The 47,360-nt window shown below is 57.0% G+C and carries 42 protein-coding genes (1 of these 42 cut by a window edge); 20 read left to right on the forward strand and 22 right to left on the reverse strand.

The genetic code is table 11. The annotated features are described in order from the left end of the window. The 5 genes in view from J5J09_RS22185 to tsaD are tightly spaced (at most 20 nt apart) and all read right to left on the reverse strand, a layout consistent with a single transcriptional unit that may run on beyond the window. A protein-coding gene (locus J5J09_RS22185) for a methyltransferase (RefSeq protein WP_208554397.1) crosses the window boundary here: on the reverse strand, positions 1-177 show its start. Its footprint begins 468 nt before the window's first position; only the first 177 of its 645 coding nucleotides appear in the window; its start codon is at positions 175-177; its stop codon lies off the left edge, out of view. Positions 178-184: 7 nt separating this feature from the next. Beyond that, positions 185-616 carry an EVE domain-containing protein gene (locus J5J09_RS22190; RefSeq protein ID WP_208554398.1) on the reverse strand — a complete coding sequence of 144 codons (432 nt, stop codon included), beginning with the start codon at positions 614-616 and terminating at the stop codon, positions 185-187. A 3-nt stretch (positions 617-619) separates the two neighbouring features. Further along, positions 620-913, reverse strand: coding sequence for a YciI-like protein (locus J5J09_RS22195; protein ID WP_208554399.1), 294 nt, complete (start codon positions 911-913; stop codon positions 620-622). A 20-nt stretch (positions 914-933) separates the two neighbouring features. Next, positions 934-1,923, reverse strand: a complete 990-nt coding sequence (locus J5J09_RS22200; protein WP_208554479.1) for an NAD(P)H-dependent glycerol-3-phosphate dehydrogenase — start codon at positions 1,921-1,923, stop codon at positions 934-936. Further along, positions 1,920-3,017, reverse strand: coding sequence for a tRNA (adenosine(37)-N6)-threonylcarbamoyltransferase complex transferase subunit TsaD (tsaD, locus tag J5J09_RS22205; RefSeq protein ID WP_208554400.1), 1,098 nt, complete (start codon positions 3,015-3,017; stop codon positions 1,920-1,922). The genes J5J09_RS22200 and tsaD overlap by 4 nt, the downstream gene beginning before the upstream one ends. Before the next feature lie 73 nt (positions 3,018-3,090). On the opposite strand from tsaD, the gene hemC reads away from it, so the two are divergent. The 6 genes from hemC (at position 3,091) to J5J09_RS22235 (ending at position 8,905) form a co-directional block, all read left to right on the forward strand. Continuing rightward, positions 3,091-4,020 (forward strand): hydroxymethylbilane synthase, encoded by a 930-nt coding sequence (hemC, locus tag J5J09_RS22210; RefSeq protein WP_208554401.1) that lies wholly within the window; start codon positions 3,091-3,093, stop codon positions 4,018-4,020. Positions 4,021-4,034: 14 nt separating this feature from the next. Beyond that, complete coding sequence (locus J5J09_RS22215; RefSeq protein WP_348646509.1) at positions 4,035-4,787, forward strand: uroporphyrinogen-III synthase; 753 nt, start codon at positions 4,035-4,037, stop codon at positions 4,785-4,787. A 409-nt stretch (positions 4,788-5,196) separates the two neighbouring features. Beyond that, a complete protein-coding gene (locus tag J5J09_RS22220) occupies positions 5,197-6,072 on the forward strand; it encodes a mitofilin family membrane protein (RefSeq protein WP_246746037.1) in 876 nt (291 codons plus the stop codon). A 12-nt stretch (positions 6,073-6,084) separates the two neighbouring features. Further along, the gene (locus tag J5J09_RS22225) at positions 6,085-7,653 is read left to right on the forward strand and encodes a heme biosynthesis protein HemY (RefSeq protein WP_208554404.1); all 1,569 of its coding nucleotides are present in this window, start codon (positions 6,085-6,087) and stop codon (positions 7,651-7,653) included. A 12-nt stretch (positions 7,654-7,665) separates the two neighbouring features. Further along, positions 7,666-8,145 carry a TerB family tellurite resistance protein gene (locus J5J09_RS22230; RefSeq protein WP_208554405.1) on the forward strand — a complete coding sequence of 160 codons (480 nt, stop codon included), beginning with the start codon at positions 7,666-7,668 and terminating at the stop codon, positions 8,143-8,145. After that, positions 8,135-8,905 (forward strand): glutamine amidotransferase, encoded by a 771-nt coding sequence (locus J5J09_RS22235; protein WP_208554406.1) that lies wholly within the window; start codon positions 8,135-8,137, stop codon positions 8,903-8,905. The genes J5J09_RS22230 and J5J09_RS22235 overlap by 11 nt, the downstream gene beginning before the upstream one ends. Here the strand turns inward: J5J09_RS22235 and J5J09_RS22240 are convergent. Next, positions 8,863-10,098, reverse strand: a complete 1,236-nt coding sequence (locus J5J09_RS22240; RefSeq protein WP_208554407.1) for an MFS transporter — start codon at positions 10,096-10,098, stop codon at positions 8,863-8,865. The genes J5J09_RS22235 and J5J09_RS22240 overlap by 43 nt on opposite strands. Before the next feature lie 141 nt (positions 10,099-10,239). Here J5J09_RS22240 and J5J09_RS22245 point away from each other — a divergent pair, with 141 nt between their 5' ends. Both J5J09_RS22245 and J5J09_RS22250 read left to right on the forward strand, forming a co-directional pair. Then, positions 10,240-10,530: a YggT family protein gene (locus J5J09_RS22245; protein WP_208554408.1), complete on the forward strand. Its 291-nt coding sequence runs from the start codon at positions 10,240-10,242 to the stop codon at positions 10,528-10,530. A gap of 11 nt (positions 10,531-10,541) precedes the next feature. Further along, positions 10,542-10,850, forward strand: coding sequence for a DUF167 domain-containing protein (locus tag J5J09_RS22250; RefSeq protein WP_208554409.1), 309 nt, complete (start codon positions 10,542-10,544; stop codon positions 10,848-10,850). 3 nt (positions 10,851-10,853) lie between these two features. Here J5J09_RS22250 and ppa read toward each other — a convergent pair whose 3' ends face one another. Next, entirely contained in the window at positions 10,854-11,387 is a 534-nt protein-coding gene (gene ppa / locus J5J09_RS22255) for an inorganic diphosphatase (RefSeq protein WP_208554410.1), read from the reverse strand. Positions 11,388-11,506: 119 nt separating this feature from the next. Between ppa and J5J09_RS22260 the strand changes: the two genes are divergently transcribed. Further along, positions 11,507-12,142 (forward strand): hypothetical protein, encoded by a 636-nt coding sequence (locus J5J09_RS22260; protein WP_246746038.1) that lies wholly within the window; start codon positions 11,507-11,509, stop codon positions 12,140-12,142. A 17-nt stretch (positions 12,143-12,159) separates the two neighbouring features. Here the strand turns inward: J5J09_RS22260 and J5J09_RS22265 are convergent, their stop codons facing one another. From J5J09_RS22265 to J5J09_RS22275, 3 genes are all read right to left on the reverse strand, one after another. Then, complete coding sequence (locus J5J09_RS22265) at positions 12,160-12,666, reverse strand: GNAT family N-acetyltransferase (RefSeq protein ID WP_208554411.1); 507 nt, start codon at positions 12,664-12,666, stop codon at positions 12,160-12,162. Between the two features lie 196 nt (positions 12,667-12,862). Further along, entirely contained in the window at positions 12,863-14,692 is a 1,830-nt protein-coding gene (gene typA, locus J5J09_RS22270; RefSeq protein WP_208554412.1) for a translational GTPase TypA, read from the reverse strand. Between the two features lie 155 nt (positions 14,693-14,847). Continuing rightward, positions 14,848-16,905: a M3 family metallopeptidase gene (locus tag J5J09_RS22275; protein ID WP_208554413.1), complete on the reverse strand. Its 2,058-nt coding sequence runs from the start codon at positions 16,903-16,905 to the stop codon at positions 14,848-14,850. Between the two features lie 198 nt (positions 16,906-17,103). On the opposite strand from J5J09_RS22275, the gene J5J09_RS22280 reads away from it, so the two are divergent. Continuing rightward, the gene (locus J5J09_RS22280) at positions 17,104-17,526 is read left to right on the forward strand and encodes a hypothetical protein (protein WP_208554414.1); all 423 of its coding nucleotides are present in this window, start codon (positions 17,104-17,106) and stop codon (positions 17,524-17,526) included. 113 nt (positions 17,527-17,639) lie between these two features. Continuing rightward, the gene (locus J5J09_RS22285) at positions 17,640-18,812 is read left to right on the forward strand and encodes a multidrug effflux MFS transporter (RefSeq protein WP_208554415.1); all 1,173 of its coding nucleotides are present in this window, start codon (positions 17,640-17,642) and stop codon (positions 18,810-18,812) included. A gap of 55 nt (positions 18,813-18,867) precedes the next feature. On the opposite strand, the gene J5J09_RS22290 is transcribed toward J5J09_RS22285, so the two are convergent. Further along, complete coding sequence (locus tag J5J09_RS22290; RefSeq protein WP_208554416.1) at positions 18,868-20,088, reverse strand: argininosuccinate synthase; 1,221 nt, start codon at positions 20,086-20,088, stop codon at positions 18,868-18,870. A gap of 196 nt (positions 20,089-20,284) precedes the next feature. On the opposite strand from J5J09_RS22290, the gene J5J09_RS22295 reads away from it, so the two are divergent. Further along, a complete protein-coding gene (locus tag J5J09_RS22295) occupies positions 20,285-21,145 on the forward strand; it encodes an SDR family NAD(P)-dependent oxidoreductase (RefSeq protein ID WP_208554417.1) in 861 nt (286 codons plus the stop codon). Between the two features lie 60 nt (positions 21,146-21,205). Beyond that, positions 21,206-21,847: a LysE family translocator gene (locus J5J09_RS22300; RefSeq protein ID WP_208554418.1), complete on the forward strand. Its 642-nt coding sequence runs from the start codon at positions 21,206-21,208 to the stop codon at positions 21,845-21,847. 12 nt (positions 21,848-21,859) lie between these two features. On the opposite strand, the gene rlmN is transcribed toward J5J09_RS22300, so the two are convergent. The 6 genes from rlmN to J5J09_RS22330 all read right to left on the reverse strand — a co-directional run bounded on the left by rlmN (position 21,860) and on the right by J5J09_RS22330 (position 26,182). Further along, positions 21,860-23,065 carry a 23S rRNA (adenine(2503)-C(2))-methyltransferase RlmN gene (gene rlmN / locus J5J09_RS22305; RefSeq protein WP_208554481.1) on the reverse strand — a complete coding sequence of 402 codons (1,206 nt, stop codon included), beginning with the start codon at positions 23,063-23,065 and terminating at the stop codon, positions 21,860-21,862. Between the two features lie 257 nt (positions 23,066-23,322). Further along, positions 23,323-23,826, reverse strand: coding sequence for an invasion associated locus B family protein (locus tag J5J09_RS22310; protein ID WP_208554419.1), 504 nt, complete (start codon positions 23,824-23,826; stop codon positions 23,323-23,325). A gap of 254 nt (positions 23,827-24,080) precedes the next feature. Beyond that, positions 24,081-24,461 carry a YkvA family protein gene (locus J5J09_RS22315; protein WP_208554420.1) on the reverse strand — a complete coding sequence of 127 codons (381 nt, stop codon included), beginning with the start codon at positions 24,459-24,461 and terminating at the stop codon, positions 24,081-24,083. A 50-nt stretch (positions 24,462-24,511) separates the two neighbouring features. Further along, positions 24,512-24,814, reverse strand: coding sequence for a 4a-hydroxytetrahydrobiopterin dehydratase (locus tag J5J09_RS22320; RefSeq protein ID WP_208554421.1), 303 nt, complete (start codon positions 24,812-24,814; stop codon positions 24,512-24,514). Positions 24,815-24,866: 52 nt separating this feature from the next. After that, entirely contained in the window at positions 24,867-25,460 is a 594-nt protein-coding gene (thpR, locus tag J5J09_RS22325; RefSeq protein WP_208554422.1) for an RNA 2',3'-cyclic phosphodiesterase, read from the reverse strand. 68 nt (positions 25,461-25,528) lie between these two features. Continuing rightward, positions 25,529-26,182 carry an arylesterase gene (locus J5J09_RS22330; RefSeq protein ID WP_208554482.1) on the reverse strand — a complete coding sequence of 218 codons (654 nt, stop codon included), beginning with the start codon at positions 26,180-26,182 and terminating at the stop codon, positions 25,529-25,531. A gap of 74 nt (positions 26,183-26,256) precedes the next feature. Here J5J09_RS22330 and J5J09_RS22335 point away from each other — a divergent pair, with 74 nt between their 5' ends. From J5J09_RS22335 to J5J09_RS22345, 3 genes are all read left to right on the forward strand, one after another. Beyond that, on the forward strand, positions 26,257-26,970 hold the full coding sequence (locus J5J09_RS22335) for an ABC transporter ATP-binding protein (RefSeq protein ID WP_208554423.1): 714 nt from the start codon (positions 26,257-26,259) through the stop codon (positions 26,968-26,970). After that, positions 26,967-29,516, forward strand: a complete 2,550-nt coding sequence (locus J5J09_RS22340; protein ID WP_208554424.1) for an ABC transporter permease — start codon at positions 26,967-26,969, stop codon at positions 29,514-29,516. The genes J5J09_RS22335 and J5J09_RS22340 overlap by 4 nt, the downstream gene beginning before the upstream one ends. 153 nt (positions 29,517-29,669) lie before the next feature. Then, positions 29,670-30,410, forward strand: a complete 741-nt coding sequence (locus J5J09_RS22345) for a Bax inhibitor-1/YccA family protein (protein WP_208554425.1) — start codon at positions 29,670-29,672, stop codon at positions 30,408-30,410. Between the two features lie 115 nt (positions 30,411-30,525). Here J5J09_RS22345 and J5J09_RS22350 read toward each other — a convergent pair whose 3' ends face one another. Beyond that, entirely contained in the window at positions 30,526-31,713 is a 1,188-nt protein-coding gene (locus tag J5J09_RS22350; RefSeq protein WP_208554426.1) for a polysaccharide biosynthesis/export family protein, read from the reverse strand. Positions 31,714-31,828: 115 nt separating this feature from the next. After that, positions 31,829-33,118: a capsular biosynthesis protein gene (locus J5J09_RS22355; protein WP_348646505.1), complete on the reverse strand. Its 1,290-nt coding sequence runs from the start codon at positions 33,116-33,118 to the stop codon at positions 31,829-31,831. 129 nt (positions 33,119-33,247) lie between these two features. Here J5J09_RS22355 and J5J09_RS22360 point away from each other — a divergent pair, with 129 nt between their 5' ends. Further along, entirely contained in the window at positions 33,248-34,525 is a 1,278-nt protein-coding gene (locus tag J5J09_RS22360; RefSeq protein WP_208554428.1) for a capsular biosynthesis protein, read from the forward strand. Between the two features lie 10 nt (positions 34,526-34,535). On the opposite strand, the gene J5J09_RS22365 is transcribed toward J5J09_RS22360, so the two are convergent. The 3 genes from J5J09_RS22365 to J5J09_RS22375 form a co-directional block, all read right to left on the reverse strand. Continuing rightward, the gene (locus J5J09_RS22365; protein WP_208554429.1) at positions 34,536-35,330 is read right to left on the reverse strand and encodes an SDR family oxidoreductase; all 795 of its coding nucleotides are present in this window, start codon (positions 35,328-35,330) and stop codon (positions 34,536-34,538) included. A gap of 62 nt (positions 35,331-35,392) precedes the next feature. Continuing rightward, positions 35,393-36,775 (reverse strand): aminotransferase class I/II-fold pyridoxal phosphate-dependent enzyme, encoded by a 1,383-nt coding sequence (locus tag J5J09_RS22370; protein WP_208554430.1) that lies wholly within the window; start codon positions 36,773-36,775, stop codon positions 35,393-35,395. A 43-nt stretch (positions 36,776-36,818) separates the two neighbouring features. Then, on the reverse strand, positions 36,819-44,270 hold the full coding sequence (locus J5J09_RS22375; RefSeq protein WP_208554483.1) for a type I polyketide synthase: 7,452 nt from the start codon (positions 44,268-44,270) through the stop codon (positions 36,819-36,821). Positions 44,271-44,541: 271 nt separating this feature from the next. Here J5J09_RS22375 and J5J09_RS22380 point away from each other — a divergent pair, with 271 nt between their 5' ends. From J5J09_RS22380 to J5J09_RS22390, 3 genes are read left to right on the forward strand one after another with little or no spacing between them, the layout of a single operon-like run. After that, positions 44,542-45,309 carry an ABC transporter permease gene (locus tag J5J09_RS22380; RefSeq protein WP_208554431.1) on the forward strand — a complete coding sequence of 256 codons (768 nt, stop codon included), beginning with the start codon at positions 44,542-44,544 and terminating at the stop codon, positions 45,307-45,309. Continuing rightward, positions 45,306-45,965 carry an ABC transporter ATP-binding protein gene (locus tag J5J09_RS22385; protein WP_208554432.1) on the forward strand — a complete coding sequence of 220 codons (660 nt, stop codon included), beginning with the start codon at positions 45,306-45,308 and terminating at the stop codon, positions 45,963-45,965. The genes J5J09_RS22380 and J5J09_RS22385 overlap by 4 nt, the downstream gene beginning before the upstream one ends. After that, positions 45,965-47,221: an RkpR, polysaccharide export protein gene (locus J5J09_RS22390; RefSeq protein ID WP_208554433.1), complete on the forward strand. Its 1,257-nt coding sequence runs from the start codon at positions 45,965-45,967 to the stop codon at positions 47,219-47,221. The genes J5J09_RS22385 and J5J09_RS22390 overlap by 1 nt, the downstream gene beginning before the upstream one ends. Positions 47,222-47,360 lie beyond the last annotated feature (139 nt).

Consider the following 47,360-nt stretch of genomic DNA (forward strand, 5'->3'; position numbering starts at 1 on the left):
GCCTGCCCAGGCAAAGGCCCAGAAGGGTGGCGGAAGACCGATCGCCTCGAGGTCCTCTTCCGTTTTCTGCCAGAGATCGTGAACCTCACTGGCCAGATGAAGCTGAATTTCCGGTACATGCGGGGGCGACAGCACGCTAGTGTTACCCAGAATGAACCGCTCCGGCTCTGTTCTCATAGACAGGTCAGCGCGGCGGGTTGTCGAGACCGCCCATTCGGCAAACCTCGATATACTCATCGTCCGTAACGGGTTGCACGGAAAGCCGCATGGACGTGACGAGCGACATTTTCGCAAGCTTTGGATTGGCCTTGATGTCTTTGAGGCTAACTGGCTTCGGCATGTCGCACACTGCGCGGATGTCGACACAATCCCAACGCGCGTCTCCGTCGGCGGTCGAGTCGGGATGGGAAAGAGCGCACACCTCAACGATACCGACGATTTCTAGGCCCTCGTTTGAGTGGTAGAAAAAGCCTTTGTCTCCAAGTTTCATGGCCCGCATGTTGTTGCGCGCAAGATAGTTTCGCACGCCAGACCATTCCTCGCCGGCCTCACCTTTGGCCTTCTGCATCTCCCATGACCATTTGAAGGGTTCGGATTTGTAGAGCCAGAAAGCCATCTCTTACGCCTCCGGATTGTTGAACACCCAGTTGTAGGGTTTGATCTCCACCTTGTCGAACAATCCGGCCTTGGCATAGGGATCTGCCTCCGAGATGGTCCGCGCCGCCTCAATGTTTTCGGCCGAAACGATCACGAGGCTACCACATGGTTTTCCATCCGGATCGAGGAACGGGCCGGCGATCTTTAGCGTACCAGCGGTATTCAGCGCGTTCAGCCATTCGACATGGGCCGGACGTGTGTCCATCCTGACGTTGAGATGCCCAGGTTTATCCGTGCAGAGAAAAGCAAACAGCATTCTATCTTCCTTCAACTGTATCATTCGGTCGTGATCGGCCGAGTCATCAATTGTTCGATTGCAGACGGTATATCCAATCGACCGTCGATGACGGCAGCCACGGCATCCGTAATTGGCATCGCGACTGACAGTCCGTCCGCAAGGCGCGCTGCGACCGTGGCGGTAAAAGCACCTTCGACGAGAATTCCGCTCGAGAAATCGATGGCGTCACCATGCCCGAGAGAAATGCCGAAGCGAAGATTGCGGGACTGATGGCTTGTCGCCGTCAACACAAGATCGCCCAGTCCAGACAACCCCGCGACCGTCTCCGGCCTGCCACCCTTGGCGGCGACAAATCGAGACATCTCCGCCAGCCCCCTGGCGATCAGGGCGGCACGCGCGGACTCTCCTAAACCCTTACCCTCCACAATTCCACAGGCGATGGCGAGGACATTCTTGAGCGCTCCGCCAAGCTGCGCGCCGACGCGATCCGGTGATGCGTACAATCGGAAGGTTCGACTTGAAAGCATCCGTGCCAGATATTCGGCTTTGCCGAGGTCCGTTGCGGCGAGAACCATGGCTGTTGGAAGACCTTTGGCGATATCGGTGGCAAACCCAGGGCCGGATAACACCGCGATGTCGTGGTTGGGGACTGCCTGCTCAAGGACCTCGGTCAACAGGCGCGTCGAGGTCCGGTCGATGCCTTTGGCGCACGTGACAATGCTCGCCTTAGGCGAAAAATAGGGACCGTATTGCAATGCTGCATCCGCGTGTGCCTGGGATGGGACAGCCATCAGCACGATGTCGGCCTGTTGTAGCACGTCTGGTTCGCTGGAATACTTGAGCGAATCAGGAAGGAGAATGCCGGGCAGCGCGGCATCGTGAACGCCTTCCATTCCGAGATCTGCCATCAGCGCGGCATCGCGTCCCAAAAGCGTAACGTCTGCTTTGCCTTCCAGCGCGACGACAGTTGCAAGTGCGGTACCGAATGCTCCGGCACCGATAATAACAATTTTCGGACGTGTGCTCATGCCTTGGCTCCACGCTTGCCATGGCCAAGGACCGATGGCGTTTCCATGTCCAGCGGCCATCGCGAACGCGGCTGGGTGTCGAGTCCATCTGAGCCGATCCCGAGAGCCATGCGCTCCAGCGCAGCCCAGGCGATCATCGCCGCATTGTCCGTACAGAGACGATGCGGCGGCGCAAGGAAGCGGAAACGGTACCGATCGCAAAGGGCCTGCAAGCCGGCTCGAAGTGACTGGTTTGCCGCGACCCCCCCGGCGACAACAAGCGCTGGCGTGTTATGCATTTCAGGAAATTCCGACCTGAATCGTTCGAGGCCCCGACCAACTCTGTCGTCGAGAGTTCGTCCGATGGCCCGCTGGAAAGAAGCGCAAATGTCCGACACGTCGCTGTCGGTGATGGGCGCCAGGCTTTCGGCGGCCTGACGCACAGCTGTCTTCAAACCGGAAAAGGAAAAATCCAGGCGCTTTTCGCCAACGAGTGGGCGAGGAAGGTCGAAACGAAGTGCATTGCCGCTTGCCGCCGCCTTCTCTACTGCCGGTCCACCCGGGTACGGAAGACCGAGCAACTTGGCTGTCTTGTCGAACGCCTCTCCAAGCGCATCATCAATGGTCGTGCCCCACCGCTCATAGTCGCCGACACCTCGCACGAGCACCAATTGGGTGTGTCCGCCCGACACCAGAAGCATGAGGAATGGGAAATGCAACTCGTCCGTCAGGCGCGCTGTCAGCGCATGTCCTTCAAGATGATTTATCGCGTAAAGAGGTTTACCGGACGCGCGCGCGATCGCCTTCCCGGTCATCAAGCCGACAATGAGTCCACCGATGAGGCCAGGCCCCGCCGTCGCAGCAACTGCGTCGATATCGCGCAATGTTGTCCCGGCCCGCTGCAGCGCTTCGTGAACAAGCGTATCGATCGCCTCAACATGAGCACGGGCGGCAATTTCCGGCACCACGCCGCCATAGGCTGAATGGTCGTCAAGCTGGCTCAGCACAACATCGGACACGATCTCTCCACGACCGTCGGGATGACGCACCACAATGGATGCAGCCGTCTCGTCACAGCTGGTTTCGATACCCAGAACACGCAGGAAGGATGCCATTTACGCCGGTCGTCGATTGCGATGAAATTGAAAGACGTTTACGAGGACAGTCGGTAACAACGGATGAAAGCGGATGCAAACAAAACCTTTTCGCATCGGCACACGCGGCAGCCCGCTAGCGCTCGCCCAGACATACGAGACGCGGGACAGGCTGATGGCTACCCACGGGCTGCCCGCCGACTCTTTCGAAATCGTGGTTCTTTCCACTGCCGGCGACCGAATTACCGATCGCGCACTATCCGAAATAGGCGGCAAGGGATTGTTCACCCAGGAACTGGAGGAACAATTGCTGTCGGGCGAGCTAGATCTTGCGGTACACTCGTCCAAGGATATGCCGACCAAACTTCAGGATGGGCTTCACCTTTGCGCGTTCCTGCCAAGGGAAGATCCCCGTGACGCTTTTGTCGGACGCACGGCCAAAACCTTGATGGAGCTCCCGCAAGGCGCAACGATCGGATCATCCTCGCTTCGACGCCAGGCTCTTATCCGCAGGCTTCGTCCCGACATCAATGTCATCACCTTTCGGGGGCTGGTCGATACTCGGCTGCGCAAGCTGGAGGAGGGTCAGGTCGATGCGACGCTTCTCGCCTATGCGGGACTGCGTAGGCTCGGCAAGCATGATGTTCCGACAGAACTGCTGGACCCGGTCGAATTTCCGCCGGCACCGGCACAAGGGGCCATATGCATCGAGAGCCGCGTCGGCGACCCCAGGGTCGAAACCCTCCTCGCGGCCATCAATCATCGAGAAACCTATGATGCGGTGAGCTGCGAGCGTGGGTTCCTGGCGAGCCTCGACGGATCTTGTCGGACGCCCATAGCCGGATTTGCAACTTGCGACGGCGAGGATATTCGATTTTCCGGGATGGTTCTGACGCCGGACGGATCGAGCCATCACAGCGTTACAATCGAGGGACGACGCTCGTCGGCGACAGAACTTGGAGTGGAGGCGGGTCGCCAGATTCGCGAAGTGGCAGGGCCAAGCTTCTTCGCGGCGTGGGGCTGAGCTTGCGCGTGCTTGTGACCCGTCCCGAACCGGCAGCGGCACGCACCGCAGCACGGTTGCGGGAACTGGGACACGACGCGGTGACGATGCCCCTCTCTGCCGCTAGGCATTTTCCGGAAAGCATCTCACAGGTGCTGTCGAAGCCCGCCTCCGGTCTGGTCGTAACCAGCGCTGAAGCGCTTCGTGCCATCGGTCAAACCGGAGATCTCGTCAGCATCTGGAAGAAGCTCCCCATTTTCGCCGTTGGCGCTGCTACTGCTCAGGAAGCACAAGCCCTCCAGTTTGAGAATGTCATTGCCGGGAACGGAGACGGAGCTTTACTGGCGGAAATTATATCCTCCCACGCCGCCGGCGAAGCGCTCGGTGCACCGCTTGTCTACCTCGCTGGGACCCCGCGCGCTCAGTCTCTCGAACAGGCGCTTCGGGAAGCTGCAATCCCGTTCGAAGTGTGTGAGTGCTACCGGATGGACGCGGTGCAGCCATCGCTCGACGAACAGCTACGATTTCTCCGCGGCCGCCGTCCTGACGCAGTTCTTCACTACTCATCCGAAAGCCTTCGGCGCTTTATGGAGTTGCAGGCGGTCGTGGAAGCACCGCAGCTGGCCCTGGACATCGTACCGTATTGCCTGAGCAGGGTCATCGCCGAGAAACTTCCGGGCGAGCTGTACGTTCGTGCCAAAATAGCGCCGAACCCTTCGGAGGAAAGCTTGCTCTCGCTTTTGCCGCCCGCTGGTTCCCGACCTCAGTCGGGCATCTCGCCGGCTTAAAATTGCGCCGAGGCCTTTTCTTCACGTTCGTCCCTGACTAGGTTCATTGCACTGCACGGAATGAGAGGTTGTTATGGCTACGGGAAAGCCACCGCGCCGTCCCAAGGCGCAAAGTGAGCCGGTCACCATCGATCTGCAAGCGGAAAGCTCCGATGCAGCTGGCCCCGACCAAGGCCTGAAGCCGGAAGACTTGCACGCAGACGAAGCGACGGCGGCTGCACCAGAAGGTCCCCCCATCGATAATCCCGATGACGCCAGCTCGTCCGATCCGCTATCAGACACCGGCGGGGAGGCTCCAGCCCAGGGCGAAAGGCGTAATACTGAAGCGCAGCCTCGCGGACCTTCCACGTCAAGTCTTCTGGCGGCCGGTATCGCGGGAGGTCTCGTTTCGTTGGCCTTGGCGGCGAGCATGTTCTACGCAGGGTTCTTGCCGCTGACATCTACGACAACAGACGGCGCAATGCCGGCGGAACTATCCGACAGGTTGTCGGCGGTCGAAGCTCGAGTATCGTCTCTCACCACAACGGGCGCGTCATCCGAGGCAACGGACCTTCAGCCTCGCATCGCTGCGCTTGAAACAGCGATCGACGCGGTTCGACAGGAGGCTTCCTCAGAATCAAATGAAGCGGCTATCTCGAGCTTGCGTGGCGAATTGACTGCTCTGGCGGAGACTCTTGGTCAGCTGAAGACGGTGGTGGAGTCCAACCGACAATCTGCTGAGACCACCGCTTCAAGGCTTGCCGAAGCGGAAAGGAAGATCGATGAGCCGCGAACAGACGTGGAAATGGCACGCGCCATCTCCGCAACCGCATTGAAAGCAGCGGTGGACCGCGGTGGCCCTTTCCTGGCGGAACTTGATACGCTCGCCGGTGTCGCTCCGGAAGATCCGGCGGTAGAAGAGCTGAGACCCTACGCAGCCACCGGCGTTGCCTCACGTGCGGAGTTGGTTCGCCGCTTTCCCGACGTCGCTAATGCGATCCTGGCGGCGATCCATCAGCCTGAGGAGTCAGACGGTATCGGCGCACGCCTTCTTTCAAGCGCATTTTCCGTGATCAAGGTTAGACCAGTTGGCAATGTCGACGGCGACACCCCGGAGGCGATCGTCGCACGCATGGAAGACAAATTGCGCAACGGCGACATCAAGGGCGCCTCCCTGGAGTGGGATACTCTACCGGAAGCCGGCAAAGCTGCGTCGAACGATTATGCAGAACTGCTTAAGAACCGGGTGACTGTCGAAACGCTGGCCGGCTCCGCAATGAGCAACGCCGTTAACACCAATGGCTGAGGAGAAGCGGCAGTGATCAGACTTTTAACGTTTCTGCTTCTCGTTCTGGCACTGGGCTTCGGCTTCGCGTGGCTAGCCGACCGCCCGGGTCAGCTTTCGATATTATGGGACGGCCAACTTGTAGAAATGAGCCTGACAGTGGCCGCGAGCTTCGCAGTGGCATTGGTTGCCGCCGTGATGATGACATGGTGGTTGGTCAGGACTATCTGGACGTCGCCCCACTCCGTTCGTCGCTACTTCAGGGCACGCACGCGGGACCGGGGATATCAGGCGCTATCCACCGGGCTGATCGCCGCAGGCGCCGGCAACGCTATCTTGGCTCGAAAGATGAGCGCTCGCGCTCGCGGCTTGCTGCGTGCCGATCAGGAACCGCTCATCCTCATGCTGGATGCTCAAGCCGCCCTCATCGAAGGCAAACAGGATGAGGCACGACGTCTCTTTCAGCAAATGTCAGAGGACCCGGAAACCAGAGAACTCGGTCTGCGGGGCCTTTACGTCGATGCGTCACGGCTGGGCGCGAACGAAGCCGCAAGGCAATACGCTGAGACAGCGACCGAACAAGCGCCGTATTTGCCTTGGGCTGCAAAGGCCACTCTCGAATACCGCTGCCAGAACGGTCATTGGGATGATGCGATCCGACTTCTCGACCAACAGCGAATTGCGCATGTCCTAAACCGCGCTGAAGCTGACCGTGTCAAAGCGGTGCTTCTCACCGCAAAGGCTGCCGATCAACTCGATGCGGAGCCAACAGCGGCTCGCGACAATGCCGTTGGCGCACTCAAGCTCATAAAGGATTTCGTGCCTGCCGCCCTCATCGCCGCCAAGGCTTATATGCGGGAGGAGAACCTCCGGAAGGCGAGTTCGGTTCTGGAGCAGGTTTGGAAGTTACAGCCCCACCCCGAAATCGCCGCCGCCTATGTCCGGTTGCGGAGCGGTGACAGTGCCGTTGACCGTCTCAAGCGAGCAGAGAAGCTTGAAGCTCTGAAACCGAACAATCCCGAATCGCTGCTGGCAGTTTCCGAGGCCGCCTTGGCCGCCACGGAATTTGGCAAGGCGCGTTCAAAAGCAGAAGCGGCTCTTCGCATGGAGCCGAGCGAGAGAGTGTTTCTCTTGCTTGCGGATATCGAGGAGGCGGAGACTGGAGATCAGGGACGAATACGGCACTGGATGGTGAGCGCGCTTAAGGCCCCGAAAGATGCGGCCTGGGTGGCTGATGGCCATGTCTCGGAGAAATGGTTGCCGGTATCGCCGGTCACCGGCCGGCTTGATGCCTTCGAGTGGAAGGTTCCTTTCGATCAAGTTGGCGACGTGTCCGACAGTCACGAAAAGGCCAAGGACGCAGTCGCGTCCTTGCCACCCGTCACGGTGACCGAGGAAGCCGAACCGCAAGTGACCGTCGCTCCCGGTGCGCTGTCTCCGATCGACACCGAGAGCGAAATGCACGTGGCGACCACCGCCTCCCCCGCGCCGGAAGAGACAAAGGAAATAGCCCCCCCCTTCTTTGGACGGCCGCCGGATGACCCCGGTGTGCGCGATCCGGATCGTCCCGCGTCGACCAAAACACGATTGCCGTTGTTTTAGAGGAAGCACTCGATGTTCGAACGCCTCCAGACCTTTATCCAGAGCCTGACGACGGACGACGACAAACTCATGTTCACGCCGGATGATCCGCGGGTCGCGGTCGCGGCTCTCTGCATGCAGGTGATGGAAGCGGACGGCGTGGTGAGACAGGCGGAAAAGGAAAAGCTTCGAAGCCTTTTGAAGGATAGATACAGCCTCACTGAAGCCGAACTTGACGCCCTCGTGCGGGCTGGGAAAAGAGCCGAGAATGAGGCGATCGACTACTACCGGTTCACAGCTGATCTGAAGCGTCATCTTGACGAAGGACAACGCCTGCAATTGGTGCGTGCGCTCTGGGACTTGGTTTATTCCGACGGGGAACGCAGCGAGATCGAAGATCACGTCGTATGGCGGATCGCGGATCTGTTGGGCGTTTCTGATCATGATCGCGTGCGGGAGAGACTGAGCGCTGCGGCCAGAGCGGAGGGGACCGGAGACGAAAATGCTCGATGATCCGTCCAGGCGGCCGGGCAAGGCACCCATCTTGATTGTCCTGCACCAGGAACGCTCGAGCCCGGGACGGGTCGGGCAATTGCTGGAGGAAAAAGGATATCGACTCGATATCAGAAGGCCGGTTCTTGGCGATTCCTTGCCAGATACGTTGGCTTCTCACGGCGGCGCGGTAATCTTCGGCGGGCCGATGAGTGCGAACGACCCGGACGAGTTTGTTCGTCGCGAGATAGAGTGGCTGGAGGTTCCGCTCAAGGAAAACAAGCCGTATATCGGGATTTGCCTTGGAGCCCAGATGCTTGTGCGTCATCTCGGCGGCAAGGTTACGGCAAACCCGGATCAGTCCGTTGAAATAGGATGGTACCCTATAAGGCCCACCGAAAAAGGGCGGCTCATTATGCACTGGCCAAAGATGGTATACCACTTTCATCGTGAAGGCTTTGACCTGCCACGCGGCTGCCAACTGCTGGCGCAGGGGGATACCTATCCGAACCAGGCCTTCAGGTTCGGTGAGAACGCATGGGGTATCCAGTTTCACGCGGAACTCACGCGGGCGATGATGCAGCGCTGGGTGGTTCACGGAGCACATCGGTTCACGTTGCCGAACGCTCAAATGGGACGCGAGCACCTCGAGGGAAGGATGTTGTTCGATAGCCCCCTGCGGTCTTGGCTGTCTCTCTTCCTTGACCTTGTATTCGAGGGCCGCGACGTTAAGGGGAACTACCTGGAAGGCGCGTCCAATGCGTCGATATTCCGCAATTGAGGAAAACGCGCGGCCCAGATGGCTGCGACCGCAAGGGTGCCGAGACCCCCGAAGACGACCGCTGCAATCGGACCGATGACCGAAGCCATCGTACCTGCGCGAAATTCGCCGAGTTCGTTTGACGCCCCGACGAACACCATGTTGACCGCATTCACCCGGCCTCTGACATCGTCCGGGGTCCAAAGAGCGATAAGCGTTTCACGGACATAGACGGACGCCATATCCGCTGCCCCCATCAGCATCAGCGACAGGATCGACAACCATGCGGTTTGCGACAGGCCGAAGATCACTGTGCCCGCCCCGAACAAGGCAACGCCGATGAACATGAAGGCACCGGCATGGTGTCGCAACGGAAAGGCGGCAAGCCAAATGGCGACAACTATGGCACCGACACCTGGCGCTGCCCTCAGCAGTCCCAATCCCCAAGGCCCCAGAACAAGGATGTCCCTTGCAAAAACGGGCATCAACGCAACGGCGCCGCCCAATAACACCGCAAAAAGATCCAGTGAAATGGCGCCGAGAACGACCTTTTCAGAGCCTATGAAACGAAAGCCGGCCAAGATCGACCCCCAGGTCATTCCCCTTGAAATGCTCCGTTGGGCAGGCTTGGGAACCATAAAAACAAGCATTGCAGCCGCGACGAAGAAGGCCAACGCAACGGAATAGGCAACGATTGGGCTCGCGCCATAGAGCAGACCGCCGGCCACCGGACCAACAATCGAAGCGGTTTGCCAAGACGAGGAATTCCAGGCGACAGCGTTAGGAAGATCAGCGGCTGGCACCAGATTGGGGGCCAGTGACTGAACAGCAGGCGCCATGAAAGCGCGCTCTATGCCAAACACAACCAGAACGGCAAAAACAGCAGCTGGCGCGAAGGTGCCGGTCGCGGTCAAGCCGAGCAGGGCTGCCCCACAAAGCGCGCTGACGACCAAACAGATCGCAACGATCGCGCGTCGGCTATAGCGATCCACAACCGATCCAGTGACAAGTATCAATACAAGCGATGGCAGGAACTGAGCCAGGCCGATCAAGCCAAGATAAAGCGTATTGCCCGTTACATCGTACATCTGCCAGCCGACAGAGACACTGACAATCTGCGTCGCAAACGTGGCCAGAAAGCGCGCCACAAAAAAGCGGCGGTAGGCGACGTGACGAAAGGCAGCAAAACGATCGACTGGGGAAACGGGTGACATCACTGACTTTCGGAACTGCCCCCGTCATCGTTCGCGACGGTTCGTCGGCGTTAAACATGATTTGCGAACCATTGCCCGGCGCCACTTGCCCGTTCAGTCGCCAATGTCTACATCACTGTCAACAAAGAAATGGAGAAGACAATGCTCGCGCTGTTTCAGACGATCGACCTCGCCTTGACCATCTTCACCTGGATCCTCATCGCAAGCGCCATTTTCTCCTGGCTCTATGCGTTCAATGTGATCAACTCGAACAACAGTTTCGTCAACTCGCTCGGCACATTCTTTTACAACGTCACTGAACCGGTCCTTCGCCCGATCAGGCGTTTTCTGCCAAACCTCGGTGGGATAGACATCTCGCCGATCATCGTGTTGCTGATCATTTTCTTCCTCCGCTCCTTGATGTGGAACACGATCTATCCGGCCGTTGCCTGACAGGCTCTGACATGCCCTACACCAAGGCGTCGGATCACATTCGCTTGAGAGTCCGATTGACGCCTAATGGAGGGCGGGACGATCTCGACGGTCTGGAGCGCAACTCCGCCGGAGAGGCCTACATTAAGGCTCGTGTTTCAGCGGCTCCAGAAAAGGGACGGGCAAACAAGTCCCTTGTCGAACTCTTGGCAAAGCGCCTCGGCGTTCCGAAGTCGCGTATCACCATGATATCGGGCGATACATCCAGACAAAAAATCCTCCGTGTCGAGGGCGACACGGAGGAAATTTCAAGAACTCTGAACGAACTACTTCAGGCCTGAGGCCTATTTCGTCTTGTTGTAGCGGTCGATCGCCTCAACGATGAGCTGCTTGGCAACGGTGACGTCCTGCCAGCCGCCGATCTTCACCCACTTGCCGGGCTCCAGATCCTTGTAATGCTCGAAGAAGTGCTCGATCTGCTTGAGCGTGATTTCGGGCATATCGGTGTAATTCTGAACCTTGTCATAGCGCTGTGTGAGCTTGTGCGATGGCACAGCGATGATCTTTTCATCCTTGCCGGAATTGTCTTCCATGACCATCACGCCGATCGGGCGCACATTGATCACGCAACCCGGAATTAGCGGCCGGGTATTGCAGATGAGGACGTCGATCGGATCACCATCTTCGGAAAGGGTGTGCGGCACGAAACCGTAGTTACCCGGATATGTCATCGGCGTGTAAAGGAAGCGGTCGACGATCAGTGCCCCAGCGTCTTTGTCCATCTCGTACTTGATAGGATGACCGCCGACAGGAACTTCGACAATAACGTTGACATCTTCCGGCGGATTCTTGCCAATGGCGATAGCATCGATGCGCATTTTTGACCCCGTGGGCGTGTTGAATTCCCCGGTTACGTAAAGCGAAAGATGACGCAATGCAACACGGCTTTCCGTCTACGGCGACTTTGCTCTACGACGGCCGTAAACGAGAGGGGCGAATGATGGAAAAAGCGGCACGACGCATCACTCAATGCACAATCTTGGTTTTGGCGATGCTCGCAACGCCGCTTCCGGCCTCAGCGAACGATAGCACCTATACGGACCTCGATCTTGATCGGTGCGAGACACTCGCAGCGGACGACATGGGAGCTTCCCTCAAGTGTCGAGGCTTCAAAAGCTATCCCGTCTACTTCAAGGAGGGCGACCTGCGCCAGAGCGTCTTTTACGGTTACGCTGACCAGCAATTGATCGACGGCGGCTTTGAATCGTTCGCCCCCTTCAACCGGGTGCACACGAAAATCGAGTGGCGGCTTGATGCGACCGGAAAACCTTTCGCGGCGATTCACCGCTGGTTTTTGGAAAACCCTGGACCGGATGGTTCGCCGACGGACGAAAGTACGGGTCAGGTTCTCGTTGTTTCCCGGGTAGCAAGCAAAGGAGACGGAGCCGCCTGCTTCGTGGCCTTGGTTGACGCTCTTGCCAACCCCGACGCTAACGCGTTGGCGCGCGAAGCCGCCGATGAACTTGCTCCCTCCTTTGCATGCGGAATGGAAGAGCCTATGTGGATAGGGAAACGCGGCGACAAGGCGTCTGACCGAACATTTTCTTGGCCTAAAGGATATGTCGTCGAGTAATCTGCCAGCACGTGCAGCTATTGCCAGATAAACCCAAGCTTTTTCAGCCTGACTTCATCAAAGTCCTCGTTCCCTTCAAGAGCGTCAATTCCTCCGTTCGAGCGGAAGAAGCGGACAGCGTTGTCGCTATCTTCAAGGCACCAGACAACCACCCCCCGGCACTCAAGGAACTTAAGGAGCCGCTTGGCCTCCGTGAAGAGTGTGTGCCCCAATCCTATCCCCTGATACTCCGGACGCATATAGAGCTCGTAGATTTCGCCCTCTTGAGGCAGGGCACGGGCCCTATTGAGGCCGACCGTCGCATAGCCAGCTATCGTTCCCGCTACGTCGGCGACAAGGACGGTCGCAGGACCGCGCACGGCTTTCCTCCACCAGGCTTCACCACGACGTTCGATCATGCGGGTAAGGGCACGATGCGGGATAATGCCCGCATATGCGTGCTGCCATGCGAGCCGATGCGCTTCTGAAATGTTCCGAGCATCCTGCGGCTCGGCAGGACGCACATCAATGGACAACGTCGTCATAACGTCACTCTGGTCCCGCGGTGGAAAAAGAGCCATTCCGCCAACTCACGGAATCCTCTCTACCCACAGACTTCTCATTCGGGCGAAGGCAAGAAGCTTAACGCTTTTTTAAAGACTGCCGCAAGGCCGTACCAGGCGCACAAACAAAAAGGCGGCCGAAACTGCGGCCGCCTTACATTAAAATTGGATGGATTTATCAGCCGGTGGCGGAAGCCTTGGCCTTTTCCATGCGCTTGCGGTCGTTCGCATCCAGGAACATCTTGCGCAGGCGGATCGACTTCGGCGTCACTTCGACCAGTTCGTCGTCCTGGATCCAGGACAGCGCGCGCTCGAGCGTGAACTTGATCGGCGGGGTGAGCTTGACGGCTTCATCCTTGCCGGCGGCGCGGATGTTGGTGAGCTTCTTGCCCTTCAGGACGTTCACTTCCAGATCGTTGTCACGCGAGTGGATGCCGATGATCATGCCCATATAGACCTTTTCGCCGGCGTCGATGATCATCGGGCCGCGGTCTTCCAGGTTGAACAGGGCATAGGCCACGGCTTCGCCGGCTTCATTGGCGAGCAGAACGCCGTTCACGCGGCCACCGATCTCACCCTTGTAGGGCTGGTAGTCGTGAAACAGACGGTTCATCACGGCCGTGCCGCGCGTATCGGTCAAGAGTTCCGACTGATAGCCGATCAGGCCGCGGGTCGGAGCGAAGAAGACAAGACGAACGCGATTGCCGCCCGACGGACGCAGCTCGACCATCTCGGCCTTGCGCTCGGACATCTTCTGGACGACGACGCCGGAATGCTCTTCGTCGACGTCGATGACGACTTCTTCGATCGGCTCCATCATCTGGCCGGTCGCTTCGTCCTTGTGCATGACGACGCGCGGACGCGACACGGCAAGCTCGAAGCCTTCGCGGCGCATGTTTTCGATGAGAACGGCGAGCTGAAGTTCACCGCGACCGGACACGAAGAACGAGTCCTTGTCGGCCGACTCTTCGATCTTCAGCGCAACATTGCCTTCGGCTTCCTTGAACAGACGATCGCGGATGACGCGGCTCGTGACCTTGTCGCCTTCGGTGCCAGCCAGCGGGCTGTCGTTGACGATGAAGGACATCGTGACGGTCGGCGGGTCGATCGGCTGGGCCTTCATGGCTTCGGAAACAGCCGGATCGCAGAAGGTGTCGGCAACGGTGCCCTTGGAAAGGCCTGCGATGGCAACGATGTCACCGGCATGGGCTTCCTCGATCGCCGTGCGCTCGATACCGCGGAAGGCGAGAATCTTGGAGATGCGGCCCTGCTCGATGAGCTTGCCGTCCTGGCCGAGAACCTTGACCGCTTGGTTCGGCTTGATCGAACCGGCAGCGATGCGACCGGTGATGATGCGGCCGAGGAAGTTGTTGGCTTCGAGGATCGTGCCGATCATCTTGAACGGGCCTTCTTCGACCGTCGGCGCCGGAACATGCCTGACCACCAAGTCGAGCAGCGGCTTCAGGCCTTCTTCCTGCGAACCGTTTGGATCGGTGTTCATCCAGCCGGAGCGGCCCGAACCGTAGAGGATCGGGAAGTCGAGCTGTTCGTCGGTCGCGTCGAGCGCGGCGAAGAGGTCGAAGACTTCGTTGACGACTTCGTCGATACGGGCATCCGGACGGTCGACCTTGTTGATCGCAACGATCGGGCGAAGACCGACCTTGAGCGCCTTGCCGACGACGAACTTGGTCTGCGGCATCGGGCCTTCGGCCGCATCGACGAGAACGATTGCGCCATCCACCATCGAGAGAATGCGCTCGACTTCACCGCCAAAGTCGGCGTGGCCGGGGGTGTCGACGATGTTGATACGGGTGTCCTTCCACTCGATCGACGTCGCCTTGGCGAGAATGGTAATTCCGCGCTCCTTTTCAATGTCGTTCGAGTCCATGACGCGTTCCATCACGCGCTGGTTCTCGCGGAACGAGCCGGACTGCTTGAGGAGCTCGTCGACGAGGGTCGTCTTCCCATGGTCAACGTGCGCAATGATCGCGATATTGCGGAGGTTCATATCCAAGATCTCTGATGGCTGGGGCGCAATACGGGAGAGAGGCGCCGATTTACTTTGGCGCGCTCATACCCTGTTTTTTGCGTTTGCGAAAGGGGTAAACACCCGAAACGCCGGCGATGGTTACCGCTGACGGCACATTTCAGGCGCCTGCAAACCTAAGCCGCAAGGCCTTTCTTCTTCAGCATCGCCTCAGGGCTCGGCATTTTTCCGCGAAAGGCCTTGTAGGCATCTTCGGGATCCACCGAACCGCCGGAAGCATAGATATGCGTTTTGAGCTTGTGGGAAGTTTCCGGGTCGAACGGATTACCGCTCTCTTCGAAAGCGGAGAAAGCGTCCGCATCCAGCACTTCCGACCACATGTAAGAGTAGTAGCCGGCCGAATAGCCATCACCTGTAAAGACGTGCTGGAAGTGCGGTGTCGCATGACGCATGACGATGGAGGCGGGCATGCCGATCTTTTCCAAAACCTCCGCCTGCACGGCCATCGGATCTTCGACAGCCCCGCGCGTGTGAAAAGCCATGTCAACAAGCGCGGAGGAAGTAAACTCCACCGTATTGAAACCTGCATTGAACGTGCGTGCAGCGAGTAGCTTGTCAAGAAGGGCCTGCGGCATAGGCTGCCCCGTCTTGTAATGAACAGCGTAGGTCTTCAAGATTTCCGGCACAGTCAGCCAATGCTCGTAAAGCTGCGACGGCAGTTCGACGAAATCGCGGGACACACCGGTTCCGGACACCGAGGGATAAGTGACGCTGGAGAGTATGCCGTGCGCTGCGTGCCCGAATTCGTGAAACAGTGTGCGGGCATCGTCGAGCGACAGGAGCGCGGGCTTTCCGGACTCAGGTTTGGCGAAGTTGCAGACATTATAGATGATGGGTAATTCGCCCTTCAAACCGTTCTTCAAAGAAAGCCGGTGCTGGGACTGGAAGCTGCTCATCCAGGCCCCCGATCGCTTCGAGGGGCGAGCGAAGTAGTCCCCCATGAAGAGGGCGACTAGGTTGTCATCGCCATCGCGGATTTCGAAGACGCGAACATCGGGATGATATGCCGCAACATTATCAAGGCGCACGGCACGTATTCCGAAAATACGCCGCGCAACATCGAAACAAGCCTCAATCACCTTTTCAAGCTGAAGATAGGGCTTCAACTCTGCTTCCGAAAAGTCATACTTCCGGGTCCGCAGCTTTTCAGCATAGTGCCGCCAGTCCCAAGGTGCGACGGCGTGGTTCCGCCCCTCCTCGGCGATCAATTGCGCCAGTTCCCGCTCCTCCTCTCTTGCCCGGGCAACCGCTTTCTCCCAGACCTGCATCAGTAGGCCGTTTACCGCCTCCGGCGTCTTGGCCATCGTGTCGTCAAGCTTGTAAGCGGCGTAACTGCTGTAACCGAGCAGCGCCGCCTTCTCCGCTCTAAGGCTCAGCGTTTCCGTGACAATTGCGCGATTGTCCGTCTGTCCGCCGTTTGCTCCACGCGAAACCCATGCGCGAAACGCCTGTTCGCGAAGATCGCGCCTTTCGGAAAACGTCAAGAACGGCTCGATCACCGATCGGGAGAGGGTAACTGCATAAGGGGTCTCGGCACCACGAGCCTTTGCAACGGCAGCCATCGTCTCAAGAAGAAAATCGGGTAAGCCAACCAAATCAATCTCGTGAAGGGGCAGGATCCAGTTCGCCTCGTCAGCCAGAACATTTTGGCCAAAACGCGCACCCAGACCCGCCAATGTCTCGTTGATCGTGGCAAGACGCTCCTGCTGGACAAGTGGCAATTTTGCTCCTGAGCGTACAAAGCCTTTCCAATGCCGCTGCAGGACCCGCTCCTGCTCCACCGATAAGGATAAGGATTTACGGACGTTCCAAAGTGCGTCGATGCGCGCAAAGAGGACCGCGTTCATCCCTATCCGGGAGTAGTGCCGTGACAGCTTGGGGGCGATATCGCGTTCCAGAGCCTGGATCACGTCGTTGGTATCGGCCCCTGCCCTGTTCCAGAAGAGCGCAGATACCCTCGACAGCCCGTCCCCGGCAACCTCCAATGCCTCGATCGTGTTCTCGAATGTCGGCTCGCTGGGGTTGCCTGCAATCGCATCGATCTCGGCCTGATGCTCGCGCATCGTGACCTCAAATGCGGGAGCAAAATCGGCGACTTTCACAAGCTCGAAACGGGGAAGTCGGTGCAAGCCATCCCAGTTTGTGATGGCTGGATTCTGAATTTGTGGCGACATAAAATTTCCTCGCGGCCTGTTTCTGGCATCGCTTTCAATATCGAAGATAGTAATCTGTAGGGTCGAGCGCAATCGTTGGCCTTATCGGAAAGCGGTGGATAACAATAAAGAACAAGAACGGGCACTTGGCGTGGAATTGCAGCAAGACAACGAGCATATTAGACTGTCGATGGTCATGACGACTGACGAGATAAATCCATGGAAATATACCCCCTCCGCTATACTGGCCTCCCGCTGCAACGACAGCCAGAGAAGAATGCGAAAGAGGAACTATTTTCCTACACCGAGCGAGCTGAACTGCAGGGCCTGCGGTTCACCGAACACCTCGAACAGGTCAAGATTCAATCCAATGTTCTTACCCACCGCGAATTGAAGCAGATTGCGCAATCAGGCTTTGAGAGTGGGTTGATTGAACTTGAGACTTATCGGCAGTTGGCAGCCCAATTGCCATTGGAGGCAGTGGACGCTCGCGGTCAGGTTGTCGATCTTTCGACAGTAACCGATGATACACCGTTCGACTTTGCTGAGTACTACAGAAATCAGATGGCAATCGCTCGAACATTGGGCGACGAGGAGTCGTACGACGTGCTGAAAGCGGCACTCACGTTCCTTGAAGGCTAGGACGCAGACCGGGAAATAGATTGAAGGACTGCGCGACTGCACCTAAGACGAATGCGTCTTCACGCAACCCGCCCCTCCTTTTAAAAGTTGTCTTGGTCATGTCAAAATCCGCTATGAGCGAACGTCGCACGTCACTGATCGGCGCGCTTCTGACCATGATCGGCCCCATCTCCATGTCGATTTATACACCTGCCATGCCGCAACTGGCCGACGCATTTGACACGAGTGATTCGGCCATAAAGCTAAGCCTGTCGCTTTACTTCGCAGGCTTTGCATTGGCACAATTGTTGTCCGGCCCCTGCTCCGATGCGTTTGGCCGAAAAAAAGCGACACTCGCATTTCTCGCCGTGTATCTTTCCGGAAGCCTGGTTGCCGCGTTCGCTCCTTCGGTCGAACTGCTGCTGGCCGGACGGCTTGTGCAGGGCGTAGGAGCATCGGTTGGTGTGACCGTCTCACGCGCAATTGTCCGAGATCAGTTCGCAGGCTCGGAAGCCTCAAGAATTCTGAACACGATCGGCATCATCTTGGCTATCGGTCCCGCCGTGGGCCCGACACTCGGTGGCCTTGCGCTTACGGCATTCGGCTGGCAGGCCGTCTTTCTCCTGATGATTGGCTTCGGGTTGTCGAGCATAGTCGTTGTCCACTTCGCAATGCGCGAAACGGCAATCGCGGACCCCCGGATGATCTCTCCCAGCCGACTCTTTGGCGGATACATGACGCTCCTCTCCGATGTCCGTGTGGTTTGCCCCGCCCTGATCCTAGGTGGTTGCGTCGGTGCTCTCTACGCACAGGCAACGATGTTACCATTCGTGCTCATAGACGAGGTGGGGCTAACTCCGGCCCAATTTGGTCTTGCGATGCTCATGCAGACCGGCGGCTATTTCGCGGGATCCGTAACATTACGCTTTGTTGCCAGGAAACTCCGGCCGGGACATGCGCTCAGATTGGGGCTTGTCCTTGCTGGCCTTGGTGGGCTGATGATCTTTCTCTCAGCACGCCTGATTGAACCGAGCTTCCTGTCAATCATGGGACCGGTAGCAATATGCTCATTCGGGATGGCCTTCGTGATTCCCGATATAACGACCGCCGGCCTTTCTCCTCATCCTGCCATCGCAGGCTTCGCCGCAGCATTGCTGGGTTTCGTCCAGATGAGTTGTGGCTTCCTTGGAGGCGTCGCAGCGGCATGGCTTGCCGAACCACTACAGGCCTTTGGAACGATCATTCCGCTGATGGAACTGATGGCTATCCTTGCCTATCTGTTTATGCTTCGCGCGACATCCGCTTAAGAAAAAGCCCGCCTCGGAGCGGAGGCGGGCTTTTCGTCGGCAGCAGACGCCGTCATCAGCTCATGTTGCGTTTGGCCAGCGTACGGAGGCGGAGCGCGTTGAGCTTGATAAAACCAGCGGCGTCCTTCTGGTCGTATGCCCCCTGGTCGTCCTCGAAAGTAACCAGCTTGTCGGAGTAGAGCGACTTTGGCGACTCGCGACCGATAACCATCACATTGCCCTTGTAGAGCTTGAGGGTGACCTCACCTTCGACATGCTCCTGGCTTTTGTCGATCAAGGCCTGCAACATTTCGCGCTCGGGCGAGAACCAGAAGCCATAGTAGATGAGCTCCGCGTACCGCGGCATCAGTTCGTCCTTGAGGTGCGCTGCGCCGCGGTCCAGCGTGATGGATTCGATCGCGCGGTGGGCCGAAAGCAGGATTGTACCGCCGGGAGTCTCGTAGACACCACGCGACTTCATGCCAACAAAGCGGTTTTCGACAAGATCGAGACGGCCTATGCCGTTGTCGCGACCATAGTCGTTGAGCGACGCCAGAAGCGCGGCAGGGCTCATACGAACGCCGTTGATGGAGACGGCATCGCCCTTTTCGAAGCCAATCTTTATGATGGTCGCTTTGTCGGGAGCGGATTCAGGCGAGATCGTGCGCATGTGCACGTACTCGGGGGCCTCCTGGGCGGGATCCTCCAATACCTTGCCCTCGGAAGAAGAGTGAAGGAGATTGGCGTCAACGGAGAACGGCGCTTCGCCCTTCTTGTCTTTGGCGACAGGAATTTGGTTCTTTTCCGCAAACTCCAGCAAATCTGTCCGGCTCTTGAATGACCAGTCGCGCCAGGGAGCGATGATCTTAATGTCGGGGTTCAGCGCATAAGCCGACAATTCGAAACGGACCTGGTCATTGCCCTTCCCGGTCGCGCCATGTGCGATGGCGTCAGCGCCGGTCTTCTTGGCGATCTCAATCAGGTGCTTGGAGATGAGCGGGCGGGCAATGGAGGTGCCAAGCAGGTACACGCCCTCGTAGACTGCGTTCGCCCGGAACATAGGGAAGACGAAATCGCGAACAAACTCCTCGCGAACATCCTCGATAAAGATCTCCTTGATACCGAGCATCTCGGCCTTTTTCCGCGCCGGTTCGAGCTCCTCTCCCTGACCGAGATCGGCCGTAAACGTCACGACCTCCGCGCCAAGCTCGGTCTGCAACCACTTGAGGATGATTGAGGTGTCGAGACCGCCGGAATAGGCGAGGACGACTTTTTTCACGTCTTTGATGGGAGCCATGATACTGTCCGTTCAAGTCTTGGAAGCGACAAACGCCGCAAGAGAATGGGGCGCACTTTTAGCGAGATTATCGCGCCTTGCAAGGCCGTCCCCCGAAAGGCCCCCGTGCTTGGCGGCTGGGGAAGCCGGCAAGCGTTTGACGGAGGAACGGTGCCCTCCTATCTCTTTCCACCAAGGCTACGTGAGGGAGATCGGGATGAGCCGGCGCGATGAGGTGTTCAAACAAGGGAAAGTGGCCGTAATCACCGGTGGAGCATCCGGGATCGGCTTTGCCGCGGCAGAAACATGCGTGGCGCATGGGATGCATGTGGTCCTTGCCGATCTTGGCGGGGAAAAGCTCACGACCGCGAGCGTCCTTCTCGCAGCCCACTCCAAACCGGGTACACGGGTCACGCCAATCGCGACGGATGTCGGACTTCCGGCCTCGATTGAGTCCCTGAAGCAGCGCGTTGGAAGTGAATTCGGTCCAGTACACTTTCTGATGAACAACGCCGGCATACAACCCGGAAGCGGGATTTTCGGCCCGACTGCGAACTGGGACAAGGTTCTTGCCGTCAACCTGCTCGGCGTAATCAACGGTTCGAGGCTCTTTGGACCCGACATGATCGCTCATGGCGAGCCCGCGATTATCGTCAACACCGGCTCGAAGCAGGGTATTACGACGCCACCGGGGGATCCCGCGTATAACGTCGCCAAGGCGGGCGTTAAAGCGTTTACTGAGGCGCTGGAACATGAACTGCGCAATCATCCGGAAGGAAAAGTGTCGGCACACCTGCTAATACCAGGCTTCGTCTTCACACCGTTGACCGCAGGCGATCGCACAGAGAAGCCCACGTCGGCATGGACGCCGCGTCAAACGGTTGATTTCATGATGGAGGGTCTCGATCGTGGGGACTTTTACATCCTCTGTCCAGACAATGAGGTAGACCGCAGGACGGATGAATTACGAATGAAATGGGCCGTTGGTGACATTGTCGAGAACAGACCGCCCCTTTCGCGCTGGCATCCGGAATATCAGGAAAAGTTCGCTGCATATCTCCGGAGCGGCAAATCCTGATTGGCACAGCGGATTGCGCAGTATAAGCCACCGCTACAGCACAGACTCCGGACCTTGGCCATGGATTTCATACCCAACCTGACGACGATTGCCTCGTTCAGTGTCGCGATCCTTCTTCTTGCGATTACGCCTGGCCCTGACATGACACTCTGGATCAGCAGATCGCTGAGGGATGGAAAAGGCATTGGCCTCATGACGCTTGCCGGAACCAGTTTCGGCATCTCCATCCACACTATGCTGGTGGCGTTTGGCATTTCCGCATTGATCGTCGCATCCCCGACCGCATTTGCGATTCTGAAAACCGGGGGCGCGGCCTATCTGTTATGGCTGGCTATACAAGCAATCAGGCACGGCTCCACCTTCGTCGTCAGCACCGACAAGCAAAAAGAAAGCAGCCTGACAGGGGCGTTCCTCAATGGTCTGGGAATCAACCTTTTGAATCCGAAGGTCATCATCTTCTTCATGACGTTTCTGCCGCAGTTCGTCACGTCCAGTGATCCTCACGTAACGGGGAAGCTGTTGTTTCTGGGGCTGTGGTCGATCGTTCTATCGCTGCCGCTCGGCATAGCGATCGTACTGGGAGCCAACTTCCTATCGACTTGGCTGCAACAGAACAGACAGTTCCTACGTGCCTTGGACTACACGTTCGCGGGCGCGTTTTCGATCTTCGCTATGAAGATTTTGACGACGCAGGCGCGATAAACAGAAGGGTGCTCAATCGTCCTCGCCATGATTTGCGATCATCATGGCCTCGAACGCAAGGCGCTCGGTCTTTCGCATCCGTTCGGATTCGGACTTCAACTGTCCACAGGCGGCGAGAATGTCCCTACCGCGTGGCGTTCGGATGGGGGAAGCGTAGCCAGCCGCGTTGATGAAATCGGCGAACTTTTCGATCTGCGCCCAATCGGAGCACTGGTAGTTGGTCCCGGGCCACGGATTAAACGGAATCAGGTTGATCTTCGCGGGCACGCCTTTAAGCAGTTGGATAAGGCCTTTTGCATCTTCGAGACTATCATTGACGTCCTTCAGCATCACGTATTCGAACGTGATCCGACGCGCATTCGACAGGCCGGGATAGTTGCGGCAGGCTTCTATAAGCTCCTTCAGCGGATACTTCTTGTTGATCGGCACCAGCAGGTCGCGGAGGTCATCCCTCACCGCATGAAGGGAAATGGCAAGCATAACGCCGATCTCCTCGCCCGTGCGGTAAATCTCCGGCACGACTCCCGAGGTCGACAGTGTGATACGGCGTTTGGAAAGCGACAAACCATCCCCGTCGGAAGCGATGAGGAGCGCTTTTTTCACCTCCTCGAAGTTGTAGAGGGGTTCCCCCATTCCCATCATGACAATATTTGTCACCTTGCGATCGCTAGAAGGGATCATGGCACCCTGCGGCACATCGCGGTCAGGAAAATCACCAAGTCTATCGCGCGCGAGGAGGAGTTGGGAGAGTATCTCTTCGGCCGTAAGGTTACGAACCAGGCGTTGTGTCCCAGTATGACAGAACGAACACGTCAAGGTGCAGCCGACCTGGCTCGAAATGCACAGCGTTCCCCGTCCTTCTTCCGGAATATAGACGCTTTCCACCTCGACCGGACGTCCAGCGCCTCGCGGAGGAAAACGTAAAAGCCATTTGCGCGTGCCGTCGTTGGAAATCTGCTCTTCCACAATCTCGGGACGCGCAATCGTGAAATGCCGTTTCAGAACATCTCTCAAATCCCGAGATACGTTTGCCATCGCATCGAAGTCGGATATTCCGCGAACATACAGCCAGTTCCATATCTGGCTTACACGCATCTTGATTTGGCGCTCCGGCACGCCGCACCCCCGCAGCGTTTCGCCCAACTGCTCGCGATCAAGACCGATCAATGATGGTAGCTCCGACGACGCGGAGCCGAGCGGCGGAGCTACTGGAGCCATCCTCGCAGCAAAGACCGTCTCTGTGGCCATCACATTTTCCTTTTTTTGGATCAAATCGAATTCTTATTCTTTGGCGCAAGGCCGGAATGACAGCAGGGTACGCAACGCAGCGGACAGTTCCGTCACTTTCATACGTATCTCGCTAGCTAACGTGGTTCCATTAGCAGCTATTGTTGGTTGGGTCACGTGGTAAGCCAAAACGAAAAAAGCAACCATGGACCTAGCCCATGGCTGCTCTTCGTTATTGTTTTCAGCGCTTACTTGCAGCTTTCGATTTTCTGCAATGCAGCCGAGATACCCGATAGCGAGTACGTATACGAAGTGGCGGTACCGCGCGCAGACGTTGCTTTCACACTCATCGAACGCCCCGACTTCATCGCGGAGACGAGAGCCGGCTCCTCAGCCGCGTTCTCGACCCAGGCAGCCGTATCCTTGGTGAACATAACGAAATTCTTGCCGTCGATGCTGACGTTGACTTTCGACGCTTCTTTAAGCGGATAGCCCATCATCGCCTGCGGTTCATACGAAATGTTCTGGCCAGGTCTTTGCGAGACGATAAAGAAGATATCCCCATGGTTCACCGATGCCGGCTCCTTTGCTGTCGGCACAGCCAGGACGTAACAAACGGTTCCGCCATTAGCCTTGTAGGAATAGGCGCCCCAAGCCTTGAACTGCTCTATCCGTGTCGGCGACTGGGCAATAGCCACGCCGAAGCTTGCCAGAACGATTGCGAGTGCGGTGGTGGTACGTCTTACAAACATGATTCCCTGCCGGTTGCTCTTCCGTCTGTCCGGTTTCGAATTCTCGGACCTCTCTTCGTCAAAACCGTCTTCAGCTTAGCTTAAGTTTGGTTAGCAAACTGTGAACGAGCCGAGGAAGACGACCACTGCGTCCCGTTTGAGGTCGATGAAGTGCGAAAACGGTGGCAACTCGACTCCCTTCGAGCGACCAATCAATGACACAGGCGATGGAAACAGAAGGAATAGGGCAAGAGTTTGACCTCGACCGCCCTCAGTTAGCTCGAAAGGCTTTCCTCTGCGAGCGCACGGTCAGCGGCAGTGTAATGCTCGGCCGTCATATGACCGCGAATAAGGGCGATCGCGGTGGTAAGCACGGCGATGTCGTCGGTAAATCCAACAAGAGCAAAGACATCAGGCACCACATCAAGCGGCAACACAAAATACCCGAGAGCGGCGAGCAATATACCCCTCACGCGAAGCGGTGTCTGCGGATCGGTTGCGCAGAAGAACGCAGCAACTAAATCTCGGCCAAAGGGGATTTGCCGGAAAGCGCGTTTCAAAGTCGGCCAGAATTTCGCGCGAACATCGCGCTCGCGACGGGTCTGGGTATCCTCATCACCCGGCAGGAGAATTTCTCCGATCTTGACATCGTCCATCAGCTAACTCCCGGTAAGAGGCTTGGATATGGTGCGAGCCGTCGAGAGTTTCAATCCGTTCGCCGAGCGGCATCCGTCATCGCGGAAGCAAGCTTGATGTCGAGTTCCGTCAATCCCTTCACGACATGTGTGGTCAAACGAACGCTGACGCGTGAATACACGTTGAACCATTCCGGGTGATGGTCCAACCGTTCGGCAACAAGAGCACATCTCGTCATGAATGCGAACGCTTCGGCGAAACTGCCGAACCGGAATTCCCGAACGAGAGCATCTCCATTATCGGCCAATTGCCAACCGTGCAGTTGTGACAATGACTCCCGCAAGGCTTCAGGCGTCAAAATTGCATATGCCATTTAAGCCTCATGACCTTTGGTCCCTGAACGTGGCAGGCTAGCTACGAATGGACTATATCATACTCTTGAGAGGCTCCTCAGCTCTACTGGAGAGGCCGAAGGCGGGAGCGGTCTCATGCAGGGGAAATACCTCCTCAGTCAGGTAAGGGCCGCCGCCAACGGAATCTCGAGAGGAGAGAAGGACGAACCGTGGTACGACGAAGGGTCCTGTATGGAAATTACCGCGACCGCTCAGATACTGTACGACATCATCAAGGCGAGTATTCTTCATCCGGGCCAGCGTGACATGCGGAGAGAACTTTCGCGGATCTGGCGGCAAGCCAATACGCTGGCAGATGCGCTCTATCTCGCCCTGCAGGGCAAACATCTCCGGCGTAGGAGAAACACCAGCCCATATAGAATGAGGTTTTTTTGATCCAAACGAGCCAATCCCGGTAAGTTCCAGCCTGAACTCCGGTCGCTCGATGCGATCCAAGCGGTCAACAATCTCGTCAGCGGTTCGTCCGTCCACATCACCGATGAAACGAAGAGTAATGTGATAGTTTTCGACGTCGATCCATCGTGCTCCGGGAAGACCGCCCCGCAAGAGTGAAAGGCTGAGCGCCGCGTGACGCGGGATTTCGAGGGCGGTGAATAGTCTCGGCATGCGAGATCTCCCCGAATCTTATTGCAGACGCTAACAGCGAATCACGCAACGCAAATTGCCGCAAGCACTTATTTGGCCTTTTCCAAAATCTCTCCAACGAATGTCTCGACCAGTGGCATCATCCGCTGCGTCATGACGGCGACCCCGTCGGCGTTGGGATGCATGCCGTCCTCCAACTGAAGCTCCGGTTTGGTGACGACGCCGTCAAGGACAAAGGGATACAGAGGAAGGCCAAAAGTGCTTGCGAGTTCCGGATAGATTGCGTTGAAAGCTTCGCCGTATTGCGAACCCATGTTCGGCGGCGCCAGCATTCCGACCAGGAAAACCGACATCCCGCGTTCCTGCAGCCGTTCTATGATTGCGGTTAGATTTGCCTTCGTTTCGGCAGGTGATAGTCCACGCAAGGCGTCGTTTGCACCGAGTTCCAGGATAACACCATCCGTGCCGTCCGGTACCGACCAATCGACACGCGAGAGACCGCCTGAGGTCGTATCGCCGGATACGGCCGCGTTCGCGATTTCCACGTTTAAGCCTTTTTCCCGCAGGGACTTCTGAAGCTGTGCTGTGAGGGACTCATCCGGCGAAAGCTGGTATCCCGCCATCAGGCTGTCCCCTAGCCCAACAAGCTTGACGACACGATCTTGCGACTTCGCGGGCAGCAGCCCCGACAGCAGGCAGAACGCTATGACGCCGATTTGAAGAGCCGAAGCTTTAAAAGCCATATCCGCTTCCCTAAATTCCTTGAGCAGCAAAACGCCGCGTTTCAGGTTCAGCACGCTATATAGGACGCCCAGGTTTGAGAAAAACGATCATCGAGCTGAAAAAAGCGGATCTCACCCTCGGTACCGCAGCATCTCGCGTGCACGTACTCAAGCAAATCGATTTGACGGTAGAAGAGGGGGAAGCTGTCGGAATTGTCGGTCCTTCAGGATCCGGAAAATCGACACTCCTTATGGTTTTGGCCGGCCTCGAGCGGTTGGATAGCGGGGAGATCAACATAAATGACGTACCGCTACATACATTTGGCGAGGACGAACTGGCGAACTTTAGGGGGAAGAATATCGGTATCGTTTTCCAGTCATTTCACCTCATAGCCAATATGACGGCGTTGGAGAATGTGGCTTTGCCTCTGGAGTTGGCAAACACGCGCAATGCATTCGATATTGCGCGGAAAGAGTTGGAGGCAGTGGGACTAGGGCAGAGGCTGACCCACTATCCCGGGCAATTATCGGGCGGCGAGCAGCAACGCGTGGCGATCGCCCGTGCCCTCGCCCCGTCCCCTTCCGTGCTGATCGCGGATGAGCCAACCGGCAACCTTGACGGCGAGACCGGGCGACATATCGCTGATCTTTTGTTCGCAAAACAGGCTGAGCGTGGCACGACGCTTGTCCTAGTCACCCATGACCCGGTCCTCGCAAACCGATGCACGCGCCAGATCAAGGTAAGGTCGGGTAGCCTGGAAGGTCCAGAAAGACGAGAGGAAGCCGTGCGGGAAATTCATCGAGCATGAGGAAATCACTCGCTCTCGTGCCCGTGTCATTTCGCATTGCGCTACGCGAAATGCGTGGTGGGCTCAGCGGATTTTACATATTCTTGGCGTGTATCGCTCTGGGAACGGCGGCGATCGCCGCGGTCAACTCGGTATCCTCGGCAATTACGGCCTCAATCACGTCCGAGGGACGAACCCTTCTTGCCGGCGACATCCGGTTTGAATTGAACAACAGAGAAGCGAGCCAATCTGAGCTGGCCTTCCTGCAGAAGTTCGGGGCTGTTTCGCAGTCTGTCGGACTTAGATCGATGGCGAGACTACCGGATGGAACAGACCAATCACTCGTAGAGCTGAAGGCTGTCGATGAGTCGTATCCCCTCTATGGTGAATTGACGACCGAGCCAGCCGGTTTGGCCGCAAGCCTCTTTGCGCCGCCGGAAGAGAGCACCTACACAGCTTTGGTCGCGCCACTGCTGCTTGACAGAATGGGCCTTTCGGCCGGCGATCACCTGCTTATCGGAGATGCGCGGTTCAGGATCGCGGCAGCCGTGGTTACGGAGCCAGACGCGCTTTCAGAAGGTTTCGGTTTCGCGCCACGTCTTATGACGAGCCTTGCCGGTTTGCGGGCGACAGGCCTGCTCCAGACCGGCAGCCTGGTTGAGTACACCTATAAGATCAGGCTTTCACCCAGCGCGCCCTCGATAGAGGACATACGGGAAGCATCACAGAAGGACTTTCCGAATGCGGGTTGGTCAATCCGCAGCAGTGACCGGGCAGCACCGTCGCTAACGGAAAACGTGCAACGCTTCTCGCAGTTTCTTACTCTTGTCGGCCTCACAGCGTTGGTGGTTGGAGGCGTGGGCGTGGCCAACGCCGTACGCGCTTTTCTAGACTCAAAACGGACGGTGATAGCGACTCTAAAATGCGTTGGTGCCCCCGCCGGGGCCGTGGTCATGGTCTACTTCTTCCAGATCGCGTTCATAGCACTAGTCGGGATCGTGATTGGTTTGGTGGTTGGAGCAGCGGCGCCCATGTTGGCAATGCCTTACCTTGCCCGTTTCCTGCCAATATCCGCGGGGCCCGAACTTCATGGTCAGGCCCTAGTCTTGGCGGCTCTCTTCGGCATACTAACCACCCTTGCGTTTGCCATCATTCCCTTGGGTCACGCACGGAAGGTCCCGGCTACCGCACTGTTTAGGGAACACGGGACCCAGTCGAAAGGGCTTCCCTCTTGGTCCTACCTAACGGCAACCGCAGTTACATTGCTAGCGTTGGCCACGCTCGCGATCTGGTCCGCAGAAGACCGTTTCCTTGCGCTTCTTTTTGTCGGCTCCATGGCGGTTGTCTTTGCAGTTCTTCGCTTCGTCGCCTGGATTGTGACGGAAATCGCCAGACGCGCACCGACGACGTCCTCGGCCGCGCTACGTCTCGCTATTGGTAACATCCATCGCCCGGGAGCGCTCACCGCATCGGTCGTGCTCTCGCTTGGATTGGGCCTTTCTCTCTTGGTCACCCTTGCATTGATCGACGGGAACCTTCGTAGGGAACTGACGGGCAATCTTTCGGAGCGCGCTCCGAACTTCTTCTTTGTTGATTTGCAGCGAGACCAGCTCGATCAGTTCCGTGCTCTGATCTCGGAAAAATCGCCAACGGGCGTTCTGGCGGAAGTCCCGATGCTACGCGGCCGCATTCTCGAACTCAACGGCATGGATGTTACCAAGATCGACGTACCACCGGAGGGGCGCTGGGTATTGCGCGGGGATCGCGGGATAACATATTCGGAGAAGCTGCCGGAAAACGCATCCCTGACGCAAGGCTCGTGGTGGCCGGAAAACTATCAGGGAGAACCTCTGGTTTCGTTTTCCGAGGAGGAGGCGACAGAGCTCGGGTTGAAGCTTGGCGATACGGTAACGGTTAACGTTCTTGGCCGAAGCTTGACGGTCAAGATTGCGAACTTTCGCAAGGTGGAGTGGGAATCGTTGTCCATCAACTTTGTGATGGTCTTTTCGCCAAACACCTTCGCAGGCGCTCCCCATGCTTGGTTGGCCACCCTCACTGATCCCACTGCGACGGCCGAACAGGAGGCAGATATCTTGCGCAGCGTTACAAACACGCTTCCGACCGTCACCACTGTCCGCGTGAAGGACGCCCTCGACACCGTCAATCGCCTCGTCGCTCAGTTGGCAATCGCGATCCGCGCGGCCGCTTCCGTCGCCCTTGTCGCATCGATTTTGGTCCTTTCAGGCGCGCTTGCTGCCGGTAACAAGGCTCGGGCGCGTGATGCCGTGATTCTGAAAACCTTGGGCGCCACCCGAGTGATGCTAATCAGGGCATTCAGCTATGAATACCTCTTGCTGGGGGCAGCAACAGCGGCATTCGCCTTGCTCGCGGGCGGCGTTGCCGCCTGGTTTATAGTGAGCAAAATCATGAATCTCCCGGCCACGTTCCTCCCCAGTGTCGCCATCGGCACATTGCTGGTGGCAATGATCACCACGATCGTTGTCGGACTGATAGGCACGTGGCGCATATTGGGACAGAAGGCGGCCCCGGTGCTCCGTGAGCTTTGAGACGGCTTTGAAACTCGCGGAATTTTGACCGGATCGACCTTGTTTGGGAGGGGAACTGGCATCATATTGTTAGCAGGCATGCTGGAGCTTCGCAGCGGCGCCTGGGCGTTTGCCCGACACCGTAACCAAATCGAAGCTTATAAAGAGGAAAATATGTCTGATTACCGCAATTATCCCAACCGGATGGCAGGCAGCGCCGCCTCGTCGACGATGGTCGATGAAGGACTGCGCGCCTATATGCTGAAGGTTTACAACCTGATGGCTCTCGGCCTCGCGATCACGGGTGTCGCGGCTTACCTTGCCTTTCAGTTCGCATTCGCCGATGGCCAACTGACAGCTTTCGGCCAGGCGATCTATGTAAGCCCGCTGAAGTGGGTGGTAATGCTGGCACCGCTGGCACTCGTATTCTTCATGAGCTTCCGCATTAATTCCATGAGCGTATCTGCCGCTCAGACAACGTTCTGGGTTTATGCAGCGTTGATGGGTCTGTCGCTGTCGTCGATCTTCCTGATCTACACCGGACAGAGTATCGTGCAGACGTTCTTCGTGACGGCAGCCGCCTTCGGTTCTCTGTCGCTTTACGGCTACACCACGCGCCGCGACCTGTCTGCAATGGGCTCCTTCCTGGTTATGGGTCTGTTCGGACTGATCATCGCTTCATTGGTAAATCTCTTCCTAGCGTCGTCAGCCTTGGATTTTGCGATCTCGGTGATCGGCGTTCTCGTGTTCGCGGGTCTGACCGCATGGGACACACAGCGGATCAAGGAATCCTACTATGAAGCCGACGGCGTGGATGTTGCCGGTCGCAAAGCCATCATGGGTGCGCTTCAGCTCTACCTCGACTTCGTCAACCTGTTTTTGTTCCTCCTACGCTTCCTCGGAAATCGCGAGTAACACAGCCTAAAGGTCACACGACGCAAAAGCCCCGGTCGCTCGACCGGGGCTTTTGTTTTGGAGATGATCGCGTGGCGACAAAGGCCGCTCGCCGGCACTACAACTATGCGTAACGTTATTCTTGAAGAAGCTGTATCCCTCGAGCGATGCCAACTGCATCGTCCGCGATACCAACCGGCTGACGGATCATCGTCATGAACTTCACAAAGTCCACGGAAGGATGTCTGGACGCGTAAATCACATCGCGGTTCTTGATAGGGAAGGTCTGGCCGATAATCAGGCTATCGGCAACCGACATGTCAAAGCGATAGACGATCGGATACTTGCCGTCTTTGTTCGGCTTCATGCCCTTAGCGACGAGATCGTGGAACCGCTCGGCGGAAAGCAGATCGGAAACGATCTCCGGTTCCTCGTAGCGAAATACGAAATAGCCCCTGGCGTCGGCACGCGCATCCGCCCCGCCACCAGCCAGCGCAATAGCTTCGAGAAGATTGACCTCGTTCGCGCCGAAGGGGATGCGACCATTCTTCCAGACCTCGCCCAGAACGGTAAACGTCCTCGGATCCCTTGATACGAAAATCTGGTCCTTTGGCTCGACGTAGATATTTTCAGACGGGTTGTCGAGCAGCGTTTGCAGCAGCACCGAGCCAGTTCTTTGACCGCGCACGAGAGTGACATACGATTCGTAAGGCTCAGCTTCCGGACCGCCTGCTCTCGCAATTACTTCGCTGATCTTTTCCGCCGTTAGGCCGAGCGGCACGACGGAAGGGTGTCCCACGGCGCCAGCAACAGCCACCGTACGCGAAGACGATTCCAAGGCATTGACGATAACGTCGGGTTCTACCGCCTTGTTGGCCAAAGAGCCGAGAACAGCCTGACGTGCTTCTTCCAGCGTCCGTCCAGCAAAAGTCACCATCCCGACGTAAGGAATGGCCGCCTTGCCATCAGGCTGAACGACGACCTCTATGTTGGTCTGCTTGGAGTCCGAAGTCGAGAAAAGACCATCAGCACCAGCCTCGAAGATCGTGATACGGAGTCGGTCACCAACGCCAATAACTGGTCTCGTCGCGGCACCACCCAATCCGAAGCGTCGCTTCAACATGCCCGTCGAAAACTCGGCAACCGTACGAGCGGCGGTGCTGTCTACGTCCACCACGTCAAATACTACCCCGTGGGCACGCTGGGTTTCCGTCAGCGACTTACCTGCTTGAGCATTGATGTCGGACGCCAGAGGGCCTGCACCGGGAACAGCCTCACAGCCTGCCAAGCCGGCACAAACAATCACAACTGCAATGCGCTTCAAAACCCGTCTCCCGACCTTCGTCCGCCAACCCTGTAACACGGGCACGCACGAAAACTCCACAACCCAATTACACTAAGGGCACTCAAACTAATAATTTAAGAACGGCACCGTCACCCTATTGCATCGCCTCAGGTCGAGCTTGGATGCCCTTTTGCCAAGTGAGTCTTGGCGGCGTATCAAGAAATCCACCGGGGAGATTGACCTCTCGTGCGACAATTCGCCGAACCATCTCGGCAATCGCGACGACTTTCCCCTCCCTATGATAAAAATTTCCTTTCACCTGTATGGTCGCCGCAAGCGCCTGCACGAGATCATCGACCAAAGCCGGATCGACCGGCGAAGGGTTTCGCCAGAAACTGTCTATGCCATCCTGATGCGTAAGCCCCTCCACGTCGTATACGGCGCAACCAAGCGCGATGGTAGGCTTGAGCGTTCTGATACTATGGATTCCAACGGTGGAATTGACGACAACGACCCCGGTCGCAGACTTGAGGATTGCGTTCAGATTTCCCTGTTCAAAAAACCGAACCCGCTCTTCCACCCCATAGCGCCGTGAGATTGAGGTGACCCTGCTACCCCATCGCTCGATCCCGTTGTCAAGGGGATGCTGCTTGATCAGGAGAGATGCATTCCTGTCGGCATATCTTGCAAACGAACCGATAACTTCGTCCAGCATGTCGGCCAAATGGACGAAACGCGAATTCGCGCGTATCTGGTAATCGCTTTGCAGCTGCAGCGCCACGAGAAAATAGGGCGTGAGACCGTTCTGAAGCTCCTCGGATGCCAGATGCCGGGTCGGAAAGAATGCTCGCACGACCCAAGGTAGGTAGTCCTTGAGAGCGGAGTAGTATTTGTCGTCTGAGAAGAAGGGGAAGAACGGGCGTCCGAAATACGCAACTAGATTGTAGAGTACTTCGTTGAATGCCTCCTGACCGAAGGTATGCGGATAGCGCACCGTAAGGTCCGGCGCGGCCACAGATCGGGCAATTGCCGATATTTGGGCTGGGTCCACCGGGAAATGAGAAAATCGCCCCATCCCGCCACGTTCAAGAGTCAGCCAGTCAGGGCGAAGATAGCCGTGTTCGACGGCGTGACATCGTACCCCCAACGTCTCCGCGACCTCCCAAGCGGTCCGATGATACGGAAGTTGGTCTGCATAGTAGAGGATGTCCGTCACCCCCTCCTTTTTGATCAAGGCTTCGACAAAACCCCGCCAGTGCTTTAGAGGTTTGCGGAAGTTGATGGCACCTCGCTTTCGCCAGAATAATTGATCTCCCAGCGAGAAATTGACTCGCAAGGTTTTGACACCGGCCAGTTCGAAGGCATCAGAAAGCTCCCGCCAGAAGACAGACGGTGGCCCCTGAAGGAACAGGATGACAGGCTTGGTTTCACGCGGCTGCTTCACAACGGACATCGTGCTTGAGATACTCTGCAATGGATTCGCAACCGGTCACCGATTCAGGATGCTTTCATGTGGAAAGAGCCGCGACTATAAGTGCCGTGTTGCCCCTGAACAAGTTGCTATGTGAGTCGAATGCGGCGTTTGTCACTACTCCTTCTGCAGGGACCTGCATCGCCCTTTCTGAAGCAGGTAGCCCACTGCGTTGAACAGCGCGGCGGCGTCGTTCACAAGATCAACTTTTGTCTCGGAGATGCCCTCTTCTGGTGGCCTCGATCAGGGGATTGGTTTCGGGGAGCGGATGGGCAATGGGCTGACTTCCTGAAGAATTATATCGCTGTGCATGGCGTAACCGACATTCTGATGCTCGGGGATGGACGTCCGAAACATGCTGAAGCACTGGACGTCGCCAGACAAATAGGGATTCGCGCCCATGTTTTTGAACACGGATATCTCCGGCCCGACTGGCTGACGCTGGAGCCGTTCGGCATGTCTAGCCAATCCTTGTTTCCAGCGGAAATCGAAGCTTTGAGAACATTGGCGTCAAGGCCTGTTCCGCAGCAGAGCCACTCGTTCAGATCGAGCTTTTTGACCTACGCTCTTTACGATCTCGCCTTTCACATTCCAAACGTTCTCCTCGGATGGATTGCCCATCCGAACTACCGCACGCACGGCCCCGTCCACCCTGTAGTCGAGTATGCCGGATGGGTTGGAAAGGCTTTTACGGGACGCCGGCGTTCCGGCCAGGCTGCGAAGTTGGAGGCCCACTACCTTGGGGCCAGTCATCCATCGTTTTTTCTCTTTCCGCTTCAATTGCCCGGCGACTACCAGATAAGAAAGCATGCACCGATCGGCGACCATTATCGCTTGGTCAGTGCGACGATGCGATCCTTTGCCAAGAACAGCGCCCCGACGGAGCGGCTGCTTTTCAAAGTTCACCCGATCGACAACGGGCTGTCAGGTTGGCGACGCAAGATCTTAAGCTGGGCTAAGGGTTTGGGGATCGGGGAACGCGTGGACGTCATCGACGGCGGAAATCTGGAAAAGCTGATTGCTGCCAGCGTCGGCATCGTGACGATAAACTCCACTGTTGGCCTGACAGCCGTCCTAGCCCGAAAGCCGGTTATCTCGCTTGGTGCATCGATTTACGATTTGCCGGGGCTGACGTGGCAAAAGAGCCTACGTGAATTCTGGCAGGAAGCCATGCCGCCCGACAGCGAAGCGGTCGAAATTTTCGAAAAGGCATTGATGGCGACCATCCAGGTCCGCGGCGGTTTCATCGGCAAGGAAGCAATAGCCACGGGCGCTTCCAATCTAGTGGGCAGACTCCTTTCGGATCCCGACTGGTTGGACCCCGAGGCCCAGCGCCACAGAAAGTTTTTTCGCTACGAACGCGAGCTGCTCCAGACCTGACAATCCGCACCTAGACAATATGCCTGGTGCGCCTCCTGAACCACCAATACAGCATAGGCTTCACCAAGGGACCAAAACGGGCGAGCAGCGTCAGTCCAGGGCCAAAATGAATGACGTCCGCACCTCGCGACAACAGTTGCTCGATGCGTTCTGCAACCCTGCCGGCTGTCCACGGGCGAACGGTTCCCATAACCGCAATCGCCTGGGGACTGCGAAGCGGCAATTCATTGGCAAACTGCGGCGTTTCCGTATCAGGCGGATAACATATGGAAACCTTTACTCCGTAAGGAGCGGACTCGACACGCAGTGCCTCCGAGAAGCCGACGAGAGCGGACTTCGACGCGCAATATGCTGTATAGCCGTGGATGCCGATAAGAGCCGCCCCGGAGGAGATCATCAAGATACGCCCCTTTCCACGCTCCTTCATCCCGGCGTAAACGCACCGGATGGCATTTGCCGTCCCGATCAGGTTCGTCTCTACCTGCGCAGAAAAGCGGCTGCCATCCAGGAGATCAAAAGCGGCCGGCTCCACGAGCCCCGCAGACGTTATCAGGATATCGCAAGGGCCCAAGGCAGCTTCCGCCTTTGCCGTTGCATCGCGAAGGGCGGGTTCGCTGTTTACGTCCGCCTCCAGCGCCATCAACCGTTGCCCAAAGCCCTCATTCAGAGCCAGTAGCTCCTGTTGAGCCGCCTCAAGTCTGCTTTTGGACCGCCCCACCAGTGTGACCGCCGAATCGCGCTCAAGATAGCGGCGCGCCAAGGCGAGTCCGATGCCACTTGAACCGCCGGTAATGATCACATGCATGCCGAAGAACGCACCCTGTCGAGTTGGCTGAGCAGGGGGTTCGGTATCCCCGCTTGAACCGTTCAGGCTTGGGCCAGCCGCGCCAACACCTGCATCACCTTGGCGGAACCTATGCCGAAATTTCGCTCTTTCAGTTTCGCAAGAATATCAGCAGTCAGATCGACTGCGCGCCGGATCTGTTCTTCCGAATGGGAACTGGTAATGAAAAACCGCAAGCGGGCGAGCCCCTCGGGGACGGCCGGATGTATGATCGGCAACACGTTCACCCCGGCGTCAAAGAGCTCATTCGACAGTTGCACAGCTCGCAAAGAGTCCGCCACAATCACCGGGACGACTGAATATCCCTGACTCAGACCCGTATCAAGCCCGCGCTCCTTTGCATACTCTAGGAACGTTTGGCTGTTCCGCCGAAGTGCGTGGACACGCGCAGGCTCGTCCTTCAGCACCGACAGGCTGGCCATCGCAGAAGCCGCAAGCACCGGCGCCAATCCCACGCTGTAAACAAAGCCGCCTGCCTGCGCCTTTAGCAACATGATAAGGGCCTCGCTGCCGGCGATATAGCCGCCGCAGCTGCAGGTCGTTTTCGATAGCGTACCCATCCAGATGTCAACTTCGGATGGCGAGACGCCAAAATGCTCGAAAATACCCCTTCCGGTATCCCCAAGAACGCCCAGCGAATGAGCCTCGTCCATCATGAGCCAGAAATTGAATTCCTGCTTCAGCCTGACGAGACCGGGCAAGTCGGCGATATCGCCGTCCATTGAGTATATGCCTTCAGCAACGACCAGAATGCGCTCGTAGTCACCGCCAAGCGTTCGGAGCAGCCGCTCAAGATCGGCCATGTCGTTGTGCTTGAAGAAACGTCGGTTGGCGCCAGAGAGTTTTATTCCTGACAAGGCGCTGTTGTGGATGAACTCGTCATGCAGCACGAGATCTCGCGGTCCCATGATACATCCTATCGCGGCAACGTTGGTCAGGTAACCGCTGACAAAACAGACGGCCGCTTCCGACTCGTAGTTCTGGGCGAGTGCCTCTTCGAGGGCGACATGGATAGTGCGCTCGCCCGCGACAAGACGGCTTGCGGATGCGGACACGCCGAACTGTGCAAGCGCTTCCTCTGCCCCAGCGAGCACGGCAGGATGTTTGTTGAGACCGAGATAGTCATAAGATGCGAAGTTGTCGTAGGACTTCCCGCCGATGAGGGCATAGGCACCACTTGCCGCCTCGTGAGCCCGATAGAACGGATTAGCCATCCCGAGTTGCTCACCAGCCATCTTCTGCACGACGACCTGCTTGTACTCGGCCAACTGGTCGAAGCTCGGCTGCTTACGCACCGCGGCCCGAACCACGGACGCCTCACCCGTACGGGATTGCCGACCTTGCTCGATCGTCTTATGAACGTTTTTCATACGATCCAAGAGATCCTGACGCTTATTTCCGGTCATTCCCATGCCTCTCCAGTCTATCGTCGACCGGGCGCCCGGTTTATCAGGCTGACCCGGTATGTCGACGGCTCAGTTCATCAACGATCTTGGCGTCCGTAGACGTCTCTCCATCGTTGTCCCCGCCACCGCTGCGAGCACTGACCTTCTCATAAAGCCGGCGAGTGACATCACCCACAGTTGCATTATCCGACAGGCTGCTTAGCGGCATGTCGAAACCAGTATTCTGTTCGAAGTTCATTCCAAGTTCAACGGCCATAAGACTGTCGAGCCCGATCTCTTTCAAAACGCTATCTTTATTCACGCTTTCAGGCGCCACGCGAAGGATGCTGGCGATCTCATTTGCGATGACCTTGAAAAGCGCATCTTGCGCTTCCGCCGGCGATTTGCCTTCGATCATCGCGACAAGATCGATTTCTCCACCCTCCGAGCCTCCCGCATTTTGGGAGGCTTTCCGTGTCACAATCTCGAACAGAGCTTCCTTTACGACCGGAAGATTGTGGGCCATCGCCCAGTCAAACTCCGAGATCATCACCACCGATGCGTCTACGCTGTCGGGCGCGATTTCGATATACTGTTCGACCAGATGAAGGGCATCGCGTGCAGGCAGGGCGGTTTTCCCGAGCCGTCGGTCCAGGATTTGTCCCACATCGGTATTGCGGGCGAGATAACCAGCGTCCGCAATGGCTCCAAAACCCACCGCCAGCGCCGGGAGGCCCTCCTCACGGCGAGCACGGACCAGTCCTTCCATGAAGCCGTTGGCGGCAACGTAGTTGGACTGTCCAGGATTGCCAACCATTGTGGTAACCGAGGAAAACGCTATGAAATGATCCAGGTTGTCGTGCCGTGTAAGCCGGTCCATGAGCGCAAGCCCCTTGGCCTTTACGTCGATTACTGGACGATTACGTTCTTCGGTCAGGTTGCCAACCAGAGCATCATCAAGAATCATCGCCGCGTGGACAACGGTCTTGAGCGGAGCGACCGTCCTCAGCTTTTCCAAGAGTTGCTGCACGGCGATTTCGCTCGTCACGTCACAAGCGTGAACGACGGCAACGACGCCATCGCGCGACCAACGCTGCATAGCCGCCTGCGTTTCCGCGTCGGGAATTCCTTTGCGGGAACACAATGCGATGTAGCGGGCGCCCTTTTCGACAAGCCAATCTGCGGCCGCAAGGCCAAACCCGCCGATGCCGCCCACCACCAGATGCATTCCGTTTGGATCAAGCTCAAGCTGGCGACGTGCCCGAACCGCAACCGGGTCCTTGCCGGGTACCGGCGGAAGCACGACAATCTTGCCTATATGACCTGAGTTTTGCATCAGCCGGAAGGCGTCACCAATCTCATCGTAGTGGAACGCACGATACGGAAGCGGCGAAAAGACGCCCTCCTCGAACAGACGACCGATCTCCGCCAAAAGACGACGCGAAAGGTCGGGCTGAAGCACAAGCAACTGATCGGCATCAATACCGAAATAGCTGATGTTTCGACGGAACGGACGCAAGCCGATTTTGCTGTCGGCGTAATAGTCGCGTTTACCGAGTTCCAGGAAACGACCAAATGGCTTCACCAATGAAAGGCTCTGCTCCATCGCCTGACCGAACAGGGAGTTGAGAACGAGATCGACACCCTCATCACCGGTAATAGCCCGCACATCGGCAACGAACCCGAGCGATCGCGAGTCGAACACATGGTGAGCACCCAGCATCTCGAGGAACCGTCGCTTTTCAGGCGTTCCGGCTGTCGCAATGACAGTGGCACCTACGTGTTTTGCGACTTGAAGTGCGGCCAGGCCGACACCGCCTGCAGCACCGTGGATAAGTACCGTATCGCCTGGCCGCATACGACCCAGTTCTATCAAGGCGTAGTAAGCCGTCAGAAATACAACCGGAATCGAAGCAGCGGCAACAACATCGACGCCCTCCGGAAGCCTTGCAACGCCATCACGCTTCACCACGACGTGGGTGGAAAACGCCGAGGCAGCGATCGCCATAACCCGGTCGCCAACGGCAAGATCGGTAACATCGCTACCCACTTGGACGATTTCGCCGGAGAATTCCATACCGATGGAAGCCCCTGCAAATCCGTCTTCCAAGGCCTCCTCAGGCAGCAAGCCCATAGCCCACATGACATCGCGGAAGTTCAGACCGGTCGCGGCCACACGCACGACCACTTCGTCCGGACCAGCGGCCGGAGTATCGGTGCTCTCCCAACGGATAGTTGAAACCTGAGACGGCACCTGCTGACGAATGGTCGCGGCGGCAAACTGCGCTGTCGTTCGCGCAACCGTCGTTAGTGCACCAGGGACGGCTCGGACCTCTCGTAGTGCCCCGTCCGCAACGTACCACTCGCGTACATTACCGACATCGCCCAGAACCCGGCTCATCACGTCGACCAACCCGCCACTCGCGCGGGTTGTCGGGTCGGCATCAAGAACGCGAATATCCGCGTAGTCGAACTCGTTGCGAATAACCCGCAGGTAGGTCCACAGACCAGTGTTGACAGGGCTCGAAGCGGCATTGCCATCGGTCTTGGCGAAAGGCGCACCGTTGGGAGCAAGAACCAGTAGCGGCATTCCCTTTTTCACGATCACCGTATCTCGGCAATCGGCAAACGCCATCGCAAAGGCATTGATGCCCATGACGCGTTGCAAGAGGACGTCGGAGGAATCGGAGCTGTTGTCTTCCGACACATAGACCATGGCCCGTAGATCATCGCCGTGTTCCTGCAACGCCGCGAGTATGAGTTCTCTGTCCCTAACGAGGTCCTTTCCAACGGACAAACTGGCGATCGGTACGAAGCGATCGCCAAGCCACTGCTTAACATCGGACGCTGCGATACTTCTGTCCGACAGCAGCAGAACCTTGTCAGCAGCCGGGGGTACGGTCGCTTGACCATCCAAGACGGTTTCGCGAGGCTTCACCGCCTGGACAGTGACGATGCTGCCACCCGACAACTCGCGTGCCGCGGTTCTGACCTGATCGAAACCCATTTCTTCGAAGATTTTGCCCCAGGCATCGGCAGTCTGGAACACGTTGATCTCGTCGACGAGACCGAACACAAAATCGGTAAAGACACTTGGCGAAGTGAAGGCTCCAAGAAAAGCCTGCGTACCACGCAACCATGCCGCAATACTCGCATCCGCGCGCAGTAGCGCCGAAAGAGTATCGGATGCGCTGACCACCAGATCCGCATCCCCCGCCAATGCGAACTGATCCGGCGACATCACCTTCACATGCGGATCATTCTCGAACTGCACCTCAAGATTACGCCTAGCACCGCCGTCCGCCTCACATATGACGAGCGAACCGCCTGCAGCCAGCACAGCATCGGCAATTCTCCGGCTAACATGGGCCGACACCGTTGCGACCTCGACGACTTTGACGCCTGCCGTTGCGTTTCCGATATCGCCCAAAACGCGCCGAAGCGCAACGATCAGCGTATCGGCTCGTTCCTTTGCAGTGACTGAGTGAACGGCATCGTGCGAAAGCGTTGCTTCGCTGACAAAAGCTTCGGTCCCGCGTTCAGGCACGTCGCCAACGCTGTCGCCCTTGATCAAAGCAAGCGCTTCCCGATGGCAATCGTTCAGCAATACAACGTCTACGCCACGATCAGGTGACGTCGCATAAATATCCCGGAGAAGCTCAGCGGCCAGCGGTAGCGATACGTCTTTTTCCAGCGTCCATGCACCGTCGTCGGCTTTCGCAAACCCGGCGTCGACCAACAACTGCAGACAGTTACTGAGGTATCGACGCGGCCCCAGTTCAACTGGTAGATCCGACACAGTGACCACATTGCCGCTCTTTGCGAGCTTTCCACATACCTCGTAGATCGCGCTGAACACGGCCGCTTGGAGCAGCAGGCTGTCGTTCCCAAGGCCGACTTCTTCGACATCGGAGAAGGCATCATCCACGGCGAGAACGGGACCGTGTTCCTTACGTCCATCGACTTTCGCGAGAACCGACTCGTAATGGAAGGAAAGTGCGTCAAGCGTCTTATGCTGCTTGAGGAACGTGCGCCGGAACCGGGCGTCGGCGAGAACAGCGATGCGCTTGCCGTCTGCACCAAAGATGTGGAAGTTCGCCTTTATCGACGTGCCACTAAGTCGCTCGATTTCGATAATAGCGCTCGAAACGGGCTCTCCAAGGCGTTCGATGCTGATCCGACCGAAGCGAACAGGTATGTAAGGCGCGCCGCCGCGCTCGCCGCTGAAGCGATCGAAAAGTGCGACAAGTCCGTGGAAAATCGCATCAACGGACAGTGGGTTGAGATTGAAGCTCAGGAGCGGATGCGCGATCGGCGCGGCTTCGTTGAGCTCCACGGCAACAATACGATCGCCATAGCTTGTCGCCCTCTTCAGAAGCTGGAAACGCGGCCCATAGTCCAAACCGAAATTGGCTGCCGTGCGATAGGCCTTGTCCGCGCCGACAGACACTGCCTCACCGACAAGCGCGGGAATAGGCGATGATCCCACCTCGACGGTCGCAAGTTTACGCATCCGGCCCACAACATGGACCGACCAGTCATCATCGGAAAGGCGCTCTCTGGACCGTATTTGGAAATCACCGGTCTCCGGGGAAATGAGCGTCGACAGCTCGAGCATGCGACTCTGGCTGAGCTCGAGTGGACGAACGATTTCGAGGTTCGTGATCTCGATCCGTTCGCTGTCAAAAAACTGCCGACCAGCACCGATGGCGATTTCGATAAATCCGCTTCCCGGCAGGATTGAACGGTTGTCGACGACATGCTCGGCCAAATCCGGAAAGAGATGAGCATCAACATGGTTCTTCCAGGCAGTGCCATTCGGGTCCGTGCGCCATCCGACGAGTGAATAGGGGTAGCGGCCGTTGCGACCATAAATGTCAACGCGATCGGTTGTGGCTTCGGGATGGAGTTCTGTTTTGTCAAACGGCAACACTGGTAGCGCTACCGCTGCATTACGCGCGCCGAAAATCTTGGAACGATCAACCGCAGCGCCAAATGCGATGGCACGCGACATTGCTCGCTCAACGGGGTCGGAAACGGCTGGAACGGTTTCTCGCGAGAGAGTCGAAACAACCGTGACTGCGGCAGACCGCTGCTCGGCTACATCATTGATATAGCTCGTCAGAATTGGTCGCGGGGAAACCTCGATAAAGATATTGCAACCAAGCGCGATGGCTTCTTCGACTGCATGCATGAACTTCACGGGCTGCCGGACATTCCGCCACCAATAATCGGGATTCAACGAATTCCCGGTTAGCACCTTACCCGTGACGGTCGAGATGAAGGCCTTCCCGCCGGACTTTGGATGGATCGGCGGCATATCGGCAAAAAATGCCTCTCGCGCCTGATCGATCAAGGGGTGATGGAAGGGATAGTTTATATCCAGTGGCTGAACTGCCACCTTTCGCTTCCTTGCCTTCTCACGAAGGCTCTTGATCTGGTCCACAGCACCGGAGATTGTCACAGAATTGGGCGCATTTATCGCCGCAACCTGCAATTCGCGCAGGTCCAGCGATCGCAACAACTCCTCTGCTGCCTGTTCACCCAGTTTGACCGCGGCCATCGTACCCTGGCCAGCAAGCACATCTTGATGGAGTGATCGCTTTGCGATGACAGTGACGGCATCCTCAAGGGTGAGGGCGCCGGCAGCATAGGCAGCTGCGACTTCGCCGACAGAGTGGCCAAATGTTGCGGCAACCTCGACGCCCATGGCGATCATTGCGTCGCTGAGGGCAACCTGAACCGCGAACAGCACAGGTTGCGCTAGTTTGGTGTCGGCGAGGCGCGTTTCGAGATCGGGATCCGCAAGAACCGACACAAGGTCGATATCGGAATACTTGGAAAAGAGTCGAGCAACTTCGTGATAACGCTCCCGGAACACGGCATTATGCTCAAGAGCGTCAACGCCCATACCTGCCCACTGCGCACCATTGCCTGAGAATACAAGGGCGACTTTGGGATCGCGCGAGATCGCCTCTCCCATTTCCGCTGCACCGGTGTCGCCTGAGGCAAGGAACCGATCAAGTGACGTCAGTATGGAGGCATCATCGCCCTTCAGGACGTACCTGTGGCGTAAAGCTGCTCGGTTCATACCGGATGCTGCGATGATCGCCGCACGGCCGGCATCATCAGCCAAGGCCAAACGATCGCGATACTGCTCCAGCAACCCTCGAAGGCTATCCGCTGTATGTGCACTGACCATAAAGAATGGCTGGATCGCTGGAGCTTCTGCGACGACCGCCGGACGTGGGTCGGCAATCACCACGTGCGCGTTAGCACCGCCGAAACCGAACGAATTGACACCTGCCAATCGCGCCTTCTCGCGTCGCTCCAACGTCATTCCGTCGCTGGCAACACGAACGTTGAGACCCTCAAAATCGATCGAATCGTTCGGAGTATCGAAATGGAGCGAAGCCGGAAGATAATCGTTCTCCAGTGCCAGCATAGCCTTCATAAGGCCAAGAAGGCCGGATGCAGGCTCCGCATGCCCGATATTGGTCTTGATAGATCCGATAACGATCGGCTGCTTGCGGCGGCGACCAATAACCTGACCCAACGACCACACTTCCGCCGGATCCCCAACTTTCGTGCCCGTACCATGCCCTTCGATGAAAGCGACGGTATTGGGGTCTATACCCCCGTCGATGTAGATCGACTTCAGAAGCGCAGCCTGGGCTTCGCGAGAAGGCAAAGAAATGCCGTTGGTCCGGCCTGCCGCGTTGGTGCCTGATGCAATAATGGTGGCATGACTGCGGTCACCTTCGGACGAGGCGCGATCACTGCGCCTTAGGACGAGAACGACACCGCCCTCGGCTCTCACGTATCCAATACCGTTATCGTCATACGCGCGGCAAAGACCGTCCTTCGACAACATGCGCGCCTGGGCAAAACCAACGAAAGGTAGAGGATGAACAAGGACATTCACTCCGCCGACGATAGCAGTGTCCACTTCGCCGGAGTTCAGCGCCTTGATGGCATGATCAAGCGCGACCAACGACGATGAACATGCCGTGTCCACTGTTAGACTCGGCCCATTCAAGCCAAATACGTGGGATATTCGGTTTGACACAATCGACAGCGTATTGCCCGTCATGAAGTGCGGCCCGGGAGCGGCAGGATCCTCGACGGATAGGTTGCCATGGTCGAGACTGGATGCGCCGACGTAAACCGCTACGTTCTGGCCTTGCAGGCTCGCGGCGGGAATATTGGCGTCCTCAAGCGCACGCCACGTCAGCTCCAACAGCACCCGCTGCTGCGGATCCATATAGAGGGCCTCGCGCTTGGACATGCCGAATAGCGCCGGATCAAAACGATCCAGTTCGTCGAGCACACCTGCCGCGTACGTATAGTACTTTCCAGGAACTCCCATCTCGGGGTGCCAGTAGCGGGCCAATTCCCAACGGTCATGCGGAATCTCTGAGATCATGCACTTTCGCGCAAGCATGATCTCGAACAGTTCCTCGGGAGAGTTCGCTCCTGGTGCGGCGCATGCACGCCCGATGATCTCTACGCTCATATACCCGTTCGCAAATTTGAAATCCTCGGGCATGAAACGGCAGTAAACATAACCCGACATTAGAAGTTTCTTTCCACAAGTCACTTAGACAAGCAACTGCGGACCGTCAATTCCGTTTGCCGTGCGAAAAAGAGAAGGTTGCCTCAATGTGACGCGGCAACCGCAGGCCGCGATTGGCAAAAGATTGAGCTCCCCGCAATTCTGCCATTTTGCACCGCGAGGTGTAGAGTGATAGAGCAAGGCCTCGTAATCGTTCCGCACGGACTAGAGAATGCACTGGATTACACATATCCGCATCGTGGCGGCACTTTTGATAAGGGAAATGTCGACTCGCTTTGGCAGTCGCCCCGGCGGATACATCTGGGCTCTGGTGGACCCGGCGGCTCATATCGCGTTGCTGACGATGCTTTTCCAGGTGATCGCGCGCGTACCTTCGCTGGGCTCCAGCTTTCCTCTTTTTTTCGCGACCGGCTACATCGGTTTTCAATTTTATCAGGCTTCAGCGACATATGTAAGCAGTGCGCTTTCCGCAAACCGAGCACTGTTGAACTATCCCAGTGTCGCGCCTGTTGACACACTTATAGCCCGTCTCGTCCTCCAAATCGCAACAACCGCTTTTGTCGGGGTGCTGGTGATAGGAGCCATATCCCACGGGCTTAAGACACCTTTGACGTTGAACTGGGCGGCGATATTGGAGGCGATTTTCGCCGCCGCGTTTCTGGCTCTTGGTGGAGCTCTAGCAAACACCGTTCTCTTTTTAAAATGGCCGTTCTACGAAAGTATCTATGGTATTATAACACGCCCTCTTATGTTGCTCTCGGGTGTTTTTTTTCTGCCCGATTCAATTCCCCATCCCTATCAGGACATACTGCTTTTGAACCCTGTTGTTCATATTGTAATCCTGTTTCGCAAAGGGTTTTATCCGGAGTATAGAGGTGAAGCGCTGAGTTTGGACTATCTGTACGGCTTCTCGGGAATTCTCCTTCTTTTAGGAACGGCGTTGTTCACGGCGTCATCGCGCGTGTTGAGGAATGAATGATAAGGCTTGAGCACGCCACGAAGCACATGCGACACAAGGGCCATCGGAAAACCATACTTGATGGCGTTTCGCTGGTTTTGAAAAGAGGACGTGGCATCGGCGTGCTGGGCCGAAACGGCGCGGGAAAGTCTACGCTGCTCCGCTTGATTGCCGGCACGATACAACTTGATTCGGGACGCATAATTCGGCGTGGCCGGATATCTTGGCCCCTAGGTTTCAATGGCAGTTTCGTCGGCAATCTCACAGGTGAGCAGAATGTCCGCTTCGTAGCCCGAATCTATGGGGTCGACACCGACGAACTCCTAGCCTACGTGGAAGAGTTCGCCGAACTTGGCCCTTTCTTCCGGGCACCTGTCAAGACTTACTCCTCGGGAATGAAGGCACGACTGGCTTTCGGGGTAAGCATGGGTGTGAAGTTCGATTATTACCTCGTTGACGAGACGACAGCCGTCGGCGATGTCAATTTCCGCAAAAAGTGCGCCGCTGTCTTCAACACCAAACTTGCCGACTCGGATGTTATCATGGTCTCCCACAGTACGAGCACGATAAGAGAATATTGCAAATGCGGTATCGTGCTCGAAAAGGGTAAGGTCACCTATTTCGACGACATCGAAGAGGCGATCCGGCAACACGATAGGAACATGGGACAACAGTAATGGCAAACCCATCAAACCCCGTTGGGGAAAAGACCGCAAGGCCGCGGCCGGTGGCACACCCGAACGTCCGGGTGCTGGAGGGCCTCCTGCAAACCAAAAAGAAGAAAAAAACGGGCCTTCTTAAGATTCGTCATTGGGTCATGATAAGCGGCTTTTTTCTTCTCGTGCTAGTTCCTACCGCGCTATCTAGCCTTTACATGAGCGTAATTGCTGCAGATCAATATCATAGCTCTACATCGTTCGCAGTGAGAAGTATCGACAGCGCGGCGATGACATCCGATATCCTCGGCATGTTTAGCCAATCTGCTTCCAGTAGTACTGTAGCTGACTCCTACATTCTTCAAGACTATATCCTTAGCGAAAAGATGGTATCCGAGCTCGATGCGGAGTTCGACCTGGAAACAATTTACGCCCCCCGCGGCCTCGACTTTTTCTTTGGACTGGCAAGTCATAGTCCCATTGAGGATCAGGCCAGCTACTGGAATCACATGGTTCAGGTAAACTTTGATCACGCTTCTGGAATTATACAGTTGACGGTTAAAGCGTTCGACCCTGAAACAGCTCGTAAAATTGCAGATTTTATCGTTAAGCGCTGTGAAAACCTGATCAATCAACTGTCAAATGATGCCAGGAGCGAGACCGTGAGGCTGGCGAACGAGGAAGTTCACTTAGCCGAAAAACGGCTCGCGGGAGCGAGGCTGGAACTCCGTCGGTTCCGCGACGTATCCCAGGAGGCAGATCCTGTCGAAGGAGCAAAACTGGCGACGCAACTGGTGGCTTCGATGGAGCAGGAACTGGCGCGGCTTAATGCCGACCTCGCAACGGCACGTCAGCAGATGGCGGAAGACACTCCGCGCATACGTGTCATCAAAGCCCAGATCAACAGCCTAGAGACACAAATCGTACAGGAACGCCAGAGGCTCGGCGCTGGTGAAGTTACCGCGGGTGCATCCGGAGAAACGGGAAGACCTGGCGTTGATTCTGCGGTCTCTGAGCGGCTTCAGGTATTTGAAGAACTTGAAACGCAGCGCGAATTCGCTCAGCAGAGTTACGTCGCGGCTTTAGCAAGCCTAGAAAAAGCCCGTATAGAGGCAATCAGCAAGCAACGTTATCTTGCGACGTTTATCCAGCCCACACTGTCTGAACAGGCTCAGTATCCGAACCGCTTCTTGAACGTGTTGCTAGTGTTTCTCGGAGGCCTTTTCTTTTGGGGCGTGGGCACACTAAGTTATTATAACATCCGCGACCGTGCATAACGGTGGAACAAAAAAAGGCGTCCTGAACGGACGCCTTCAGACTGCTGACAAACCCCTGGCTACATCCGGGGGTTTATGATTCACTGGGACATGTTGAAGAAACCTGCTCCCGAACAGACGGCTCTCGAGATGGTGACGC

Source organism: Ciceribacter sp. L1K22 (assembly GCF_017599385.1).
GTDB lineage: Bacteria > Pseudomonadota > Alphaproteobacteria > Rhizobiales > Rhizobiaceae > Allorhizobium.

What these genes read in the sequence shown, in the direction of transcription:
- J5J09_RS22240 (WP_208554407.1), bottom strand. Translation starts at nt 10,098, where the DNA reads ATGTCACCCGTTTCCCCAGTCGATCGTTTTGCTGCCTTTCGTCACGTC.
- J5J09_RS22375 (WP_208554483.1), bottom strand. Translation starts at nt 44,270, where the DNA reads ATGAGCGTAGAGATCATCGGGCGTGCATGCGCCGCACCAGGAGCGAAC.
- J5J09_RS22360 (WP_208554428.1), top strand. Translation starts at nt 33,248, where the DNA reads ATGCGGCGTTTGTCACTACTCCTTCTGCAGGGACCTGCATCGCCCTTT.
- J5J09_RS22390 (WP_208554433.1), top strand. Translation starts at nt 45,965, where the DNA reads ATGGCAAACCCATCAAACCCCGTTGGGGAAAAGACCGCAAGGCCGCGG.
- J5J09_RS22275 (WP_208554413.1), bottom strand. Translation starts at nt 16,905, where the DNA reads ATGTCGCCACAAATTCAGAATCCAGCCATCACAAACTGGGATGGCTTG.
- J5J09_RS22365 (WP_208554429.1), bottom strand. Translation starts at nt 35,330, where the DNA reads ATGCATGTGATCATTACCGGCGGTTCAAGTGGCATCGGACTCGCCTTG.
- hemC (WP_208554401.1), top strand. Translation starts at nt 3,091, where the DNA reads ATGCAAACAAAACCTTTTCGCATCGGCACACGCGGCAGCCCGCTAGCG.
- J5J09_RS22265 (WP_208554411.1), bottom strand. Translation starts at nt 12,666, where the DNA reads ATGACGACGTTGTCCATTGATGTGCGTCCTGCCGAGCCGCAGGATGCT.
- J5J09_RS22235 (WP_208554406.1), top strand. Translation starts at nt 8,135, where the DNA reads ATGCTCGATGATCCGTCCAGGCGGCCGGGCAAGGCACCCATCTTGATT.
- J5J09_RS22385 (WP_208554432.1), top strand. Translation starts at nt 45,306, where the DNA reads ATGATAAGGCTTGAGCACGCCACGAAGCACATGCGACACAAGGGCCAT.
- ppa (WP_208554410.1), bottom strand. Translation starts at nt 11,387, where the DNA reads ATGCGCATCGATGCTATCGCCATTGGCAAGAATCCGCCGGAAGATGTC.
- J5J09_RS22295 (WP_208554417.1), top strand. Translation starts at nt 20,285, where the DNA reads ATGAGCCGGCGCGATGAGGTGTTCAAACAAGGGAAAGTGGCCGTAATC.
- rlmN (WP_208554481.1), bottom strand. Translation starts at nt 23,065, where the DNA reads ATGGCTCCAGTAGCTCCGCCGCTCGGCTCCGCGTCGTCGGAGCTACCA.
- J5J09_RS22330 (WP_208554482.1), bottom strand. Translation starts at nt 26,182, where the DNA reads ATGGCTTTTAAAGCTTCGGCTCTTCAAATCGGCGTCATAGCGTTCTGC.
- J5J09_RS22380 (WP_208554431.1), top strand. Translation starts at nt 44,542, where the DNA reads ATGCACTGGATTACACATATCCGCATCGTGGCGGCACTTTTGATAAGG.
- J5J09_RS22220 (WP_246746037.1), top strand. Translation starts at nt 5,197, where the DNA reads ATGTTCTACGCAGGGTTCTTGCCGCTGACATCTACGACAACAGACGGC.
- J5J09_RS22300 (WP_208554418.1), top strand. Translation starts at nt 21,206, where the DNA reads ATGGATTTCATACCCAACCTGACGACGATTGCCTCGTTCAGTGTCGCG.
- J5J09_RS22340 (WP_208554424.1), top strand. Translation starts at nt 26,967, where the DNA reads ATGAGGAAATCACTCGCTCTCGTGCCCGTGTCATTTCGCATTGCGCTA.
- J5J09_RS22280 (WP_208554414.1), top strand. Translation starts at nt 17,104, where the DNA reads ATGGAAATATACCCCCTCCGCTATACTGGCCTCCCGCTGCAACGACAG.
- J5J09_RS22345 (WP_208554425.1), top strand. Translation starts at nt 29,670, where the DNA reads ATGTCTGATTACCGCAATTATCCCAACCGGATGGCAGGCAGCGCCGCC.
- J5J09_RS22195 (WP_208554399.1), bottom strand. Translation starts at nt 913, where the DNA reads ATGCTGTTTGCTTTTCTCTGCACGGATAAACCTGGGCATCTCAACGTC.
- J5J09_RS22190 (WP_208554398.1), bottom strand. Translation starts at nt 616, where the DNA reads ATGGCTTTCTGGCTCTACAAATCCGAACCCTTCAAATGGTCATGGGAG.
- J5J09_RS22285 (WP_208554415.1), top strand. Translation starts at nt 17,640, where the DNA reads ATGAGCGAACGTCGCACGTCACTGATCGGCGCGCTTCTGACCATGATC.
- J5J09_RS22250 (WP_208554409.1), top strand. Translation starts at nt 10,542, where the DNA reads ATGCCCTACACCAAGGCGTCGGATCACATTCGCTTGAGAGTCCGATTG.
- J5J09_RS22370 (WP_208554430.1), bottom strand. Translation starts at nt 36,775, where the DNA reads ATGACCGGAAATAAGCGTCAGGATCTCTTGGATCGTATGAAAAACGTT.
- J5J09_RS22260 (WP_246746038.1), top strand. Translation starts at nt 11,507, where the DNA reads ATGATGGAAAAAGCGGCACGACGCATCACTCAATGCACAATCTTGGTT.
- thpR (WP_208554422.1), bottom strand. Translation starts at nt 25,460, where the DNA reads ATGCCGAGACTATTCACCGCCCTCGAAATCCCGCGTCACGCGGCGCTC.
- J5J09_RS22320 (WP_208554421.1), bottom strand. Translation starts at nt 24,814, where the DNA reads ATGGCATATGCAATTTTGACGCCTGAAGCCTTGCGGGAGTCATTGTCA.
- typA (WP_208554412.1), bottom strand. Translation starts at nt 14,692, where the DNA reads ATGAACCTCCGCAATATCGCGATCATTGCGCACGTTGACCATGGGAAG.
- J5J09_RS22310 (WP_208554419.1), bottom strand. Translation starts at nt 23,826, where the DNA reads ATGTTTGTAAGACGTACCACCACCGCACTCGCAATCGTTCTGGCAAGC.
- J5J09_RS22290 (WP_208554416.1), bottom strand. Translation starts at nt 20,088, where the DNA reads ATGGCTCCCATCAAAGACGTGAAAAAAGTCGTCCTCGCCTATTCCGGC.
- J5J09_RS22230 (WP_208554405.1), top strand. Translation starts at nt 7,666, where the DNA reads ATGTTCGAACGCCTCCAGACCTTTATCCAGAGCCTGACGACGGACGAC.
- J5J09_RS22245 (WP_208554408.1), top strand. Translation starts at nt 10,240, where the DNA reads ATGCTCGCGCTGTTTCAGACGATCGACCTCGCCTTGACCATCTTCACC.
- tsaD (WP_208554400.1), bottom strand. Translation starts at nt 3,017, where the DNA reads ATGGCATCCTTCCTGCGTGTTCTGGGTATCGAAACCAGCTGTGACGAG.
- J5J09_RS22315 (WP_208554420.1), bottom strand. Translation starts at nt 24,461, where the DNA reads ATGGACGATGTCAAGATCGGAGAAATTCTCCTGCCGGGTGATGAGGAT.
- J5J09_RS22200 (WP_208554479.1), bottom strand. Translation starts at nt 1,923, where the DNA reads ATGAGCACACGTCCGAAAATTGTTATTATCGGTGCCGGAGCATTCGGT.